The organism is Streptomyces cyaneus (genome assembly GCF_004028635.1).
In the GTDB taxonomy this organism is placed as follows: domain Bacteria; phylum Actinomycetota; class Actinomycetes; order Streptomycetales; family Streptomycetaceae; genus Streptomyces; species Streptomyces cyaneus.
In genome coordinates, this window is the sequence record NZ_RQJW01000027.1 from 1 (window position 1) to 52,476 (window position 52,476).

At 69.7% G+C, this 52,476-nt stretch carries 35 protein-coding genes; 16 read left to right on the forward strand and 19 right to left on the reverse strand.

The window, feature by feature from the left end:
• Positions 1–1,284, reverse strand: a 1,284-nt coding sequence (locus EHO50_RS43055) for a maltotransferase domain-containing protein (RefSeq protein WP_128437345.1), incomplete at its 3' end; no start/stop codon positions are given.
• A gap of 262 nt (positions 1,285–1,546) precedes the next feature.
• On the reverse strand, positions 1,547–2,749 hold the full coding sequence (locus EHO50_RS43060; protein WP_128437346.1) for a S8 family peptidase: 1,203 nt from the start codon (positions 2,747–2,749) through the stop codon (positions 1,547–1,549).
• A 321-nt stretch (positions 2,750–3,070) separates the two neighbouring features.
• Between EHO50_RS43060 and EHO50_RS43065 the strand changes: the two genes are divergently transcribed.
• Complete coding sequence (locus EHO50_RS43065) at positions 3,071–5,689, forward strand: glycosyltransferase family 1 protein (RefSeq protein ID WP_128437347.1); 2,619 nt, start codon at positions 3,071–3,073, stop codon at positions 5,687–5,689.
• Between the two features lie 24 nt (positions 5,690–5,713).
• Here EHO50_RS43065 and EHO50_RS43070 read toward each other — a convergent pair whose 3' ends face one another.
• From EHO50_RS43070 to EHO50_RS43105, 8 genes are all read right to left on the reverse strand, one after another.
• Positions 5,714–6,226, reverse strand: a complete 513-nt coding sequence (locus EHO50_RS43070) for a DUF1990 domain-containing protein (RefSeq protein WP_128437348.1) — start codon at positions 6,224–6,226, stop codon at positions 5,714–5,716.
• A 70-nt stretch (positions 6,227–6,296) separates the two neighbouring features.
• A complete protein-coding gene (locus tag EHO50_RS43075) occupies positions 6,297–7,958 on the reverse strand; it encodes a M4 family metallopeptidase (RefSeq protein WP_128437349.1) in 1,662 nt (553 codons plus the stop codon).
• A 211-nt stretch (positions 7,959–8,169) separates the two neighbouring features.
• The gene (locus tag EHO50_RS43080; protein WP_128437350.1) at positions 8,170–10,236 is read right to left on the reverse strand and encodes a M4 family metallopeptidase; all 2,067 of its coding nucleotides are present in this window, start codon (positions 10,234–10,236) and stop codon (positions 8,170–8,172) included.
• A gap of 349 nt (positions 10,237–10,585) precedes the next feature.
• Positions 10,586–12,631 carry an NAD(+) synthase gene (locus tag EHO50_RS43085; RefSeq protein ID WP_128437351.1) on the reverse strand — a complete coding sequence of 682 codons (2,046 nt, stop codon included), beginning with the start codon at positions 12,629–12,631 and terminating at the stop codon, positions 10,586–10,588.
• Positions 12,632–12,690: 59 nt separating this feature from the next.
• Entirely contained in the window at positions 12,691–14,472 is a 1,782-nt protein-coding gene (locus tag EHO50_RS43090) for an ABC transporter ATP-binding protein (protein WP_128437376.1), read from the reverse strand.
• An 89-nt stretch (positions 14,473–14,561) separates the two neighbouring features.
• Complete coding sequence (locus EHO50_RS43095; RefSeq protein ID WP_128437352.1) at positions 14,562–16,301, reverse strand: ABC transporter ATP-binding protein; 1,740 nt, start codon at positions 16,299–16,301, stop codon at positions 14,562–14,564.
• A 37-nt stretch (positions 16,302–16,338) separates the two neighbouring features.
• Positions 16,339–18,192: an ABC transporter ATP-binding protein gene (locus EHO50_RS43100; RefSeq protein WP_128437353.1), complete on the reverse strand. Its 1,854-nt coding sequence runs from the start codon at positions 18,190–18,192 to the stop codon at positions 16,339–16,341.
• The gene (locus EHO50_RS43105; RefSeq protein WP_128437354.1) at positions 18,189–19,982 is read right to left on the reverse strand and encodes an ABC transporter ATP-binding protein; all 1,794 of its coding nucleotides are present in this window, start codon (positions 19,980–19,982) and stop codon (positions 18,189–18,191) included. Before EHO50_RS43105 ends, EHO50_RS43100 begins: the two co-directional genes overlap by 4 nt.
• 205 nt (positions 19,983–20,187) lie before the next feature.
• Between EHO50_RS43105 and EHO50_RS45530 the strand changes: the two genes are divergently transcribed.
• Positions 20,188–21,111 (forward strand): ATP-binding cassette domain-containing protein, encoded by a 924-nt coding sequence (locus tag EHO50_RS45530; protein ID WP_246101838.1) that lies wholly within the window; start codon positions 20,188–20,190, stop codon positions 21,109–21,111.
• A gap of 21 nt (positions 21,112–21,132) precedes the next feature.
• Here EHO50_RS45530 and EHO50_RS43115 read toward each other — a convergent pair whose 3' ends face one another.
• The 3 genes from EHO50_RS43115 to glgX form a co-directional block, all read right to left on the reverse strand.
• A complete protein-coding gene (locus EHO50_RS43115) occupies positions 21,133–21,588 on the reverse strand; it encodes a VOC family protein (protein WP_128437355.1) in 456 nt (151 codons plus the stop codon).
• A 52-nt stretch (positions 21,589–21,640) separates the two neighbouring features.
• A complete protein-coding gene (locus EHO50_RS43120) occupies positions 21,641–23,062 on the reverse strand; it encodes a sulfatase family protein (RefSeq protein ID WP_128437356.1) in 1,422 nt (473 codons plus the stop codon).
• Positions 23,063–23,180: 118 nt separating this feature from the next.
• Positions 23,181–25,427 (reverse strand): glycogen debranching protein GlgX, encoded by a 2,247-nt coding sequence (gene glgX, locus EHO50_RS43125; RefSeq protein ID WP_128437357.1) that lies wholly within the window; start codon positions 25,425–25,427, stop codon positions 23,181–23,183.
• A gap of 157 nt (positions 25,428–25,584) precedes the next feature.
• Between glgX and EHO50_RS43130 the strand changes: the two genes are divergently transcribed.
• From EHO50_RS43130 to EHO50_RS43155, 6 genes are all read left to right on the forward strand, one after another.
• Positions 25,585–26,826: a L,D-transpeptidase gene (locus EHO50_RS43130; protein ID WP_128437358.1), complete on the forward strand. Its 1,242-nt coding sequence runs from the start codon at positions 25,585–25,587 to the stop codon at positions 26,824–26,826.
• A gap of 170 nt (positions 26,827–26,996) precedes the next feature.
• Positions 26,997–28,238, forward strand: a complete 1,242-nt coding sequence (locus EHO50_RS43135; RefSeq protein ID WP_181449804.1) for a L,D-transpeptidase — start codon at positions 26,997–26,999, stop codon at positions 28,236–28,238.
• A gap of 173 nt (positions 28,239–28,411) precedes the next feature.
• Positions 28,412–29,179, forward strand: a complete 768-nt coding sequence (locus EHO50_RS43140; protein WP_128437360.1) for an enoyl-CoA hydratase/isomerase family protein — start codon at positions 28,412–28,414, stop codon at positions 29,177–29,179.
• 296 nt (positions 29,180–29,475) lie between these two features.
• A complete protein-coding gene (locus EHO50_RS43145) occupies positions 29,476–29,979 on the forward strand; it encodes an ATP-binding protein (RefSeq protein WP_128437361.1) in 504 nt (167 codons plus the stop codon).
• Between the two features lie 742 nt (positions 29,980–30,721).
• The gene (locus EHO50_RS43150; RefSeq protein WP_181449805.1) at positions 30,722–31,921 is read left to right on the forward strand and encodes a YncE family protein; all 1,200 of its coding nucleotides are present in this window, start codon (positions 30,722–30,724) and stop codon (positions 31,919–31,921) included.
• 91 nt (positions 31,922–32,012) lie between these two features.
• Positions 32,013–32,645, forward strand: coding sequence for an ADP-ribosyltransferase (locus EHO50_RS43155; protein WP_128437363.1), 633 nt, complete (start codon positions 32,013–32,015; stop codon positions 32,643–32,645).
• 4 nt (positions 32,646–32,649) lie between these two features.
• Here the strand turns inward: EHO50_RS43155 and EHO50_RS43160 are convergent, their stop codons facing one another.
• On the reverse strand, positions 32,650–33,285 hold the full coding sequence (locus tag EHO50_RS43160; RefSeq protein ID WP_128437364.1) for a GNAT family N-acetyltransferase: 636 nt from the start codon (positions 33,283–33,285) through the stop codon (positions 32,650–32,652).
• Between the two features lie 58 nt (positions 33,286–33,343).
• On the opposite strand from EHO50_RS43160, the gene EHO50_RS43165 reads away from it, so the two are divergent.
• A complete protein-coding gene (locus tag EHO50_RS43165; protein ID WP_128437365.1) occupies positions 33,344–34,258 on the forward strand; it encodes a helix-turn-helix domain-containing protein in 915 nt (304 codons plus the stop codon).
• Between the two features lie 60 nt (positions 34,259–34,318).
• On the forward strand, positions 34,319–34,537 hold the full coding sequence (locus EHO50_RS43170; RefSeq protein ID WP_128437366.1) for an EF-hand domain-containing protein: 219 nt from the start codon (positions 34,319–34,321) through the stop codon (positions 34,535–34,537).
• Between the two features lie 120 nt (positions 34,538–34,657).
• Here the strand turns inward: EHO50_RS43170 and EHO50_RS43175 are convergent, their stop codons facing one another.
• Positions 34,658–35,200, reverse strand: a complete 543-nt coding sequence (locus tag EHO50_RS43175) for an MOSC domain-containing protein (protein ID WP_128437367.1) — start codon at positions 35,198–35,200, stop codon at positions 34,658–34,660.
• 61 nt (positions 35,201–35,261) lie between these two features.
• Entirely contained in the window at positions 35,262–35,819 is a 558-nt protein-coding gene (locus EHO50_RS43180) for a glycoside hydrolase family 25 protein (RefSeq protein WP_128437368.1), read from the reverse strand.
• Between the two features lie 177 nt (positions 35,820–35,996).
• Here EHO50_RS43180 and EHO50_RS43185 point away from each other — a divergent pair, with 177 nt between their 5' ends.
• From EHO50_RS43185 to EHO50_RS43210, 6 genes are all read left to right on the forward strand, one after another.
• Entirely contained in the window at positions 35,997–36,968 is a 972-nt protein-coding gene (locus tag EHO50_RS43185) for a serine hydrolase domain-containing protein (protein ID WP_246101839.1), read from the forward strand.
• Positions 36,969–37,900: 932 nt separating this feature from the next.
• Entirely contained in the window at positions 37,901–40,771 is a 2,871-nt protein-coding gene (locus tag EHO50_RS43190) for a LamG-like jellyroll fold domain-containing protein (RefSeq protein ID WP_128437369.1), read from the forward strand.
• A 160-nt stretch (positions 40,772–40,931) separates the two neighbouring features.
• Positions 40,932–47,264 carry an RHS repeat-associated core domain-containing protein gene (locus tag EHO50_RS43195; protein ID WP_246101840.1) on the forward strand — a complete coding sequence of 2,111 codons (6,333 nt, stop codon included), beginning with the start codon at positions 40,932–40,934 and terminating at the stop codon, positions 47,262–47,264.
• A 61-nt stretch (positions 47,265–47,325) separates the two neighbouring features.
• Complete coding sequence (locus EHO50_RS43200; RefSeq protein ID WP_164905122.1) at positions 47,326–47,721, forward strand: SUKH-3 domain-containing protein; 396 nt, start codon at positions 47,326–47,328, stop codon at positions 47,719–47,721.
• A gap of 174 nt (positions 47,722–47,895) precedes the next feature.
• Entirely contained in the window at positions 47,896–48,279 is a 384-nt protein-coding gene (locus tag EHO50_RS43205) for a hypothetical protein (RefSeq protein ID WP_128437371.1), read from the forward strand.
• Between the two features lie 295 nt (positions 48,280–48,574).
• On the forward strand, positions 48,575–49,057 hold the full coding sequence (locus EHO50_RS43210) for a hypothetical protein (protein WP_128437372.1): 483 nt from the start codon (positions 48,575–48,577) through the stop codon (positions 49,055–49,057).
• Between the two features lie 147 nt (positions 49,058–49,204).
• Here the strand turns inward: EHO50_RS43210 and EHO50_RS43215 are convergent, their stop codons facing one another.
• From EHO50_RS43215 to EHO50_RS43225, 3 genes are all read right to left on the reverse strand, one after another.
• On the reverse strand, positions 49,205–50,104 hold the full coding sequence (locus EHO50_RS43215) for a nucleotidyl transferase AbiEii/AbiGii toxin family protein (protein ID WP_128437373.1): 900 nt from the start codon (positions 50,102–50,104) through the stop codon (positions 49,205–49,207).
• Positions 50,104–50,718: a type IV toxin-antitoxin system AbiEi family antitoxin domain-containing protein gene (locus EHO50_RS43220; protein ID WP_128437374.1), complete on the reverse strand. Its 615-nt coding sequence runs from the start codon at positions 50,716–50,718 to the stop codon at positions 50,104–50,106. The genes EHO50_RS43215 and EHO50_RS43220 overlap by 1 nt, the downstream gene beginning before the upstream one ends.
• A 253-nt stretch (positions 50,719–50,971) precedes the next feature.
• Positions 50,972–52,369 carry an L-serine ammonia-lyase gene (locus tag EHO50_RS43225; protein WP_128437375.1) on the reverse strand — a complete coding sequence of 466 codons (1,398 nt, stop codon included), beginning with the start codon at positions 52,367–52,369 and terminating at the stop codon, positions 50,972–50,974.
• Positions 52,370–52,476: the final 107 nt, after the last annotated feature.

Genomic DNA, 52,476 nt, shown 5'->3' on the forward strand with positions numbered 1-52,476 from the left:
GGGTTTGGTGTGCGGGTTGTCCACGCGGAAGATCCGCACGCCGTGGGCCATCCAGTGCCGCAGGACGCGCAGGGTCTCGGTGATCAGGCCGTCCAGGTCGGCGTCGAAGGCGATGGGGTAGATGTCCTGGTACTTCTTCGGCGGGTTCTCGGCGTAGGCGATGGTGCCGTCGGGGCGGTGGTGGAACCACTCGGGGTGTTTTTGTACCCAGGGGTGGTCGGGGGAGCACTGCAGGGCGAAGTCGAGGGCGATCTCCAGGCCGAGTTCGCCGGCCCGGGTCACGAAGTGGTCGAAGTCCTCGAGGGTGCCCAGGTCGGGGTGGATCGCGTCGTGGCCGCCCTCGGGGGAGCCGATCGCCCAGGGCACGCCGACGTCGTCGGGTCCGGCGGACAGCGTGTTGTTCGGGCCCTTGCGGAAGGTGGTGCCGATGGGGTGGATGGGCGGGAGGTAGACCACGTCGAAGCCCATCGCGGCGATCGCCGGCAGCCGGCGCGCGGCGGTGCGGAACGTGCCGTGGGGCCGCTGCGGTGTGCCCTCGGAGCGGGGGAAGAACTCGTACCAGGAGCCGTACAGGGCCCGCTCGCGCTCCACCAGCAGCGGCAGCGGATCCGACGCCGTGACCAGATCCCGCAACGGATACCGCCCCAACACCCCATCCACCTCGGGCGTCAACGCGGCCGCCAACCGCCAGGCGGCCGGGCGGCTCTCGTCCCGCAGGGCCTCGACGGCCGCGAGGATCACCTTCCGTCCCTCGTGCTCCGGCATGTCGGCGGCCGCACGCTCGCACAGCCGCGCGCCCTCCTCCAGGACCAGGTCCGTGTCCATGCCGGCCGGGATCTTGATCTGGGCGTGGTGCCGCCATGTGGTGACCGGATCGCCCCAGGCTTCGACCCGGTAGGTCCAGTGGCCGGGCCGGCCGACGGTGACGGTGGCGCCCCAGCGGTCGGTGCCCGGGGCCAGCTCGTGCATCGGCGTCCAGGGGCCGGGACGGCCGTCCGGATCGGTCAGGACGACATTGGCGGAAACGGCGTCATGGCCCTCGCGGAACACGGTGGCCGAGATCTCGAAGGTCTCGCCGGTCACCGCCTTCGCTGGCCTGCGCCCGTGCTGGACGATCGGGCGGACGTCGAGGACGGGTATGCGCCCGACGCCGCCGGCCGTCTCGCTCGCGGAGGGTCGCTCCGGGATCGGCGGTCCGGTGTCGGCGGTGACGGCGCGAGGTACGGGGGGTGCGTCGGTGCTGGACGTCGGGGGTGAGGACGACTGGTGGTGCATGGCGGGCATGACCGCTCCTGTCCGCGTCAACTTGGGTGGGCGGATGGCTGTGGGGAGGTGGGTCCTGCGTGGTGACTGTGTCGAGCTGCGGCTACGCCGCGTGGGGCGCGCGCCCGGGGGCGCACAGGTGGGGTGTACCGGAGGAGCCTTCCCACCCTATTCGGGTACGCAATCCGGCACTTTGTTAACTACTCACGCGTATGTCTACACACAAGACCGGCCCCGTTCTTGAGGAACGGGGCCGGTGCCTGCGCTTGGCCGACAACAGACGCTACGAGCCCGGTACTTGCAGGAGTTTGTTCGGTGAGCCGAGCCCCCTGCCGGAGACCTTGCCGGACACCGCCTGCGCCACCAACGCCTTGGACACCTGTGCGGGCCCGGCCTTGGGATGGTCGGCCAGATAGAGCGCGGCCACCCCCGCCGCGTGCGGCGACGCCATCGACGTACCGGAGAAGGTCGCCTTGCCGGTGTCGTTCGCGTACGACGCGGAGGTGATCGCGACGCCCGGGGCGAACAGGTCCAAGGCCGCGCCGAAGTTGGAGAAGCTCGCCCGCGCGTCCTTCTTGTCGGTGGCGCCCACGGTGATGGCCTCCCGCACCGCCGCGGGGGAGTACAGGCCGGCCGGCAGCCCGTCGTTGCCCGCCGCGACCGTGTAGGTGACGCCGGACGCGATGGAGTTGCGTACGGCGGCGTCCAGCTGGGTGTTGCGGTAGCCACCGAGGCTGACGTTGGCGACCGCCGGCTTCTTCGCGTGCTTGGTCACCCAGTCGATGCCCGCGATGACCTGGGCCGTCGTGCCGCTGCCCGCGTTGTCGAGGACTCGTACGGCGACGACCTTGGTGCTCTTGGCGACGCCGTACCGGCCGTGCGCGATCGTGCCGGCGACATGGGTGCCGTGCCCGTTGCCGTCGCTCGCGGTCCTGTCGTTGCCGACGAAGTCCCAGCCGTAGCTCGCCCGGCCGCCGAAGTCCTTGTGCGAGATACGGATGCCGGTGTCGATCACGTACACCGTCACTCCGGCGCCCGCGGACTCGGGCCAGGTGTAGCTCTTGTCCAGGGGCAGGTTCGGCTGGTCGATGCGGTCCAGACCCCAGGACGGCGGGTTCTTCTGGTTGTGCTCCAGCATCACGCGGGTGTCCTGGACGACCGAGGCGACCCGGGAGTCCGCCGCGAGGCGCTTGGCTTGTCTCTCGTTGGCCTGTACGGCATAGCCGTTGAGGACCGTGCCGTAGGTGTGGCTGATTTTCGCCCCGTACTTCTCGGCGAGGCTCTTTCCGGCCGCCGACGGAGCCTTCGTTCCCCCCTTGAGTGTCACCAGGTAACTGCCGCTGACGGAGCCGGGGTCCCCGGCGCCGAGTATCTGCCCTTCCGGTGCGGCGTGCGCGGGCATGGTGGTGGCCGAAAGCGCGGCGACACAGGTCACCGCGGTCAGACCACCGGCCCAGCGCAGACGCCGTATGCGCGTCCGTGCCATGGTGTGAGTTCCCCTCCTCAACTCGGCGCACGGCGGCCTTGGTTCGCCGGGTGCACCCGACGTGGGCCGGTGCGCCACCGTCAGCCTCTCGTGCCGTGAGAAGTCGCCACAAGGACGCCTACGGGGGCGGAATCGGCCATATCGGCCATGGGGGATCTGTAAAGGTTGCGGCATTTTTCGGACGGACGTGCTCTTGCCCCTCCGCTTGACAGCCGCAAAACGCACTGTGGTTACGAAGCCCCGCATACCGATACCGTCGGGGGCGATGACGGGACGCACACCGCCGTGCGTCCCCTGCCACGCGCTGCCCGAGGTGGAACCGTGAAGGCGATCCGTCGATTCACCGTCCGTCCAGTCCTCCCCGCACCCCTCCGGCCTCTGAGCGACCTGGCGCGCAACCTGCGCTGGTCCTGGCATGCGGAGACCCGCGATCTCTTCCAGTCCGTGGACCCCGAGTGCTGGGCCGCCTCGGGCAACGACCCCGTACGGCTGCTGGGCAGCGTGTCGCCCGGGCGGCTCGCGGAGCTGGCCGAGGACCGTCGTTTCCTGCGCCGGCTGACCGCGGTCGCCGGCGACCTCAACGACTACGTCACCGGCGAGCGCTGGTACCAGGGCCACTCGGCCGAACTTCCCGCCGCCGTCGCCTACTTCTCCCCCGAGTTCGGCATCACGGCCGCCCTGCCCCAGTACTCCGGCGGCCTCGGCATCCTCGCCGGCGACCACCTCAAGGCGGCCAGCGACCTCGGCGTGCCGCTGATCGGCGTCGGCCTGCTCTACCGACACGGCTACTTCCGGCAGACCCTGTCCCGGGACGGCTGGCAGCAGGAGCACTACCCGGTCCTGGACCCCCACGAGCTGCCGGTCTCCCTCCTGAAGGAGCCCGACGGCACCCCCGCCCAGATCTCCCTCGCCCTGCCCGGCGGCAGGCAGCTGCACGCCCGAGTCTGGCTCGCCCAGGTCGGCCGCGTCCCCCTGCTGATGCTCGACTCGGACGTCGAGGAGAACGACCTCGGCGAACGCGGCGTGACCGACCGGCTCTACGGCGGCGGCAGCGAGCACCGCCTGCTGCAGGAGATGCTGCTGGGTATAGGAGGAGTGCGGGCGGTCCGGACGTACTGCCGTCTGACCGGCCACCCGACCCCCGAGGTCTTCCACACCAATGAGGGTCACGCGGGCTTCCTGGGCCTGGAGCGCATCGCGGAGCTGTGCGCTGAGGGGCTGGACTTCGACTCGGCGCTGGAGGCGGTCCGCGCCGGCACGGTCTTCACCACCCACACCCCCGTCCCGGCCGGCATCGACCGCTTCGACCGCGAGCTGGTCGCCCACCACTTCGGCCCCGACGCCGAACTCCCCACCATCGACGTCGAGCGCATCCTCCAGCTCGGCATGGAGACCTACCCCGGCGGCGAACCCAACCTCTTCAACATGGCGGTGATGGGCCTGCGCCTGGGTCAGCGGGCGAACGGCGTCTCGCTGCTCCACGGCAACGTCAGCCGCGAGATGTTCTCGGGCCTGTGGCCGGGATTCGACCCCGACGAGGTGCCCATCACCTCGGTCACCAACGGCGTCCACGCCCCGACCTGGGTCGCCCCCGAGGTCTTCCGCCTCGGCGCCCGCCAGATCGGCGCCCAGCGCACCGAGGACGCGATGACCGTCGGCGGCTCGGACCGCTGGGACGCGGTCGCTGAGATCCCCGACCAGGACATCTGGGAGCTGCGCCGGAACCTGCGCGAGCAGCTGGTGACGGAGGTGCGGGACCGTCTGCGCACCTCCTGGCGGCAACGCGGCGCCGGTACGGCGGAGTTGGGCTGGATCGACGGCGTCCTGGACCCCGACGTCCTGACGATCGGATTCGCGCGCCGCGTCCCGTCGTACAAGCGCCTCACGCTGATGCTCCGTGACCGCGACCGCCTGATGGACCTGCTCCTGCACCCGGAGCGGCCGATCCAGATCGTGGTGGCGGGCAAAGCACACCCGGCGGACGACGGCGGAAAGCGCCTGGTCCAGGAGTTGGTGCGGTTCGCCGACGACCCTCGGGTCCGTCACCGCATCGTCTTCCTCCCGGACTACGGCATGGCGATGGCGCAGAAGCTGTACCCCGGCTGCGACATCTGGCTGAACAACCCGCTCAGGCCGTTGGAGGCGTGCGGCACGTCCGGTATGAAGGCGGCGCTGAACGGGTGCCTGAATCTGTCGGTGCTGGACGGCTGGTGGGACGAGTGGTTCCAGCCGGACTTCGGCTGGGCCATCCCCACGGCGGACGGCACCGGCACGGACCCGGACCACCGCGACGCCGTAGAGGCGGCGGCGCTGTACGACCTGCTGGAACAGCGGGTGACCCCCCGCTTCTACGAGCACGGTCCGGGCGGCCTGCCGGACCGCTGGATCGAGATGGTCCGCCAGACCCTGACGCTGCTCGGCCCGAAGGTCCTGGCGGGGCGCATGGTCCGCGAATACGTCGAGCGCCTCTACACCCCGGCCGCACACGCCCACCGCGCGATGACACCGGACGCGGCACGCGAGCTGGCGGCTTGGAAGGCGCGGGTCCGGTCGGCCTGGCACGGCGTCACGGTCGACCACGTGGAGACGTCCGCCGCGACCCCCACCGCGGAACTCGGCTCGACGCTCAGCCTCCGGGTACGGGTGGGCCTGGGCGACCTCGGGCCGGACGACGTCGAGGTCCAGGCGGTCTCCGGCCGGGTGGACTCCGAGGACCGCATCGCGGACGCGTCGACGGTACCGCTGAAGTCGGTGGGGAGCCCGGACGCGGAGGGACGCTGGGTGTACGAGGGACCGCTCGCCTTGGACCGGACGGGGCCGTACGGCTATACGGTCCGGATTCTTCCGGCGCATCGGTTGCTGGCGTCGGGGGCGGAGCTGGGGTTGGTGGCGGTGCCTTCGGACGGGGTGGGGGAGGGGGCGGGGCTCCTCATGCGGTGACGCCCTCAAGGGCTGAGGTGTCCCTCAGCCCTCCTCGAGCTCTCGCTCGCACAGCTGCCGCAGCACGTTGCCGCACCGCCGCGCATACGCGTGCTGCAACCCCCGCGTGGCCGGTCCCCCCGCCCGCGCATACCACTTCGCCCCCCGGCTGAACGCGTTCACCGTCAGCCACACCGTGCCGTCCCCCGTGCGGTCCACGATGAACGACTCCTCGCCGCATTCGGGATGACCGGAAAGCGTGCCGTACGCCCAGCCGATGCGCCGGTGCTCCTCCACCGTCCACACCACCCGGCACGGCGCCTTGATCATGCCGGCGAGGGTGACCGTGACGTCGACCTCGGGGGCCGCGCGGTCGGCGGAGGCGTCTATGCCGACGCCCATCGCGCGGTGCATCTCCCAGGTCATGACCGCGTCGGCGGCTCTGCGCAAGACGTTCTCGCCCTCGCCTATGCGGGTGCGTACGTGCAGAGGGTGGAAGCCCGGCGGGCAGAAGCCGGGCTCACGGGTCGCGCCGACGTCGTCGTACGTGAAGGACATGGGTCCCAAGCGTAAGGCGGCACCCGGGGATGCCTTCGTCCCGGGTGCCGCCCAGCCGGCTACATCTGCGTCAGCCGACGTTGACCGCCGACCACGCAGCCGCCACCGCCTTGTACTCCGTGCTGCCGGTGCCGCCGTACAGGGCGGACGCCGCGTTCAGCGTGGCCGTACGGGCGCCGGCGTACTTGGTCGTCGACGTCATGTACTCGGTCAGGGCCTTGTACCAGATCGCGGCGGCCTTGGCGCGGCCGATGCCGGTGACCGTGGAGCCGTTGGACGTGGGGGAGTTGTAGCTGACCCCGTTGATCGTCTTCGCGCCGCTGCCCTCCGAGAGGAGGTAGAAGAAGTGGTTCGCGGGGCCCGAGGAGTAGTGGACGTCCAGGCCGCCCAGCGAGGAGGACCAGGCGTCGGCCGACGAGCCGTCCTTGCTCGGCTTGTCCATGTAGCGCAGCGGCGTGCCGTCGCCGTTGATGTCGATCTTCTCGCCGATGAGGTAGTCGCCGACGTCGCTGGAGTTCGCCGCGTAGAACTCCACCGCCGTGCCGAAGATGTCGGAGGTGGCCTCGTTCAGGCCGCCCGACTCGCCGCTGTAGTTCAGGCCCGCCGTGTTCGACGTGACGCCGTGGGTCATCTCGTGGCCGGCCACGTCGAGCGACGTCAGGGGCTTGGTGTTGCCTTCGCCGTCGCCGTACGTCATGCAGAAGCAGCTGTCGTCCCAGAACGCGTTGACGTACGCGTTGCCGTAGTGGACGCGGGAGTAGGCGGCCTTGCCGTCGTTCTTGATGCCGCTGCGGCCGAAGGTGTTCTTGTAGAAGTCCCAGGTGACCTGGGCGCCGTAGGCGGCGTCGACGGCGGCCGTCTGGTCGCTGGAGGAGCTGCCGAACGTGCCGGTGCCCCAGGTGTCGTCGGCGTCGGTGAAGAGGGTGCCGGTGCCGGAGGTGCGACGGGCCAGGTTGTAGGTCTTGTGGCTGCCGCGCGAGGTGTCGTTCAGCTGGTACGTCGAGCCCGACAGCGACGTGCCGAGGGTGACCGTGCCCGAGTAGCCGCTCTTGCCGCTGCCGGTCTCGATGCCCTGGTACTCGTACAGCTTCTTGCCGGTGGCGGCGTCGGTGATGACGTGCAGCTCGTTCGGGGTGCCGTCCTCCTGGAGGCCGCCGACGATCGTCTCGTACGCCAGGGTCGGCTTGCCGTCGGCCGCCCAGATCACCTTGCGGGGCGCCTTGTCCGCCTCGGTCTTCTCCGAGCCTGCCGCCTTGGCCAGCTTCACGGCCTGGCCCTCGGCCTTGGCCGCGGTGATCGCCGGCTTGAGCGAGGCGACCTTGATGGTGGCCTTCGTCGCCTTGGTGACGCCCTTGGTCGCGCCGGACGCCGACTCGTGGACGACGAGGTCGCCGCCGAGGACGGGCAGGCCCGCGTAGGTGCGCTCGTAGCGGGTGTGGACCGTGCCGTCGGCGTCCTTGACGACGTCCTTGACGACCAGTCTCTCCTGGGCGCCGAGGCCTATCGCGTCGGCGGTTTCGGTCGCCTCGGCCTGCTGGTCCTTGATGAGCGCGGTGCGCGCCGCGGGGGCGAGCGCGACCGGGGTGGCGAGCGGGGTGGCCTTGGTGCCGGCCTCCACGGGGGCGGCGGCCGAAGTGCCGGTGGCCAGACCGGTGGTGAGCAGGGCTCCGGCGGCCACGGCGGTGGCGATGGCCAGAGTGGTGCGCTTGTGACGCGCGTAGAGGGGGGTCACACGAGCTCCTTTTGTGGGGGAGGTGCAGTGGTGCTTGTGCGGCGGGTGGAGGAAGAGTGACACCTGGGGCGCGTACATGTCAGGAGGGTGTAGTGATGTTGGCCGAAACTCGACTGTCCGGTAAATGTTTCTGAAATGTGAACGGGCGCCGCCCCGGCGGGAGTTGAACCCACCGGGACGGCGCCCTGTCCTGGGCAGACCGCGAACGGGCCTACGGGAAGGTGAGCTTCCAGCTGTTGATGTAGCCGGTGTCGATGGCCGCGTTGTCCTGGACGCGCAACTGCCAGACGCCGTTGGCGACTTCGGAGGACGCGTTCACCGTGTACGTGGTGTTGAGGTTGTCCGAGCTGCCGCCCGTGCCGTACCCCTTCAGCGTGTACGCGGTGCCGTCGGGGGCGACCAGGTCCACCTTGAGGTCACCGACGTAGGTGTGGACGATGTCCACGGCGACCTGGAGGTTGGACGGTGCGTTGCCGGTCCGGCCGGACACCGTGATCGGGGAGGTCACGGCCGCCCCGTTGTCCGGAATCGATACGTCGGTTCCGCTCTCGAAGGACGTGCCGCCACCGCCGCCGCCACCGTCGGAGCGCGAGCCGACGTTGATGCCCGCCCAGGCGTCCTGCACGGCCTTGTACTCGGCGCTCGTGGTGCCGTACAGCTCACCGGTCGCCGCGAGGGTGCCGGTGCGGGCGGCCGCGTAGTTGGTCGTGGAGGTGAACTTGGTGGTCAGCGCGCGGAACCAGATCTTCTCCGCCTTGTCCCGGCCGATGCCGGTGACCGGAAGGCCGTCCGAGGTGGGCGAGTTGTAGGTGACACCGTTGATGGTCTTGGTGCCGCTGCCCTCGCTGAGCAGGTAGAAGAAGTGGTTCGCGGGGCCCGACGAGTAGTGCACGTCGATCGAGCCGATGCCCGAGTACCACGCGTCCTTGGACGAGCCGTCCTTGCTCGGCTTGTCCATGTAGCGCAACGGGGTGCCGTCGCCGTTGATGTTGATCTCCTCGCCGATGAGGTAGTCACCGACGTCGGAGGAGTTGTTGGCGTAGAACTCGACGGTCGAGCCGAAGATGTCGGAGGTGGCTTCGTTCAGACCGCCGGACTCGCCGGAGTAGTTCAGGCCCGCGGTGTTGGAGGTGAGCCCGTGGGTCATCTCGTGCGCGGCCACGTCGATCGACGTCAGCGGGTTGGTGTTGCCCGAGCCGTCGCCGTACGTCATGCAGAAGCAGCTGTCGGACCAGAACGCGTTGACGTAGTTGTTGCCGTAGTGGACCCGGGAGTACGCGCCGACGCCGTCGCCGCGGATACCCGAACGGCCGTGCACGTTCTTGTAGTAGTCCCAGGTCAGCGCGGCACCGTAGTGCGCGTCGGCGGCCGCGGACTCCAGGTTGGACGGGCTGCCGTTGCCCCAGACGTCGTCCGGGCCGGAGAAGAGCGTGCCGGTGCCGGACGTGCCGCGGTTGAGGTTGTACGTCTTGTGCCCGCCGCGCGCGCCGTCCGTGAGGTTGTACGTCGAACCGGACTGCGTGGTGCCGAGGGTGACCGTGCCGGAGTACACCGTGTTGCCGGTGCCGGTCTCGATCGCCTCCCACTCGTACAGCTTGGCGCCGGTGGTGGCGTCGGTGATGACGTGCAGTTCCTGCGGGGTGCCGTCGTGCTGGAAGCCGCCGACGACCGTCTCGTACGCCACGGTCGGCTTGCCGTTCGCGGCCCAGATCACCTTGCGGGGCGCCTTGTTGACGTCCGGGCTCTTGGCCTTCTCCGCCTTCGCGGCGGCCAGCGCCTGCTTCTCCGCCTTGGCGGCCGGTACGGCGGCCGTCGTGGTGGCCGGCTTGATGGCGGCGCGGGTCGCCTTGGTGACGGCCTCGGTCGCGCCGGACTTGGCGGTCTCGACGAGCAGGTCGCCGCCGAGGACGGGCAGGCCGTCGTAGGTCCGCTCGTAGCGGGTGTGGACCGTGCCGTTGCCGTCCTTGACGACGTCACGGACGACCAGCTTCTCCTTGGCGCCGAGGCCCAGGTCCTTCGCGGTCTCCGCCTTGGTGGCGTTGGCCTCGCGTATCAGCGCGGCGCGCTGGGCGGGGGACAGCTTGACGGACTCGGCGCCCGGTATGACCTTGCCCGCAGCCGACGGTGCCTTCTCCGGTGCTGCGGTGGCGGCGCCCGTCTGGACGGCCGCGGCGATCAGGGCGGCCACGCCGACGAGGGCGACGGCGGCGGCCCGGCGCTGCGTGGTGTGACGACGCGTCGTGTGGGAGGTGCGTCTGTGGGAGGAACTGTCTCTCAACACTGACTCCTTCTGCGCGGCCGCGGATCACGCGGCCAGGGGAGACCGGCCGGCGGGTGGGCCGTCCGGGCGGAGCGGGGTGGTACGCAGAACGACGTGCGTGTGCGGAAACAACGTGCACGTGCGGGAGTTCAGCCGCGGGCACCGCCGTGTGACGGTGCTGTGGGGTTGCTGTGTCGCGGCCGTGGGAAGAGTGCCAGCTGATTGCGGTTTCTGTCAGGACCGCGTCAGGAAGTTGGCCGGAAATCGTTCGTTGTCCGGGAGTTCATGTTCGGTATACGGACCGGAACGGTAAGGGCCCACCCACCCGAGCCGGATGGTGTGGGCCCACAGGTCCCCGCCGTACCGCCTACCCCTCGGAGCCCAGCACGTCGAAGCGGTCGAGATCCCGCAGCCATGCGTGCGCCGTACCGTCGGACGGCGCACGCCAGTCGCCGCGCGGGGAGAGGGAGCCGCCCGCCGAGACCTTCGGGCCGTTCGGCATGGCCGAGCGCTTGAATTGTGCGAACGCGAAGAAGCGACGGCAGAAGACCTCCAGCCAGCGCCGGATCTCGGCCAGGTCGTACGCCACCCGCTTGGCCTCGGGGAAGCCCGGCGGCCAGGCGCCCGCGTCCGTGTCGTGCCAGGCGTGCCAGGCCAGGAAGGCGATCTTCGAGGGCCGGAAGCCGTAGCGCAGGACGTGGAAGAGCGTGAAGTCGTGCAGTGCGTACGGGCCGATCTTGGACTCGGTGGACTGCATCTCCTCGCCCGGCACCAGCTCCGGGCTGATCTCGGTGTCGAGGATCGCGGCGAGCGTCTTGCCGGTCTCCGCGTCGAACTGCTCGCTGGTGATGACCCAGCGGATCAGATGCTGGATCAGCGTCTTCGGTACCCCGCCGTTGACGTTGTAGTGGCTCATCTGGTCGCCCACGCCGTACGTGGACCAGCCGAGCGCCAGCTCCGAGAGGTCGCCGGTGCCGAGGACGATGCCGCCGCGCTGGTTGGCGAGGCGGAACAGGTAGTCGGTGCGCAGGCCGGCCTGCACGTTCTCGAAGGTGACGTCGTACACCGGCTCGCCGGACGCGAACGGGTGGCCCATCTCCTTGAGCATCAGCCGCGCGGTCGGTGTGATGTCCAGCTCGGCCGCGGTGACGCCGAGCGAGTTCATCAGCTTGTGGGCGTTGTCCTTGGTGTGGTCGCTGGTGGCGAAGCCGGGCAGGGTGAAGGCCAGGATGTCGCTGCGCGGGCGCCCGGCGCGGTCCATCGCCCGGGCGGCGACGATCAGCGCGTGCGTGGAGTCCAGGCCGCCGGAAACCCCGATGACCACCTTCGGGCCGCCGATCGAGGCCAGCCGCTGCTGGAGGCCCGCGACCTGGATGTTGTACGCCTCGTAGCAGTCCAGGGCGAGGCGCTCGGCGTCCGCGGGCACGAACGGGAAGCGCTCGACCCGGCGCTTGAGGCCCAGGTCCGTCGCCGGCGGGTCGAGCCGGAACCGCACCCGCCTGAAGTCCCCGGTCCGGGTGGCGTGGGCGCGGCGGTTGTCGTCGAACGTGCCCATCCGCTGCCGCTCCTGCCGCAGCAGGTCGAGGTCGACGTCGGCCACCGCGTACTGGGCATCGAGCGGGAACCGGTCCGTCTCCGCCAGCAGGGCGCCGTTCTCGTAGATCATGGTCTGCCCGTCCCAGGACAGGTCGGTGGTCGACTCACCCAGACCCGCCGCCGAGTACACGTACGCCGCCAGACAGCGCGAGGACGCCGAGCGGCACAGCAGCCGCCGGTCCTCGGCCCGGCCGACCGTGATCGGGCTGCCCGAGAGGTTGGCGAGCACGGTCGCGCCGGCCAGCGCCGCCTCCGCGCTCGGCGGCACCGGCACCCACATGTCCTCGCAGATCTCCGCGTGCAGCACGAGACCGGGGATGTCCTCGGCCTCGAAGAGCAGGTCGACGCCGAACGGCACCTCCTCGCCGCCGACCCGGATCGTCCCGCCGCGCTCGTCCTCGCCGGACGCGATCTGCCGCTGCTCGTAGAACTCCCGGTAGTTCGGCGGGTACGACTTCGGCGCGACGCCGAGGATCCTGCCACGGTGCACGATCACCGCGCAGTTGTAGATCCGGTGGCGATGACGCAGCGGGGCGCCGACGACCAGCACCGGAAGCAGATCGGCCGACCCGGCCACCACCACTCCGAGCGCCTGCTCCACCTCGTCGAGCACCGCGTCCTGGAGCAGCAGGTCCTCGATCGAGTAGCCGGTCAGGCCCAGCTCGGGGAAGACGGCGACGGCGACGCCCTCCTCCGCGCACCGACGCGCCTGGCGCAGAGCCGCTTCGGCATTGGCCTGCGGGTCGGCGATGACGGTGTGACCCGTACACGCGGCGACCCGCGCGAAGCCGTGCTCGTAGATCGACCAGAAGTTCAACGGACTTCCCCAGGAGAAGCGGACAGTGCTGGCACCGAGCATAGATCGCCTGATCGGGCCTACGCCGTTCCGGGCGAGGCGGGCCGCTCCCCGTGCCACGACCGCCACAGCGCCGCATACGCCCCGTCCGCCGCGACCAGGTCGTCGTGGGTGCCGAGTTCGGTGAGGCGGCCGTTCTCCATCACGGCCACACGGTCCGCGTCGTGCGCGGTGTGCAGGCGGTGGGCGATGGCGATGACCGTGCGGCCCTGCAGTACGGCGGCCAGGGCGCGCTCGGTGTGGCGGGCGGTCGTCGGGTCGAGCAGGGCCGTCGCCTCGTCGAGGATCAGGGTGTGCGGGTCGGCCAGCACCACACGGGCGAGAGCGAGCTGCTGGGCCTGCGAGCCGTCCGTACGGCAGCCGCCGTCGCCCAGCGCCGTGTCGAGGCCGTCGGGCAGCCGCCGTACCCAGGCGTCGGCGCCGACCGCGGTGAGGGCGGTCCACAGCTCCTCGTCCGTGGCGGACGGCTCGGCGATACGGAGGTTGTCGCGGACCGTGCCGAGGAAGACGTGGTGCTCCTGGGTGACCAGGACGACCTGGCGGCGCAGCTGCTCCGGGCCGAGCGCGACGACGGGGACGCCGCCGACCGTCACCGAGCCGGCGGTCGGCGCGTCGACGCCCGCGAGCAGCCTGCTCAGGGTCGTCTTCCCGGCGCCGGACGGGCCGACCACCGCGAGGCGTTCCCCCGGCCGCACGGTCAGGTCGACGTCGCTGAGGACCTCGCCGCCGCGGTCGTAGGCGTAGCGCACGCCGGTCACGTCGATCCGGTCGTCCGCGGGGGTCGGCGAGCCGGTGTCCGTCGCCTGCGGGGCTCGCGCCAGGCCCTCCACGCGGGCGAACGAGGCGCCGCTGCTCTGCAGTTGCTCGACCCGCATCAGGATCTCGTCCAGCGGCTCGCTCAGCCGTTGCAGATACAGGGCGGCCGCGACGACCGAGCCCAGGCTCAGCGCGCCCTGCTCCAGCAGCACGCCGCCGAGCAGCAGGACCGTCGCCACGGGGACGACGTACGACACCTCGACGGCCGGGAAGAAGACGGTGCGCAGGAACAGGGTGTGGAAGCGGGTGCGGCGGGACGTCTCCAGCGCGTCGCGGCTCGCCGCCACGCGTCGCTGTTCGAGGCGCAGGGCCTCCACCGTGCGGGCGCCGGTCGCGGTCGCCGCGAGGATCTCCGCGACCTCCGAGGTGGCCGCGCCCTCGGCGAGGTAGCCGTCGCGGGCCCTGCGCAGGTACCAGCGCAGGGCCCACCAGATGCCGCCGAAGCCGAGTACTCCGCACAGGCCGAGCAGGGGGTCCAGCGTGACCAAGGCGACCAGCAGGAACAGTGCCTGCACGGAGTTGATCAGCAGCTCGGGGCCGATGTCGCGCAGGGTCGTGCCGACGAGGGCGACGTCTGCGGTGCCGCGTGCGGTGAGGTCGCCGGCGCCGGCTCGTTCCACGACGTTTGCGGGGAGGGCGAGGGTGCGGTCCACGAATTCCTCGCGGACCCGGGCCAGGGTTCGCTCGCCGAAGCGGTGGCCCACGTAGCGGGCCCAGCGGGCCAGCAGCAGCTGGGCTGCTGCGGCCATCAGGATCGCCAGGGCCAGTTTGTCCACGGCCGTTACGCCGTGGCCGGCGCGGACCTCGTCGATGATGCGGCCCACCAGCCAGGGGCCGGCCAGGCCGACGATTGCGGCGAGTGAGTTCAGGGCGAGGGTGGCTGTGAAGGCTTTGGAGTCGGCTCGGATCAGGCGGGTGGCGGCTCGTCGGACATCTCGGGGCTCGGCGATGGGGAGGTGACCCCACGCATTCGATTTTGCGGCCACGAGCTCGGGACTTCGGGTGGTTTGCCGGGTGCGGGTGCGTTGTGGCTTGTCGCGCAGTTCCCCGCGCCCCTTGAGGCGTTTCCGCTCCGTCAACTCAAGATCTCCTCGGCGTCTTCGTCCCTCGCCACCAGTGCTCTGTATCCCGGCTCCCCGTCCAGCAGCTCGCGGTGTGTGCCCGTGGCCGCCACCTTGCCGTCGACCAAGAAGTGCACGATGTCAGCTCGGTCCAGGAGCAGGGGGGACGTGGACGTCACCACCGTCGTACGGCCCCGCCTCTCCGCGTACAGGCGTTCCGCGACCCTCGCCTCGGTGTGGGCGTCCAGGGCTGACGTCGGCTCCACGGCCAGCAGGACCTCCGGGTCGGCCAGCAGCGCGCGGACCAGGCGGACGCGTTGGCGTTGGCCGCCGGAGAGGTTGCGGCCCTGGGCGTCTATGGGGGTGTCGAGGCCGTCGGGGAGGGCGCGGACGATGTCCTCGGCGACTGCTGTGTGGACCGCTCTTGTGATCGCCGCTTCGTCCCGGCCGTCCGGGTCCGCGTGGCCGGCGATCAGCTCACGCAGCGTGCCCGCGAACAGGTCGGCCTCGTGGTCGGCGACCAGGATGCGTGCCCGTAGCTGCGGCAACGCGATCTCGCTCAGGGGCACGGTGCCCCAGGTCGCCGCCGACGGGACGTAGCGGCCCAGGCGGTCCACCACGGCTGTGGCGTCGGCCGGCAGCGAGGCGGCCAGTGCGGTCAGGCGGCCCGGCAGCACTCGTACGCCCGACTCGGGGTCGTGCAGCGCCGCCGACTCCGCGGGCGCGTCGCCGGTGCCGGTGCCGGTGCCGGTGCCGGTGTCGGGCATCGGCTCCAGGCGCAGGAACCGTACGACTCGCCGCGCCGCCACCCTGCCGCGCGCGACCTCGTAGACCATGTCGACGACGAACGCCATCGGGCGGACCAGGACCGCGACATAGCCGTAGACCGACACCAACTCACCCACCGAGATGGCACCTTGGGCGGCCAGGCGGGCCGCCAGCCAGGTCACCACGGCCAGGAACAGCGTCGGCAGCCCCATCCCGAGCGCCTGCACCCAGCTGGTCACCGCCCCGACCCGGTACCCCTGCGCGCGCAGCCGCTGCGAGTCGCGGTGGAAGGCGTCGGCGACCAGGCCCTTGCCACCGAGGCCGTTGAGGACGCGCAGGCCGCCCGCGAGGTCGGCGATCCGTGCGGTCAGTACGCCCTGCCGCTCCCGGTACTCGGTCTCGGTGCCTTGCAGCCGGCCGAGCAGCGGTCCGACGAGCACGGCGATCGTCGGCATCCCGAGCAGCACCACGACCGCGATCGGCACCGATACCGACAGCAGCAGTACGGCGACGGCGAGATAGGCGACGATCGCGCCGAAACCGGGGCCGATGACGGTCAGGCAGCTGCTGATCGTCTGGACGTCACCCACCCCGATCGTGACGACCTCCCCGGCCCCGATCCGGCGCGGCAGCGCGGCGCCGAGCCGGACCGACTGCCCGACCAGGACCTTGGTGGTGCGGAACAGGGCGTCCATCCGCACCCGCGTCATCGTGCGGTGCCGCATGATGCTCAGCCAGGCGTTGAACACGTGCACCCCGGTCAGCACACCGGTCCAGGCGGCCAGCGCCGCGTAGTCACCGGGCGCCAGGCCCTCGTCCACGGCGCGCGAGAGCAGATACGGCGTCGCCGCCAGCAGCACCATCCAGACGGCGGAGATCAGCGCCCCGAGCGCGGACCGCCCCGCCTGCTGGGTGACCAGCCACCACAGATAGCGGGCGCCGCCGCGACAGTCGGGCTCGCCCGGATCCTCGTACGCGTCGATCATCTCTCCCCGTGCCCCGTTCTCCACTCGTGCCGTTCGGCTACGCCAGACTGTCCCGCCACGCCCGGTGCAGATCCGCGAACCTGCCCGTCCCCGCGATGAGTTCGGCCGGTGTGCCGTCCTCGACGATCTGCCCGTGCTCCATGACCAGCACCCGGTCCGCGATCTCGACCGTGGACAGCCGGTGGGCGATCACGACCGCCGTACGCCCGTGCAGGACCGTCGACATCGCGCGCTGCACGGCCCGTTCGCCGGGGATGTCGAGGGAGCTGGTCGCCTCGTCGAGGATCAGCACGGCCGGGTCGGCGAGCAACGCCCGGGCGAACGCCACGAGTTGGCGCTGACCGGCGGAGATGCGGCCGCCTCGCTTGCGTACGTCGGTGTCGTAGCCGTCGGGGAGGGAGCTGATGAAGTCGTGCGCGCCGATGGCCTTCGCGGCCTGCTCGATCTCCTCGCGGGTGGCGTCAGGGCGCCCGATGGCGATGTTCTCGGCGACCGTGCCGGAGAACAGGAACGCCTCCTGCGTCACCATCACCACCCCGCGCCGTAGCTCGGGCACGGCCAGCTCGCGCAGGTCGACGCCGTCGAGGAGGACCCGGCCGTCGGAGGGGTCGTAGAAGCGGGCGAGCAGCTTGGCCAGCGTCGACTTGCCCGCGCCGGTGGAGCCGACGACCGCGACCGTCTGCCCGGCCGGAATCGTCAGGTCGAAGTGGGGCAGCACCTCGCCTCCGGTGCGGTAGCCGAACCGGACGCCGTCGAAGACGACCTCGCGGCCGGGGTGCTGGGACTCGAGTGCCGGGAGCTGCACGGGCGCCGACGGCTCGGGGACGGACGGCGTCTGGGCCAGCAGGCCGGCGATCTTCTCCAGGGAGGCCGCCGCCGACTGGTAGGAGTTGAGGAACATGCCGAGCCGGTCGATCGGGTCGTACAGGCGGCGCAGGTACAGCACGGCGGCCGCCAGCACACCCAGGGCCAGCGAGCCGCCCGCGACCCGGTAGGCGCCCCACAGCACGATCCCCGCGACCGCGGTGTTGGCGACGAGCCGGGAGCCGACGACGTAACGGGCCATCTCCAGCAGGGCGTCCCCGTTCGTCCGCTCGTGCCGGGCGTTGAGGACGCGGAAGTCGGCGTCGTTGGCGGCCTCGCGGCGGAAGGCGCGCACCGGGCGGATGCCGTTCATGGTCTCGACGAACTTGACGATCACGGCGGCGATGGCGGTGGACCGCAGGGTGTACACGCGCGCGGCGCGCCGCCGGTAGAGCCGTACCAGGAGATACAGCGGCACGAAGGAGGCCACGGCGACCGCGCCGAGGCCGAGGTCGAGCCAGAGCAGCATCGCCGAGATGTAGACGAAGGACAGGATGACGGTGACGAGTTCCTGCAGACCCTCATTGAGCAGCTCGCGCAGGGACTCCACGTCAGTGGTGGAGCGGGAGATGAGCCGTCCCGAGGTGTAGCGCTCGTGGAAGTCGACGCTGAGGGCCTGGGCGTGGCGGAAGATACGGCCGCGCAGGTCGAGCAGCACGTCCTGGTTGACGCGGGCGGAGAGCAGGATGAACGCGTACTGCAGCACGCCGGAGACGAGAGCGCACAGCAGATAGCCGACGGCGACCGCGATCAGCGGCCCGAGATCGTCGCGCCGGAACGCCGGTACGGCCGAGTCGATGGCGTACGCCACCAGCAGCGGGCCCGCCTGCACCGCCGCCTGCTGGAGCAGCAGCAGAAGCGTGGTGACGGCGACGCGGGCCTTCATCGGGGCGAGCAGCGAGCGCAGGAGGGCGGCGGTGGCGCCCGGCGGAGTGGGCAGGACGTCACGGTCGAAGGGGTCCTGCGGCTTGCGGGGTTCCCCGGCGGGTTCGTCCTTGCCCGGTGCGGTGGTGGTGGGCGCCGTCATCGGTCGGCCTCCTCGGTCCCGGCCATGAGGTGGGCGTACTCGGCGTTGCTGCGCAGCAGTTCGTGGTGGGTGCCGACGGCGGCGATACGGCCGTCGGAGAGCAGGGCGACGCGGTCCGCCAGGAGCACGGTGGACGGGCGGTGGGCGACGATGAGGGCGGTGGTCTCCGCCAGCACGTCCCGCAGTGCGGCCTCCACGGCGGCCTCGGTGTGCACGTCGAGGGCGGACAGGGGGTCGTCGAGGACGAGGAACCTGGGCCGGCCGACGACCGCCCGCGCGAGCGCGAGGCGCTGGCGCTGGCCGCCGGAGAGGCTGAGGCCCTGTTCGCCCACCTGTGTCTCGGTGCCGTGGGGCAGCGCGTGCGCGAAGTCGGCCTGCGCGACGGCCAGCGCCCGCTCCAACTCGGGCTCTCCGGCTCCGTCTGCGGTCCCCATGAGAACGTTGTCCGCGACGCTGGCCGAGAAGAGGGTGGGCTCCTCGAAGGCGACGGCGACGAGGGAGCGCAGCTGTTCTCGGGGCATGGCGGCGATGTCGGCGCCGTCGAGGGTGATGTGGCCCGACGTCACCTCGTGGAGGCGGGGGACGAGGGCGGTGAGGGTCGTCTTGCCGCTGCCGGTCGCGCCGACCAGGGCCATGGACTCGCCGGGGCGGATGTGGAGGTCGACGCGGTCGAGGACGGGCGGGGAGTCGGCGGGGGCGTCGGGATAGCGGAACCGCACGCCGTGGAATCGCAGTCCGAGGTCCTCGCCGTCCTCCTTCACCGTCGAGACCTCGCGCCCCTCCGGCTCCGCGTCCATGACCTCGAAATACCGCTCCGTCGCCGTCGCCGCCTCCTGGCTCATGGCCAGCAGGAAGCCGATCGAGTCCACGGGCCAGCGCAGTGCGAGCGCGGTCGACAGGAAGGCCACCAGCGTCCCCGCCGACAGCTCCCCGTCCGCCACCTGCACCGCGCCCAGCACCAGCGCCGCGCCGATGGCCACCTCGGGCAGCGTCACGATGACGCCCCAGATCGTCGCCAGCAGCCGGGCCTTGCGCAGCTCAGTGCCGCGCAGTGTGCGAGACAGCTCCCGGAACGCCAGCGCCTGACTGCGGTGCCGCCCGAACCCCTTGATGATCCGGATGCCGAGCACGCTCTCCTCGACGACCGTCGTCAGATCGCCGACCTGGTCCTGCGCGCGGCGCGCCACCGCGGCGTACCGCTTCTCGAAGATCACGCAAGTGACCATCACGGGCACGGCGGGGATCAGGATCACCAGCCCCAGCGTCCAGTCCTGGAGCAGCATGATGATGACGCCCACGAGGATCGTCACGCCGTTGACCAGCAGGAACGTCAACGGAAAGGCGAGGAACATGCGCAGCAGCATCAGATCGGTCGTGCCCCGCGACAGCAACTGCCCCGACGCCCACCGGTCGTGGAACGCCACCGGGAGCCGCTGCAGATGCCGGTACAGATCCGCCCGCATCCCCGCCTCGACGCCCGCCAGCGGCCGCGCCACCAGCAACCGCCGCAGCCCGAACAGCAACGCCTCCGCGAGGCCGAGCAGCAGCAGATACAGCGCCCCGAGCCACACGCCCGCCGGATCCCGGTCGGCGACGGGCCCGTCCACCATCCACTTCAGGACGAGCGGAATGACCAGCGACGTACAGGAGGCGACAACGGCCACGAATGCGGCGGTGAACAACCGCACGCGCACCGGCCGGACGTACGGCCACAGGCGCAGCAGCGTACGTACGGCGGAACGGTCGGCTCGATCAGGTCGGTCCTCGGCGGTTGCACGTGTCGTCACCATCAGCAGCGAGCCTACGGATCGCCACTGACACTGCCCACCGAGTTTTGGCCGGACCGGGATCGGCCTTCGGCCCTACGACCTGCGTGTTCGAGCGGTCGTACAACCTTGCCCGGCCAGTCGTAGGCCGGCATCAACCGATCGGCTGATGCCTGTTCGAGCGCGACGGCCGATGTGCCGGAACCCGCCCCGCCGGGACCCTCGTGGCATGGCATCCACACCTGTCGTCGAAGTCAGCGGGCTGCGCAAGTCCTACAGCGGCCGGCCCGTGGTCGACGGCGTCTCCTTCGCCGTCGAGGAGGGCGAGATCTTCGGGATCCTCGGTCCGAACGGCGCCGGCAAGACCACCACGGTCGAGTGTGTCGAGGGACTGCGCGTCCCCGACGCGGGCCGGGTCCGGGTGACCGGCCTCGACCCCGTCGCCGACCACCAGGCCACCCGCCGGGTGCTCGGCGCGCAGCTCCAGGGGAGCGAGTTGCAGGCCAAGCTCACCGTCCGGGAGGCGCTGGAGCTGTACGCCGCCTTCTATCCGCGCCCGCTGGACTGGCGGCCGCTCGCCGAACGCCTCGGCCTGACCGCCAAGTCGACCACCCGGTTCGCCCAGCTCTCCGGCGGCCAGAAGCAGCGCCTGTTCATCGCGCTCGCCCTGATCGGCAACCCCCAGCATGCGGCCGGGGCCCGTAAACGGGGTGACCTGCAGAAAGAACCACCCGGCGGCGCATTCACCGAGCCCTCTGATCACGGGCTGGGACGTTCGCGCGGCGGGTTCACCACCAAGCTGCACCTGGCCGTCGAGCAGGGACAGAAGCCCATGTCCATCGTGATCACCGCTGGACAGCGCGGGGACTCGCCGCAGTTCGAACCCGTGCTGGAGAAGGTCCGCGTGCCCCGCATCGGGTCGGGCCGACCACGTGTGCGGCCCGATCGCGTGAGGGCTGACAAGGCGTACGCCTCCCGCAGAAACCGTGCCCACCTGCGCCGACGCGGCATCCGTTGCACCATCCCGGACAAGGCCGACCAGGCACGTAACCGCACGAGGCTGGGCTCTCGCGGCGGTCGGCCGCCCAGATTCGACGCCGAGGACTACAAGGCTCGGCATGCGGTCGAGTGCGGCATCAACCGACTTAAGTGACCAGCACCGTCGCAACGGCCCTCAGACGACGTCGAATTCGTTGCCCTCGGGGTCCTGCATGGCGGCGGCGTAGAGCCCCATGTCCGGCTCATCCTTGATCCGCAGCACGGTGGCACCAGCTTTGACCAGCCGTTCCACCGCAGCCTTGACCCGCTGTGTGCGGACGTCCAGTGGGACGTCACGGCCCCCACCGACCTTCAGGTCGAAGTGCCACCGGTTCTTGGCGACCTTCGCCTCCGGAACCTGCTGGAACCACACCCTCGGTCCACGTCCCGCGGGATCGATGATCGACTCCGGAATATCCCCGGCACCGGCCGGCAACTCTGCCTCGGGCACCCCCACCGCCGCCCAGTAAGCACGCCACGTGGCGTGCCCGCCCGGCGGAGGCTCAGGCACGTAGCCCAGGGCCTCGGCCCAGAAAGCCACCATTCTCTGCGGATCGGAGCAGTCGATCGTCAGCTGCACTGTCATCTCCATGCTTGGAGCATCCCAGGCAGGTCTGACAGACGATCCACTTTCACAACAGGCCCTACGCCGGGTACGGCAGCAGGGTGCCGGCGATCTTCTCCCAGGCCGCCTTCAGCTCGGCGAGCAACTCGGGCTTGTCGGGCGCGAGATCGGCCTGCTCGCGCTGGTCGGCGGCGAGGTCGTAGAGGTGGTCGGTGCCGTCGGCGTCCCGGTAGTACTTCCAGTCGCCGCGCCTGAGAGCCCGGTTGGCACGCACCCGCCAGAACAGGTCCCTCTCCGGCAGCGCCTCGCCCCGCAGCAGGTACCCGGCGAGGCTGGTGCCGTCCAGCGGAAACGCCGGGTCGGGCCGGGCGCCGCCCAGCTCCAGCAGGGTCGCCGTCCAGTCGGGGGTGAACAGCGGCTCGTGGCTGACCTGGTGGCCGTCGATGCGGGAGGGCCAGCGCACGAGGGTCGGCACCCGGATGCCGCCCTCCTGGAGCACGAACTTCTCGCCGCTCAGCGGCCACAGGTACGACCAGCGCTCACCGCCGTTGTCGCTCGCGAACACCACGACGGTGTCGTCCTCCTGCCCGGACCGGCGCAGCGCCCCGAGCACCTCCCCGACGGCGGCGTCGAGGCTCTGCACCATCTCCGTGTACTTCTCGACCGAGCCGCCGTCGTAGTGGTTGAGCGCCCTGCTCACCTCCGCCTGGGACTTGGCGGCGCGGATCTTCGCGGCGATCTCGGCGCCGGTCTCCTCGTCGCCCTCCGCGAGCCAGGGCCAGTGCGGGGTGGTGAAGTTGAGGTTCAGCAGCCACGGCTGCTCGTGGTCCCGACTCACGTACTCCACGGCCCGCTCGGTGAGGACCGTCGTGTAGTACCGCAGGTCCTTGTACTCCGCGTCGCCCTCGTAGAGGTCGTACGTGCCCAGCTGGCCGAGCTTGGAGAAGTACTCCAGCACGCCCCCGAAGTTGCCGAAGAACTCGTCCCAGCCCGACTTGGTGGGGCTGTAGTCGGGCAGCCAGCCGCAGTGCCACTTGCCGATGAGGGCGGTGGAGTAGCCCGCCTTCTTCAGGAGCGAGGCGAGTGTGGGGTGGTTCGGGTCCAGCCCCTGCGTCTTGTTGGCGATCGGCTCGGCGAGCCCGCCCGGCGTACGGCCCGGGTACCGCCCGGTGTACAGGCTGAACCGGGTCGGCGAGCAGGTCGCCGACCCGGAGTACGCGTTCGTGAACCGCACCCCCTGCCGGGCCAGCCGGTCCAGGTGCGGGGTCTTGATGTGCGGGGCGCCGTACGAGGACAGGTCGGCCCAGCCGAGGTCGTCGCCGAGGATGACGAGGATGTTGGGGCGCTTGCCGGAGGCGGCGGGGCGGGCCCTGAAGGGGCGCTCGGCGGGGGCGGCTTCGACGGCAGCGGCAGCTTCGGCGGCGGTGGTCGTACCGGCGACGGCGGTCACGGCACCACCGCCGACGAGACCACCGAAGGCACGGCGGGATATCTCAGGCATGCGCTTCAGTCGATCAGCGGGCCTGGCCCCGTGACCAGGAATCCGGCGCGGAGTTCATGGGACTGCAACGCTGCCTCAGCAAATCACCCCCCCCGCGAATCACCGTCGCCCATCACCCTCAGTCGAGCACCCGCAGCAGCAGTACGGCCCTTGCCGGCACCGTGATCGCCGCCCCCGCCCGGTGCTCCACTCCCGGCGCCTGCCCCTGCTCCTCCCGCGAGGTGTCGACGACCACCTCGTACCGCTCCGCCCACGGCGGCCCCGGCAGCACGAAGCTCACCGGCCGGTCCCCGGCGTGCAGGACGGCCAGGAAACTGTCGTCGAGGATCGGCGCCCCCCGCTCGTCCCGTCCCGGGATGTCCCGCCCGGACAAGTACATGCCCAGCGTGGCGGCGGGCGCGTACCAGTCCCGTTCGGTCATCTCCGTGCCGCGCAGGGTGAACCAGGCCAGGTCCCGCAGCCCGTCTGCCGAATGCGCCCGCCCGGAGAAGAAGGCGCGCCGGCGCAGCACGGGATGCCGGTGCCGCAGCTCGATCAGCCGGGAGGTCAGGTCGAACAGCGCCTTCCAGCCCGGTTGCTCCAGCAGCCCCCAGTCCAGCCAGCTGATCTCGTTGTCCTGGCAGTACGCGTTGTTGTTGCCCCGCTGGGTGCGCCCCAGCTCGTCACCCGCGACCAGCATCGGCACGCCCGTCGACAGCAACAGGGTCGTCAGCAGGTTCCGCAGCTGCCGCCGCCGCAGCGCCCGTACGCGCTCGTCGTCCGTCTCGCCCTCGGCCCCGCAGTTCCAGGACCGGTTGTCGTTCGACCCGTCCCGGTTGCCCTCCCCGTTCGCCTCGTTGTGCTTGCGCTCGTAGGACACCAGGTCCCGCAGCGTGAAACCGTCGTGCGCGGTCACGAAGTTGACGGAGGCGTAGGGCCTGCGCCCGCCCCACGCGTACAGGTCGCTCGACCCCGACAGGCGATAGCCCAGATCCCGTACGTCCGGCAGCGCGCCCCGCCAGAAGTCCCGTACGGCATTGCGGTAGCGGTCGTTCCACTCCGTCCACAGCGGTGGGAAGGCGCCCACCTGATAGCCGCCCGAGCCCACGTCCCACGGCTCGGCGATCAGCTTCACCCGCCGCAGCACCGGATCCTGCGCGATGACCGCGAGGAACGGCGACAGCATGTCGACGTCGTGCATGGAGCGGGCCAGCGCGGCGGCCAGATCGAACCGGAAACCGTCCACCCCCATCTCCGTCACCCAGTACCGCAGCGAGTCGGTGATGAGCCGCAGGACGTGCGGCTGGACGACGTGCAGTGTGTTGCCGCAGCCCGTGTAGTCCGCGTACCGGCGCGCATCCGACTGCAACCGGTAGTACCCGCGGTTGTCGATGCCCTTCAGCGACAGCGTCGGGCCCAGCTCGCCCGCCTCCGCCGTGTGGTTGTAGACGACGTCGAGGATGACCTCGATCCCGGCCGCGTGCAGGGCGCGGACCATCCGCTTGAACTCGCCGACCTGCTGACCGGTCGTACCGGAGGCGGCGTACGCGGCGTGCGGGGCGAAGTAGCCGATGGAGTTGTAGCCCCAGTAGTTGCGCAGGCCCTTGCGGAGCAGATGGTCCTCGTGCGCGAACTGGTGCACCGGCAGCAGTTCCACCGCCGTCACGCCCAGCTTGACGAGGTGCTCGACGGCGGCCGGGTGCGCCAGCCCGGCGTAGGTGCCCCGCAGCTCCTCGGGAATCCCCGGGTGCAGCTCGGTGAAGCCCCGCACATGTACCTCGTAGATCACCGAGTCGGCCCACGGCGTCTTCGGCCGGCGGTCGTCCGCCCAGTCGTCGTCATCGTGGACGACGACACCCTTCGGGACGTACGGCGCCGAGTCCCGGTCGTCGCGCACGGTGTCCGCGACATGCTGCTGGGGCCAGTCGCGGACATGCCCGTACACCTCGGGCGGCAGGCTGAAGTCGCCGTCCACCGCGCGCGCGTACGGGTCGAGGAGCAGCTTCGCCGGGTTCCAGCGGCCGCCGGTCCACGGGTCCCAGCGGCCGTGCACCCGGTAGCCGTAGCGCTGCCCCGGCATGACGCCCGGCACGAAGCCGTGCCATATCTCGTGCGTCAGTTCGGTCAGCTTGGCCCGAGTCTCCTTGCCCTCCTCGTCGAAGAGACACAGCTCGACGGCCTCCGCCCCGCCCGCCCACAGCGCGAAGTTGGTGCCCGCCACCCCGTCCGGGCCGACCCGGAAGCGGGCGCCGAGCGGCACGGGCGTGCCCGGCCATACGGGCACGGCAGGGGCCTTGCGCTGCGCGCCGTTCACGACGGCGGCCGGGCGCCCCTCCTCAGCGGGGACCGCCCCGGCCACCGCCTCCTGCTCGGCTGCGCTCGACACCTGTCGGCCTCCCACGGCTCAGGGACCACACGAATGTGGAAGGAGAGCCCCGGCGTCCCGTCCGCGGCTCCCCGTCGCGTCGTCCTCCCACATGTTCTGCCCACCGCATGGCTCGCACTCACGTTTCCCCAGGGCCGCCCCGGTCGTTGGGGTCTTCGTGAGGCACGTACAAGGGCGCGCGCGGCGCGCGGGGGCCGTGTTGGCCGCCGTACTGACATGGGCCGGCCTGCTGGCCGGGGTGACCGGCTGCACCTCGGACGGCGGCGGCGTCGACCAGATGCTGGGCAAACCGCCGGCGCCCGAGGACGTCATCCGGGTCCTGCCGGACGACCGCAGCAAGGGCGTACGCCCCGACGACAGGCTGCTCGTCCGGGTGCCGGGCGGCCACCTGGAGTCGGTGAAGGTCGTCAAGTCCCAGGACGCGCAGGAGTTCCCGGTGCCCGGGCACATCTCCAAGGACGGCCGGCGCTGGGAGCCCGTGGACCCCGGGCTCGCGCTGGCCGCCAAGTACACGATCGACGCCGTGGCCGTCGACGGCCAGGGGCGCCGCAGCGCACGGCACACGACCTTCACCACGTACGTCCCCGAAGAGCGGTTCATCGGATACGTCACCCCGGAGAACCGCTCCACCGTCGGCACCGGAATGATCGTCTCCCTGGAGTTCAACCGGGAGATCGAGAACCGGGCCGCCGTCGAACGCGCCGTCCAGGTCACCGCCGAGCCGGCCGTGGAGATCCGCCCGCACTGGTTCCACAAGTCCCGCCTCGACTTCCGCCCCGAGCACTACTGGAAGCCCGGCACCCAGGTCACCGTCGCACTGCGGCTGCGGGACGTCGAAGGCGCGCCCGGGGTGTACGGGCTGCAGTACAAGACGTTCTCCTTCACCGTCGGCCGCCACCAGGTCTCCCTCGTCGACGCGGCCGAGCACACCATGGAGGTACGGCGCGACGGCGAACTGCTCACCACGGTGCCGATCACGGCCGGCGCACCCAAGAACACGACGTACAACGGCAAGATGGTGGTCACCGAGATGCTCGAGCTGACCCGGATGAACGGCGCGACGGTCGGCTTCAAGAAGGCCAACGGCAAGAGCGAGTACGACATCCCGGACGTCCCCCACGCCATGCGCCTCACCGACTCCGGCACCTTCCTGCACGGCAACTACTGGGCGGACGCCTCCATCTTCGGACGGAGCAATGTCAGCCACGGGTGCGTGGGGCTCAGGGACGTCAAGGGCGGCGGGTCCGAGACGCCCGCGGGCTGGTTCTTCGACCGCAGCCTGATCGGGGACGTCGTCGAAGTCGTCCGCAGCAATGACAAAAAGGTCGCTCCTGACAATGGGCTCGGAGGATGGAATATGGGCTGGAAGGAGTGGAAGGCGGGGAGTGCGGTGAAGTAACAGGACAGGGGGGTGAGTTGCTCGACCAACCGGCTATCTGCCGATGTTGGAACGGAACGGTGACAATCGCGTGGCGCCGACGCAGATGACCTTGTGGTTAATATGCGCCGGTGCGCGCGGGAAACGCGCGGGGGCGCGGGCCTGACCAGGCCTGGGGAGGGGAGAACGACTTGAACGTGCGGCCGATATCGGGGGCGTCGGTTGACGCGCGCGGGAGGCGTGGACGCAAGGAGATGGCGGCACTGGCCGGGGTGCTGCTGCTCGCCGTCACCGCGTGCGGCGGGGGCGGTGGCTCGGACTCGGGGTCCGGTGACGGCAAGGGCAAGGACGCCGGCACGGCACAGACCAAGAAGTCGCAGGCGGTCGTGACCATAGCTCCGGGCGACGGAGCCAAGTCCGTCGAGACCAGCGGCGCGCTGAAGGTGACGGCGGCCAAGGGCAAGCTGACGGACGTCGAGGTCAAGGACGCCAAGGGCAACGCGATCGACGGCAAGATATCCGGCGACGGCGCCACCTGGACGCCGTCCACGCACCTCGCCGCCGCCACGGCGTACACGGTGCACGCGGTCGCCAAGGACGCCGAGGGCCTGGAGGCGGCCAAGGAGGCAGACTTCACCACCCTGACGCCGAAGAACACCTTCATCGGCACCTTCACGCCCGAGGACGGCTCCAAGGTCGGCGTCGGAATGCCGTTCTCGCTGCGCTTCACCCGGGGCATCACCAACCCCGAGGACGTCGAGAAGGCCATCACCATCAAGACCGAGCCGGCCGTCGAGGTCGCCGGCCACTGGTTCGGCAACGACCGCCTCGACTTCCGTCCCGAGAAGTACTGGAAGGCCGGCACGAAGGTCACCGTCGACCTCAACCTCGACGGTGTCGAGGGGCGCGACGGCGTCTACGGCGAGCAGGACAAGAAGATCTCCTTCACCATCGGCCGCAACCAGGTCTCGGTCGTCGACGTGAAGACCCAGAAGATGAAGGTCACGCAGGACGGCAAGGTCATCAAGACCATCCCCGTCACCACCGGCAAGCCCGGGTACGACACCTGGAACGGCCAGATGGTCATGACCGAGAAGTTCGTCGAGACCCGCATGAACGGCGACACCGTCGGCTACGACGGCGAGTACGACATCGACGACGTCCCGCACGCCACCCGCCTGACCGACTCCGGCACCTTCATCCACGGCAACTACTGGGGTGGCGGCGTCTTCGGCAACACCAACGCCAGCCACGGCTGCATCGGCCTGCGCGACGTCAAGGGCGCCTGGGACGGCGGCACGCCGGCCGCGTGGTTCTTCAACCACTCGATGATCGGCGACGTGGTGGTCGTGAAGAACTCCAACGACGCGACGGTCGCTCCCGACAACGGCCTGAACGGCTGGAACATGTCGTGGGAGAAGTGGAAGGCGTAGGCCTACGACGATCTGCGGCCCCGGAGCTGTGCCTCGATGTGAGGTACGGCACCGGGGCCGCAGCCGTTAGCCGCCGTGCTGTGCCTGCCTGGGGGACACCCCCCCCAGACACCCGGCCGGGTGTGACCGACGGCACCGGGGCCGTAGCCGTTAGCCCCCGTTAACCTGCTGGCATGACCGTGAATCTCGAAGTCGCCGAAGGCGTCGGCACCCTGCGTCTCGACCGCCCGCCCATGAACGCGCTGGACGTCGCCACCCAGGACAGGCTCAAGGAACTCGCCGAGGAGGCGGGCCGTCGTGACGACGTACGGGCCGTGGTGATCTACGGCGGGGAGAAGGTGTTCGCGGCAGGCGCGGACATCAAGGAGATGCAGGCCATGGACCACACGGCGATGGTCCTGCGCGCACGGGCCCTGCAGGAGTCGTTCACGGCGGTGGCCCGGATCCCGAAGCCGGTGGTGGCGGCCGTGACGGGCTACGCGCTCGGCGGCGGCTGCGAGTTGGCGCTGTGCGCGGACTACCGGATCGCCGGGGACAACGCCAAACTGGGCCAGCCGGAGATCCTGCTCGGTCTGATCCCGGGCGCGGGCGGCACCCAGCGGCTGGCCCGCCTGATCGGCCCGTCGAAGGCGAAGGACCTGATCTTCACGGGCCGTATGGTGAAGGCGGACGAGGCGCGGGAGCTGGGCCTGGTGGACCGCGTGGTGGCGCCGGACCAGGTCTACGCCGAGGCGCACGCCTGGGCGGCGAAGCTGGCGCAGGGTCCGGCGATCGCGCTGCGTGCGGCGAAGGAGTCGATCGACACGGGCCTGGAGACGGACATCGAGACGGGCCTTGCGGTCGAACGGGGCTGGTTCGCGGGGCTGTTCGCGACGGAGGACCGGGAGCGGGGGATGCGGAGCTTCGTGGAGGAGGGCCCGGGCAAGGCGAAGTTCCTCTGAGAGCCGGGAAAAGCCCGGTCTGAAACTCCGCCGAATCACTTGCAATTGACGGGATGTCTGATCCGGGTCCCTCGATGGGGCGGTTTATGGCAGCCTTAAGGCAACCTTAAGCGTGCCTTGTCGAGGGAGCCCGTCGATTGCCTCCAGCAGACCCTTCGTCGCAGGTCAGACGGGCTGCGAGCGACACCGAACTGCCTCTGTCATATGCCAACGGAGCCCTTCGGAATGGGGGATTCCGGGGGGTGTATTCCACGGGAACGGCCCCGGAGGGCCCTGTCGGCGGCCATGATGGGGGCATGGCGGGGCTGGAGGGTATCGAACAGCCGCGGGGACACAGCCGTGCAGCCGCGGCGCGCTGGTCGCCGGCGGCCGAGGACGAAGCTGCCTCCAAGGTGTTGGAGCTGTTCGGCAATCCCACGGAGGCGGAGGTTCCGCTCCCGTCCCGCCCCGAGTCCGCGGCGACGGCGCGGCGGCTGGCCCAGGTGGTGGTCCTGCGCCAGTGGGGCCTGACTCCGAAGATGACGGAGGACGCGGTCCTGCTCGTCTCGGAACTGGTCGGCAACGCCGTCCGCCACACCGGCGCCCGCGTCTTCGGCCTCCGCATGCGCCGCCGCCGAGGCTGGATCCGCATCGAGGTCCGCGACCCTTCCCGCGGCCTGCCCTGTCTGATGCCGGTCCAGGAGATGGACGTCAGCGGCCGAGGCCTGTTCCTGGTGGACAAACTCTCCGACCGCTGGGGCGTGGACCTGCTGCCGCGCGGCAAGACGACATGGTTCGAGATGCGGGTGGCGGACCGCTAGCGGAATGCAGCGGCGGTCACTCCCCGACGCGGGCCCAGGCATGCATGTCGGCCTGTCCCACCCTCGAGAACCAGGCCGCACCATCCCTAGCCCCCACCCACTCGCTGGGGGCTGTGCCTCGCGGCGCTGCCGGTCAATTCCCAGCGCCGGTCGGCACCATCCAGCCCGCCCGGGTCCGAGGACGAGCACGGCCATCCCCAGCCCCCGCGCCCACCCGCTGGGGGCTCTGCCGCGCGGAGCCGCCGGTCACTTCCCGGCGCTGGCCCAGGCAATTCAGCCCGCCCGGCATTCGAGGACGAGGCGCTCCACCATCCCGGCCCTCACCCACCCGCAGGGGGCTTCACCTCTCAGCGCCGGCCAGCATCATCCAGCCCGTCCGGCGTTCGAGGACGAGGCCATTGCCATCCCGAACCCCCACCCACTCGCTGGGGGCTGTGCCTGGCGGCGCTGACGGTCACTTCCCAGCGCCGGCCCAGGTATTTCAGCCCGTCCGGCGTTTGAGGACGAGGCCCCTTCAGGGCCGAAGCGGGGGTCTGGGGGCGGCAGCCCCCAGGAGGCGGGGTCGAAGGGGCGGCAGCCCCTGGAGGACGGGAAGGGTAGGGGCGGCGGGGGCGAAAACAACCCGGCGACGGCGACCCGCTCGAACCGCCCATCGGGTGAATCATGCGTTTTTCGACGCAATCCTCATTAAATGGTCCAGTGATCATACCGACCGATCCCCGCCGCACTGGAAGAACTGCCGATGAACCTCCTCCACCGCACCCTCCTCGCCGGCGCAGGCCTCCTCGCCCTCGCCGCCTGCGGCACCGAGTCCGCCAAGGACAAGACCCGGCCCGCCCCCGAGTCCCACGGCGGCACCCATGCCGCCACCCAGGCCGCCATCCCCGCCCCGGCGAAGAAGAAGACCGTCCAGGGACTGCCCGGCATGCCCCCCGTCCTGGACCCGAAGGACGTCTACGCCGCCGACCGCCCGAACAAGCTCTCCCCGGTCGTCAAGGACTTCCCGTCCCGCGTCTACGTCCCGAACACCGAGTCGGACACGGTCTCCGTCATCGACCCGAAGACGTACGAGATCATCGAGACGATCCCCGTCGGCCGCCAGCCCCAACACGTCGTCCCGTCCTGGGACCTGAAGACCCTCTGGGTCAACAACAACCGCGGCCACACCCTCACCCCCATCGACCCGAAGACCGGCAAGGCGGGCAAGGACGTCGAGGTCCACGACCCCTACAACCTCTACTTCACCCCCAACGGCAAGTACGCCGTCGTCATGGCCTCCCTCGACCGCGAACTCGTCTTCCGCGACCCCCACACCATGAAGCGGATCAAGACCGAGCCGGTCACCTGTTACGGCGTCAACCACGCCGACTTCTCCCTCGACGGCCGCTATTTCATCGTGTCCTGCGAGTTCAGCGGCGAACTGCTGAAGGTCGACACGGAGCGGATGAAGGTCGTCGGGCAGCAGAAACTCCCCTTCGACGGAGCCATGCCGCAGGACGTGAAGGTCTCCCCGGACGGCAAGAGGTTCTACATCGCCGACATGATGGCGGACGGCATGTGGGTCCTGGACGGCGACAAGTTCACCGAGCCCACGCTCCTGCCCACCGGCAAGGGCTGCCACGGCCTCTACGTCAGCCGCGACTCGCGCGAGATGTACGTCTCCAACCGAGGCGAGGGCTCCGTCTCCGTCTTCGACTTCACCCAGAACAGGCTCACCAAGAAGTGGCACCTCCCCGACGGCGGCAGCCCCGACATGGGCGGCGTCTCCGCCGACGGCAAGGTGCTGTGGCTGTCGGGGCGTTACGACTCCGAGGTGTACGCCATCGACACCCGCACCGGCCAGGAGCTCGCCCGCATCCCCGTCGGCAGCGGCCCGCACGGCCTCGCCGTCTACCCGCAGCCGGGCCGCTACTCCCTGGGCCACACCGGCATCTTCCGTTAGCCGAGACGTAGTTGACCCGCGGTCAGTGGACACGCCGCCGAACGGGTGACGTTCCACGACCCGCCGCCCCGGGCCCGGGATCGTGCTCTCCATGATCACAACTCGCCTGCGGCGGCGGGCCGCTGCCGCCGTCCTGTCCCTCTCGGCCGTCCTCGCGACGACGGCCGCAACGGCCCCCGAGACCGTCCCCACCTCGCCCCGCACGACCGTCGCCAAGGCCGCCGCCCCCGCCCCGGCCGCCTGTCCCGTCCAGTACGACGACAAGGTCAAGGCCGCCGCCGACCGCCGCGTCGACATCGACCGCATCACCCCCGACCCCGCGTGGCGCACCACCTGCGGCACGCTCTACCGGGCCGACGGCCGTGGCCCGAACATCGTCTTCGAGGAGGGCTTCAAGCCCAAGGACGTGGTGAACGGCCAGTACGACCTGGAGCAGTACGTCCTCGTCAACCAGCCCTCCCCGTACGTCTCCACGTCGTACGACCACGACCTGTACAAGACGTGGTGGAAGTCCGGCTGGAACTACTACATCGACGCCCCCGGCGGCATCGACGTCAACAAGACCATCGGCGACACCCACAAATGGGCCGACCAGGTCGAGGTCGCCTTCCCCGGCGGGATCGCCCGGAAGTACATCATCGGGGTCTGCCCGGTGAACAAGACGACCAAGGTCGAGATCATGAGCGGCTGCCAGAGCAACCCGCACTACGAGGCCTGGCACTGACGCCCTACCGGGCGTGCAGCAGTGCCTCCGCGCCCACCGGTCGGTAGCCGCCCGCCAGGAACGCCCGCATGCTGCGGGCGTTCCCCGGCGCGACCTGCGCCCACAGCGGCTCCGTGACCAGATGCCGGGCGGCGGTCACCAGCCGCCGCCCCAGCCCCCGATGCCGTACCGCGTCGTCCACCTCGACCGAGACCTCCAGCCGCCCGGCGACGCCGCGCCCCATCACCAGCACGCCGCCGTCCGCCGCCCATGCGCGCACGTCGTCGCGCCGCCGTCGGGCGTAGACGATCCGGGGGTGGTCGGCATCCTCGATCTCGGTCAGCGCGAGCGACGGCTCACCGGGCAACGCGGAGCCGACCAGCACCGCGTCCATGGTCTCGGCCGTACGTCCCGTCCGCTCCATGAGAGCCGCCAGGAAGCGCGGATTCATCGGCGCGGCCAGCCCGTCGCAGTCGACGTCGCGCAGTGCCGCGTACACCCACGCGGGATCCTCGTCGGTGAAGACGACGGAGTGCGCGGTGAAGGCGAGGACGCCCGAGTCGTGGTGCGACGGCTGCGGGACGACAGTCGTACGGCCGTCCGCAGGCGGGAAGACTCCCCGCGCCGCCGCGTCGAGAATGTCCCGCAAGGTCTCCGCCACGACCGCCCCTGTCCTGCTCCTTGAGTCTCCACCCACTGGAAGGCCCACACTCGCAGACATGATCGAAGACGGCACCGGACTTCTCACCATCGGCGAGCTGGCCCGGGCCACCGGACTGACCGTGCGCACCATCCGCTACTGGTCGGACGAGAGCGTGCTGCCCCCGGTGACCCGTTCCGCGGGCGGCTACCGGCTCTACGACGCCGAGTCCGTCGCCCGGCTGGAACTGATCCGCACTCTGCGCGAGCTGGGCCTGGGCCTGGACGACGTACGCAAGGTGCTGGCCGGGGAGGCGACGGTCGCGCAGGTCGCGGCCGCGCATGTGGTGGCGTTGGACGCGCAGATCCGGTCGCTGAAGGTGACCCGGGCCGTGCTGTCGACCGTGGCACGGCGCGGCTCGACCTCGGAGGAGATGACCTTGGTGAACAAACTGGCGCGGCTGTCGGCGGCCGAGCGAAGGCGGATCGTCGACGACTTCATGAGCGAGATCTTCGAGGGGCTCGATACGGCCGACCCCGACATCCGCGGCCGGCTGCGGTTCGTACCGGCGGAGCTGCCCGACGACCCCACGCCGGAGCAGGTGGACGCCTGGGTGGAACTGGCGGAAATGATCCAGGACCCGGACTTCCGCGCGCTGATGCGCAGGATGATCGAGTTCAATGCGGCGGACCGCGGGCCGGATGTCCCGGCGGGCACGTCCCTGTGGTTCATCAGCCGCCTGGTGCAGCTCGCAGCCGACGCACGGCGCCAGGGCATCGCTCCCGAGGCACCGGAGGCCGAGGAGGTGCTGCGGCAGCTGCTCGGCGACGCCGACCGGGCCGCCGTACTGGAGCGGCTGTCGGCGGCTTCGAGCTCACGGGTCGCCCGGTACCGGGAGCTGTGGGCCGTGGTGAAGGGCCTCGAACCCCAGCCGTCGTACGCCGAGGACTTCGCCTGGGTGGTCGCCGCGCTGCAGGCGCGGCCGGGCGGTTAGTCTGACCTGCGGCAGCACGCCAGCAAGACACGACAAAACGCGAGAAAAAGGGGCGGACCGGTGGCGCACATCGACATCGAGGAAGCGCGCAAGCAGTTCGAGCGGATCGATGGGGACGGAGACGGGTTCATCACCGCCGCCGAGTTCAAGTCAGCGCTCGCCCAGGGCGGCGACTGGAACGTGACGGAGTCGGTCGCCGAGGCGATCATCAAGAGCCGCGACCTGAACGGCGACAAGGTCCTGTCGTTCGACGAGTTCTGGTCCTTCCTGAACAAGTGACGAGTGACGAGTGACGCATGAGGAAGGGTGCCCGCTCATCGCTGCGGTGGTGAACGGGCACCTTTCGTTCATGCCGGGCAAGATCGTCGTACGGATCTGAGGCGCGTCGGCGCGCCTACGTCACACGATCTCCAGGGGCCGGTGCGGCCCGTCCGGAAGCTGGACGAGGATCGGGTCCCCGGCCCTGACCACACCTCCGCTGAGGACGACGCTCATGATCCCGGACTTGAACCGCACACCGCCCTCGGCGTCCCGCCCGACGACCTGCTTCATCAACCCCTGCTGAAACCCGTCGATCTGTGCACAGGGATTGCGTAGCCCGGTCACCTCCACGACGGCCTCGCCCCCGAGTCGCAGGAGCGTCCCCGTCGGCAGCCCGAGCAGATCGATGCCCTGCGTGGTGACGTTCTCCCCGAGCTCCCCGGCCGCCACCTCGAAACCCGCCTCGCGCACCTCGTCGAACAACTCCGCATGGATGAGGTGTACTTGCCGCAGGTTCGGCTGCGAGGGATCCTTCCGCATCCGGAACCGGTGCTTCACGGTGGCGCCCGCGTGCACGTCGCCCTCCACGCCGAGCCCGGCGATCAGCGTGATGCTCTCCCGGTTCGGCTTGGTGAACGAGTACGTTCCGTTACTGCTGACCGCCGCGACAGTCCCACTCATGCCGAGAAGCTCCCCTCTTCCGCAGCGACGACTGCTTCGCCGCAGGTCGGAGCCTATGCGGTCAGGCGTTCTCGGCCCACTCCCGCAGCGCGGCCTTGCTTTCGAAGCGGGCGACGTTCTTGTCCAGCGGGTCGTCCGTGTACTGGTGGAAGCGCCACTTCGCCTGGATGCGGGGCTTGCCTGCGGTCACGTAGTCGGCGATCCAGAGCCCGTCACCGGCGTACGACGTCGTGTCGACGTTGAGCCAGTAGTGCCGGTTCGCGTACAGGATCACCGGGTTGTTGGGCCGCTTCTCCTTCACCTTCCGGATGAAGAGGTCCTTCTCCGCGTTGCTCGCGTGCGTCCCCGCACTCGTGGTCTCCCAGTCGACGGCGAGGATGTCGCCCGCTCTCTCGGGGGCCTTGCTGACGAAGTACTCCGCCTGGGCCGAGAGGTTGCCGGGCCACAGGAAGTGGTAGAAGCCGACTACCAGGCCCGCGTCGCGGGCGCGCTTGGTCTGGGCGGCGAGTTTGGGGTTGGTGTAGGAGCGGCCCTCGGTCGCCTTGATGAAGACGAAGGAGAGGCCGTCGGTGTCGTATGTCGAGGACTGGTACGCGCTTACGTCGATGCCGCGCAGCATGTGGGGAGCTCCCTGAAGTGCCGGTGGGGGGACAGGGGTTGGACTTGTTGTATGCCCCACCTTGACATGGGTGATCCGTCCATGACACGGAAATGTGAACCTCCGACAGGTGACCCCTGGGAGGGAGTGGACGCTGCGGCACTCGCGCGGGCCGTGCGTGCGCAGGCGGGGCGCCCGGTGGCTGGCATCGACGACATGGCGGCGTATCTCGCCGCTCAGGTGTCGGACACCTCGCACCGCGAGGTCATCGGCCCACTCCTCGACGGGCAGGGGGTCAGTGGTGTCGTGGTGCGGCGCGGCGCCGTCCTCGCGTCGTGGGGTGACCCGACGCGCGCGGAGATGGCGTACAGCGCCACGAAGAGCGTGCTGTCGCTGGTGGCGGGCGTCGCGTTCGACGACGGGGTGTTGCGCCTGGACGAGCCGGTGGCGGAGTCGGTGGACCTGCCCGAGTTCGGCAGCAGCTCCCACGGGCGCGCGATCACATGGCGCCACCTGCTGGATCAAACCAGCCAGTGGGAGGGTGAGTTGTGGTCCAAGCCGACGTGGGTGGACGCGCAGAGCACCCGGGAGGGCACCGAGTCGGCGGGGGGACCGCCCGGCGCCGGCTGGGCCTACAACGACGTACGGGTGAACCTGACCGCGCTGGCGCTCACGGTCCTGTTCGGCCGCGCCCTGCCGGACGTGCTGCGCGACCGCGTCATGACGCCGATCGGCGCCTGCGACGGGTGGTCCTGGCACGGCTATGAGAACTCGGTGGTCGAGATCGACGGCGCCGCCGTGCCGGTGGTCTCCGGTGGCGCGCACTGGGGCGGCGGTCTGTGGATCAGCGCCCTGGACCTGGCCCGCATCGGCCGGCTCTGCCTGCGCGGCGGGACATGGGGCGGGCGTCAGGTCCTGTCGCGTCGCTGGATCGAGGAGCTGTGGACGCCCTGCCGGGTCAAGCCCGAGTACGGCCTGTCCTGGTGGCTCAACGACGACGGCACGGTATGGCCCCGAGCGCCGCGCACCGGACGCTGCGCCCGCGGAAACGGGGGCAGCCACCTGCTGTGGGTGGATCCGGCACGCGACCTGGTGATCGTCTCGCGATGGGGCATGGAGGCCGAGCGCCTGCTGACCGAGGTGTCGGCGGCGGTGCCGCCCACCTCGTGAGGGGTTCCCTCAGCACTCGATGATGTTGACCGCCAGCCCGCCCCGCGCCGTCTCCTTGTACTTCACCTACATGTGGACGGCTGTTGATCATGTGGTTGACCTGCAGTTTTGGCATGCCCAGGCTTGCCTTGAACCACGTCAGGGACTTTTTGGGGACTTCTTGTCGGGCGGTGATTACAACGTATCCCATGCTGCGTGAGGCGCCCGCGGGATTGGGCAGTTGATGCTCGGGCGGCATTCGATGGCTGGGGTTTCTTGTTTTCGTTGACCTTGGAATTTGGGCCAATCGGGCACGTGTGGTCTGTGCATCGCAATGCGTAGGTCTGAGGCTTGCAGTCGGTGGCGGTTCTGCTCTGCAGGGCTGTGAGCTGGTCTTTTGTATCTTGTGGTCACTCTTCTTCGGGCTGTTCGGATTGTCGTGGTGGCCGTGTGGTGGCCGAGCGTGCAAACCGGCTCTCGGCTAACCGTGAAATTGGAGGTTCGCAGGGGGGAGTGATGGTTGTGGCATCTCGACAATCGCGCTCCACCTGCGTCCCCGTTCGGGCGGTCGCTGGCCCTGACCTGTTGTGGTGCTGGGTTACAGGCGGCTGTGTGCGGAAGGCGCCGTCAATGCGGACCAGGGCGCCCCTTCGTCGTCCCTGGTCTCCGAAATGCATCGAGGAACCCCAGGTTGTCGCTGACGAGCCGTTCACTGCCGCCTTCGGGGTTCGTGGCGCCCCGGGATGGCACCGGTGGTGCTGTCTCTGGTCATGGTTCTGCAGTTCTCCGAGAACCTGACCGACCGTCAGGAAGCGGTCTGTGGGGTGGCTCACTCTTGAAATGCCCTTGATTCGGTCAAGGGCGTCCCATACGTTTCTTTCGCCACTGCTGTACAGCATGGCCACATCAATTTCATAGCGGGCTCTGGGGAGAGCCTGGGGGGAGACAAGGGTATGACCAACCCTTGGTTCCGGCGGCTTCGTGCTGCCCGGACGCTCGGCGTGCTGCTCGGCAGCGCCGTCGTCCTGGGCGCGCTGCCCGCCGTCACCAGTCCGGCCGGCGCGGCCGGCAGCACACCGCCGGCCTCGGGCGAGGCGGCCGCGTTCGCACTGGCAGCTGAGACCGGCGAACCGGTGGAGATCATTCAGCAGCGCACCGAGAACGAACTCGTCTTCGCCAACCCAGCCGGCTCGTTGACCAGCGAGACCAGCGTCGAGCCGCAGCGGGTGGAGCGTCCCGACGGCAGCTGGGTGAAGGCCGACGCGACCCTCGAACGTCGGCCGGACGGCACGGTCGGGCCGAAGGCCGCCGTCGTTGACCTGGCTTTCGCGGCGGGCGGCTCGTCCGACTTCGTCACGCTCGGCGAGGAGGGCAAGTCCTTCACCCTGCGCTGGCCGACCCCGCTGCCGGAGCCGGTCCTGGACGGCGACACCGCCGAGTACCGCGAGGTTCTCCCGGGCGTGGACCTGCTGGCCAGCGCCTCCGTCACCGGCTACTCGTACGTCCTGGAGGTGAAGACCCCGGAGGCGGCCCGCAGCCCGGAACTGGCCGAACTGCGGTTGCCCGTACGGTCGCAGGGCCTGGACCTCAGCACCGGTCCGACCGGTGGTCTCCAGGCCGTGGACGCCTCCGGTGAGCGGGTCTTCGGCGGTCAGGGACCCAAGATGTGGGACTCCTCCAACACCAGGGTGCCCGCCGACGCCGTACCCGCCTCGGGCACCGACATGCCCGCCCAGGAGGCGCCGGACGCTGCGGCCAAGGTCGCCGATATGGCCCTCGACGTCTCGGCATCCGCCGTCACCGTTGAGCCCGACCGTTCCGTGCTGACCGCGTCCGACACCGACTTCCCGGTCTACCTCGACCCGGAGGCCGGCATGTCCAAGAGCGAGTGGCTGTACGTCTCCAGCGCCCACCCGAGCACCGAGTTCCACAAGTTCAAGAAGGACGAGGGCGTCGGGCGCTGCTCGTACAAGTCCATCGGCGGCACGTACTACGTGTGCAGCTCGTCGCCGTACACCAACCGCATGTACTTCCAGTTCTCCACCGACGGCTGGAAGAACCGCACGATCTCCAAAGCGGTCTTCGAGGTCTACGAGACCTTTTCCTTCTCCTGCCAGAAGAGCACCGTCAACCTGCACGCGGTGAGCGAGGGCGGCGTGGACTCCGCCACCAACTGGAACAACAAGCCGAAGGACGGCGACCTCATGGTCGACCGCACGGTGGCATACGGCCGCGGCGACAGCTGCAGCCCCGATGCCCCGGCCAGTTGGGTCGACTTCCAGGACAACGCCGACGAGGGCAACGAGAACCTCACCGCGACCGTCCGCAAGAAGGCCAAGGCCGAGGACCCGATCGCCTTCTCGCTGCGGGCCGCCGACGAGGACGACGCCAACTCCTGGAAGCGGTTCCGCGGCGACAACGCCAAGCTCGTCGTCACGTACAACACCACTCCGGGCAAGCCGTACAACGAGCGGCTGACCAACCCGGAGGAGAAGACCTGCACCACGGACAACACCAAGCGTCCCTGGATCCGTGACGACACCCCGACCATGGCGGTCAACGGCACCGACGCCGACTCCTACAGCGACGGCGCCGGCCAGAACCTCACCGCCACCTTCCGCGTCTGGGACCAGGTCGACGGCCGGCCCATGGTCTACGAGGGCAATGACGGCCCGCAAAACGAGGGCGTCTTCGAAGAGCACATCCCCGTCAGGGAACTCACCCACGGCCACGGCTACAAGTGGCACGCCCAGCTCTACGACGGCTCGACCGGCAAGCTGAAGGACTCCGGCTACTCGGACTGGTCGGACTGGTGCGAGTTCGTGGTGGACACCGAACGGCCCGACACCAAGCCGCTGGTGAAGCCGACGGACGGCGAGACGGACCTGCCGGTGGGTGCCAAGAGGCACTTCACCCTCTCCGCGAACGGCAACTCCGACTCCGTCTTCAAGAACGACGTCGAGTACTACGAGTGGGACCTGGGCAGCGACACCCCCGGCCGCAAGGCCACGCCCGCGAGCCTCGGCGGCAACGCCACCATCGAGGTGCCGACCTCCACCTTCGGGCCGAACGTGCTCTACGTCCGCAGCGTCGACCAGGCCGGCAACCGCGGCCCGCTGGAGAAGTACATCTTCACCGCTGACCGCGCCTGCGCGGACGCCCTCGCCGACTCCTGCGCCGCCGCCGTCTACGGCCTCGACCAGACCTCCGGGACAACCGCGCCCGACACCTCCGACCACGACCGCGACCTCACGGTCAAGGGCGCCGACTGGGTCGCGGGCAACCACTCCGCCACTCAGGCCGCCGACAAGGCTCTGCGCTTCAACGGCAGCAGCGACTACGCCACCGCCGCCTCCGCCGTCCACACCGGGCAGGCGTTCACCATCTCGGCATGGGTGCGGCCGACCTCGCTGAGCGAGAACATCTCGGTGATCAGCCAGGCCGGAAGCAGCGGCAACGGCCTCAACCTCTACTACTCGACGGCCTACAAGCGCTGGATCTTCGGCCGCCACATCGCCGACAAGGACGGCTCCGACATCATCCGCGCCATGGCGACGAGCGAGCGCCCGCCGACCGTCGGCAAGTGGACCCACCTGGCGGGGACTTACGACCCGGCGGCACGGAAGTTCACCCTCTACGTCGACGGCGAGGAACAGGGAAGCAGCACCGTCACCGGCGTCTGGAATGCCACCAAGGGCCTGAACATCGGCCGAGCCCAGTACGACGGCACCTGGCGCGACTACTTCGCCGGCGACATCGACGACGTACGGCTGGTGCCCGGGCTGCTCTCCGGCACGGAGATCTACCGGCTGGCGAACGACTAGCTGCTTGTGACAACCGGCATCTCCTGACCAGAGCGGCTTCGCCCGGGCGCACGGAAGACCACCGGCGTCCGGGCACCCCACATCACACGGGAGGGGAGCGCGCATGCGCTCAACACGGAGACATTACGCCCACAGATGGGCGAGACACCTGGCCACGGCGGTGTCCGCGGCCCTGACCCTGACCCTGCTCCAGGCGGCCCCCGCACTCGGCGACGACGACGCCCGTGAGCAGCGACGGCCCAAGACCCAGGACGTGCCCTCCACCCCCGTGGTGGAGGAGGACGGCCAGGTCACCCCGCTCAGGCACCTTGCCGGGTACGGCAGTTCGCGGACCCCGAGGGCGTCCTGGCCGAAGCCGGGCAGCGCCACCGTCGACTTGGAGGGCGCCGGGGCGCGCAGCGGCATCCGCGCGGGCGGCCTGCCCGTCCGCCTCGCCGCCCCCAAGTCCCGCTCGGCGAAAGCCGCTTCCCCGTCCCGCGCCAAGGTCGACCTCCTCGGCCATGCCGCCGCCCGCAAGGCCGGCATCGACGGCCTGCTCCTGAAGGTCACGCGCGCGGACGGCCGTAAGCCTGCCGCGCCCGGCAAGGTCGCCGTCCAGGTCGACTACGCCTCCTTCGCCCAGGCCTACGGCGGCGACTGGGCGCAGCGCCTGCGGCTGGTCCAGCTGCCCGCCTGTGCGCTGACCACGCCGAAGGCGGCCGCCTGCCAGACGGTCACCCCGCTCGCCACGGACAACGACGTCCGCGCGCAGAAGCTCACCGCCGACGTGCCCGCCGCCGCAGGCGCCAAGGCGCCTCTCCTCGCGGTCTCCGCCGCCCCCTCCGGCGGCTCCGGCTCCTACACCGCAACCTCGCTCGCGCCCTCGGCGTCCTGGCAGGTCGCAGCCCAGACCGGTGCCTTCACCTGGCAGTACCCGCTGCGGGTCCCACCCGCCATCGCGGGCCCGTCCCCGCAGCTGGGACTCGGCTACAACTCGGCGGCCACGGACGGCCGTACGGCTTCCAGCAACAACCAGACCTCCTGGGTCGGTGAGGGCTTCGACCTCAGCGCCGGTTACATCGAGCGGTCGTACCGCTCCTGCACGGAGGACGGCCACGACGAGGCCGGGTCGCAGAAGTACGACCTGTGCTGGCACTCCGACAACGCCACCATGAACTTCGGCGGCCGGGCCGGCGAGCTGGTCAAGAAGGCCGAGAACGAATGGCGGCTGAAGCAGGACGACGGCACGATCGTCCAGCGCAGGACCGACGGCTTCAACGCCGACGACAACAACGAGTACTGGGTCGTCACCACCACCGACGGCACCCGCTACCACTTCGGCAAGGGCAAGCGCGAGGCCGCCGACACCGAGTTCACCGGCTCCTCCTGGGAGGTGCCGGTCTTCGGCGACGACAAGGACGAGCCCTGCCACAAGGACACCTTCAAAGAGTCCCGCTGCCAGCAGTCCTGGCGTTGGAACCTGGACTACGTCGTCGACGTGCACGGCAACTCGATGACGTACTACTACGGCACCGAGACCAACAAGTACGACACCGTGCGCGGCGACAAGGTCGTCTCCTACGACCGCGGTGGCTGGCTCAAGCGGGTCGAGTACGGCGAGCAGGAGGGCAAGGAGAACTCCACCGCCGCTCCCGCCCAGGTCGTCTTCGACACCGCCGAGCGTTGCAAGGGCGCCGCCGCCGACTGTGAGCCCGGCGACCTGAAGGAGTCCACCGCCACCCGCTGGCCGGACGTGCCGTTCGAGCAGATCTGCACCTCCGACACCGAGTGCAAGGACCAGTGGTCCCCGACCTTCTTCACCCGCAAGCGCCTGGCGAAGGTCACCACGCAGGTCCTGAAGTCCGACGGCAAGTACGACGACGTCGACGAGTGGGAGCTGGCGCACAAGTACCAGAGCGCGGACACCACCCACTCCCCGTCCATGTGGCTGGAGTCGGTCACCCACTCCGGCAAGGACGGCGCGAACAAGCTCCCGAAGGTCACCTTCTACGAGCGGCAGGACGCCAACCGCGTCGACAAGGGCGCTGACGACCGCCTGCCCATGTACAAGTGGCGCATCCGGGCCATCCAGTCGGAGACCGGCGGCACGATCTCGGTCAACTACAAGCCGACCGAGTGCACCCCCACGAACCTGCCCACCCCCGAGACCAACACCAAGCGCTGCATGCCGTCCTTCTGGTCGAAGGAGGGCAAGGTCGGGGAGCAGGAGGACTGGTTCCACAAGTTCGTCGTCGACGAGGTGATCGAGGACGAGGTCACCGTCACCGGCCCGAACAAGGTCACCTCCTACGACTACACGGGCGCCGCCTGGGCCTTCGACGACAGCGAGCTCGTCAAGACCAAGAAGAAGACCTGGAACCAGTGGCGCGGCTTCCGCACCGTCACCGTGAAGACGGGTGACGAGAACAGCAAGCAGCTGCGCACCCAGACCACCTACCTCCAGGGCATGGACGGCGACCGCGAGAAGGAGTCCGGCGGCACCAAGTCCGTCACGGTCACCGCCTCCGACGGCACGAAGGTGCGCGACGACGCCCGCCACCAGGGCTTCCAGCTGGAGCAGCGCACCTTCAACGGCTCCGAGGAGATCAGCGGCACGGTCAGCACGCCCTGGAAGTCGGCCGCCACGGCGACGGAGGGCGCGGACGAGGCGACTTACGCGGCGGTGAAGTCGACCAAGACCCGCACCGCGCTGGACGACGGCAAGGTCCGTCGGGCCGCGATCGAGCACTTCTACGACTCGTACGGCATGCTTGTCCGCTCCTCCGACTCCGGCGACCTGGCGGTCAAGGACGACGACACCTGCACGACGAACCACTACAACCGCAACACCGATGCGAACCTGCTGACGCTGTTGAAGCGGGTCACGGTCGTCCCCGTCAACTGCGACGACGGCGCGCCCACTTCCTACAAGGGCGAGGCGATCTCCGACGTCCGCACCTGGTACGACGACCGCGACACGTACGGCGCCACGCCCACCAAGGGCGACGTGGTCCGCAGCGAGAAGGTCAAGGGCTACACGGCCGACGGCACCCCGCAGTACGTGACGACCTCGACGGCCAAGTACGACGTCCACGGCCGTGTCGTCGAGTCCGCCGACCAGGCGGGCAACGCGACGAAGACGACGTACACGCCGACCACCGGCGGCCCGGTGACCGGCATGAAGGTCGAGGACCCGCTCGGCAACACCACCACCTCCACGGTCGACCGCCGCTGGGGTCTGGTCACCTCCACGGTCGACGCCAACAAGCAGCGCACCGACCTGGAGTACGACGCCCTCGGCCGCCTGCTGAAGGTCTGGCTCCCGGGCCGCGCCAAGGCCTCGGACACGCCGAGCCTGGAGTACGCCTACCTGGTCCGCAACAACGACGCGGTGGTCACCACCACCAAGTCGCTGCTGCCCAACGGCTCGGTGGCCACCAGCCACCAGCTCTCCGACGGACTGCTCAGGCCCCGCCAGACGCAGACCCCGGCGGCGAACTCGGGGCGGGTCATCACGACGACCGAGTACGACAGCCGCGGGCTGGCGGTGAACGAGATCGGGCCGTTCTACAACTCGGCGGCCGTCGGTACGACGTTCGTGAACGTGAAGGACGCCTCCGAGGGGACGCCTCGGGAGACGGAGTCGGTGTACGACGGGGCGGGGCGGGCGACCGACTCGATCTTCCGCGTCGCGGGCACCGAGAAGTGGCGTACGAAGACCGCGTACCACGGCGACCACACGACGGTGGACCCGCCGGCCGGCGCCACGCCCACCGCGACGTACACCGACGCGCAGGGGCAGAAGACCAAGGTCCTGGAGTTCAAGGCCAGTTCGCCGACCGGTGCGGCGGACACGACATCGTACGACTATGACGCGGCGGGACGCGTCACCGAGGTCAAGGACACGTCGGGCAATGTCTGGTCGTACGACTACGACGTGCGCGGCCGTCAGACCAAGGCGGTCGACCCGGACGCGGGCACGTCGTGGATGACGTACAACGACCTCGACCAGCTGAAGACGATCCGCAACCAGCGCGAGATCACCCTCACCTTCAACTACGACAAGCTGGGCCGTCAGCGGTCCCTGTACAACGGTGACAAGAAGCTGACGACCTGGGAGTACGACAGCGCGACCGTCCCCAACGGCAAGGGGCGTCTGGCCTCCGCCACCAAGTGGGTGGGGGACAACGGCTACGTCTCGTCGGTCGATGCGTACGACGTGGCGGGTCGGCCGACGAAGACCTCGGTGACCATCCCCGCTTCCGCGGACACCGGCAAGCTGGCCGGCACGTACACCGCGACGGCGTCGTACAAGCCGGACGGTTCGATCGATGACGTCCGCCTCCCGGCGGCCGGCGGGCTCCCGGCGGAGACGATCACCACGGGTTACACGGCGACCGGCCTGCCGTCCTTCACTCTGGGCGACACGACGGACTACGCCCGCGAGACCCGTTACTCCAACTACGGCGAGATGCTCCAGCTGACGCTGGGCACGGCCAGTGCGGACAAGTACACCTGGCTCACCAACACCTACGAGGAGGGCACCCGGCGCCTGGAGCGCGCGCGCATCGACCGGGAGATCGTCAAGACCCCGGACTCCGACATCACCTACGGCTACGACGCCACCGGCAATCTTCTCAAGATCGCGGACACGCCTGAGGGCAAGACCGCGGACGTCCAGTGCTTCACGTACGACTACCTGCGGCGCCTGACCGAGGCGTGGACCCAGACGGCCACCGCCTGCGCGGCGAGCGCCGGTGAGGCGAGCGTCGGCGGTCCGGCCCCGTACTGGCGCTCCTACGCGTACGACGCGGCGGGCAACCGCACCGGCGAGGTCCGCCACGCCACCGGCGCGACCGGAGACGCGGCGATCACGCAGACGACGACGTATGTGCCGAAGGCCCAGGACACCAAGGGCGGGACGCACGCGCATGCCCTGAAGTCGGCCGAGGTGCGCACCGCGACGGCGGCCAAGGAAGTGACGGCGGCCCAGAGCTTCCAGTACGACGAGGCGGGCAACACCGTCCGCCGCACCAAGGCGGCGACGGACCTCTCCCCGGCGGTCGACCAGAAGCTGGACTGGGACGAGGAGGGCCGCCTGAGCGCGGTCACCCCGTACCTCTCCGGCGACACGCTGGACGAGGCGAACAAGACGTCGTATGTGTACGGCCCGGACGGAAGCCGCCTGCTCCGCAAGGAGAAGGGCGCGGTCACGCTGTATCTGGGCAGCCAGGAGATCCGCCTCGACACGGCGAAGAACTCCCTGTCCGCCACGCGCTACTACTCGCACGGCGGCAAGAAGATCGCGGTGCGGACGTCGGCCGGGGTGACCTGGCTGGTGGGTGGCCAGAACGGCACCGCGGAGATCGCGATCAAGGCCGCGGACTCGGCGATCACCCAGCGTCGGACGTTGCCGTTCGGCGAGTTGCGTGGCGCCAAGCCGGCGGCGGGCGCGTGGCCCGGCGACAAGTCCTTCGTGGGCGGCACGGCGGACGCGACGACGGAGCTGATACAGCTCGGCGCCCGCGCGTACGACCCGGCGGCAGGCCGCTTCGTCTCCGTCGACCCCGTGCTGAATGTCGCGGACCCGCAACACCTCAACGCGTATGCCTACGGCCGCAACAACCCGCTGGCCTTCCCGGATCCGACGGGCCTGTACTGGGGTGAGTCCTGGATCAGCCCGATCGGTCACGGTGCCCTCGATGTCGTGGGCCTGGTCCCCGGCCTCGGCGAGCCCGCGGACCTCCTCAACGGCCTCTGGTACACGGCCGAGGGCAACTACATCGACGCGGGCCTGTCTTACGCCTCCGCGATCCCGATCGCGGGCTACGGTGCGACCGCGGCGAAGGGCGTGCGGTACGTCGACAAGGCCGTGAACGCGGTGGACACGGCAACGGACACCGTCAAGGCGACCGAGAAGACGAAGGACGCGGTCAAGAACGCCGAGAACGTCACTCCGCCGTCCACCCCCAAGCCCAAGCCCCCGCCGAAGGCCGCGCCTCCGGCCAAGGCGAAGGAGGCCCCGGCGGCCAAGAAGGGCGACTCCGGCGGAGCGAAGACAGAGGGCGGCGGCAAGGGCGGCAAGGGCGGTGACGGCGGCGCGAAGAAGAGCCCCGCGGGCAGCGCCGACGACGACCTCCCCGAGTGGACGAGGGCGGAGGCCAAGAAGAGCGGTACCAACAACACCGCCGGGGCCGGGGCGCGAGACGGGTACACGGGAGAGCGCCGTTACGGCGAAAGCGGTGCTGTACCCGGAAACGTCCACCCCGATCTCGCTCCCCGCCTGCAGGAAGCACAGGACATGCAGGCCCAGGGGAACCATCTGGAGGAGTGGGATCCGGGCACCTGCGCGGAGTTCCACGCGTGCAACAATCTGATGAATGATGTCGGAGCAAGCCTCGACGAGATCGACTACTTCACCATCACTCGGGCGGACGGAGCGCCGTTCCCGTCGTGCGGCTGGTGCAGAAGAATTCTGGGAGGGGGCGGCGCGCGTGACGGATCGGCCGGATAGCCCTCGCGAGGCAGGACTGCCGGAAAGGCTGTCGGACATCCTGGCGGAGGACGCCCGGTGGATGGCCTCCGAAGTGGACATCCAGCACATCAGGGAGGTCTGGGATGAGCTGGGAATCCACTGCTCGCCGACGGCGCTGCGTTTCGTCGAGGAATTCAACGGAACTGGCTTCGATTACCCCCGTCATCCGCTCGATCCAGGGACGCACAGCTGCGAACTGAACGCCGAGCGCGCCAGTCGCATCGTCAACGGCGAAAAGCTGAGGGGATACGAGCAGCGAACGGGAGAGAGGCTGACGCCCGTGGGGACCGCGGCTTCCGGTCCTCTCGTGCTCCTCGTCGCCGAGGGGGGGCGGACGTACGGCGCCTACGATGCGTTTCTCGCCCTTTATGGCGGAAGTCCGGAGGAAGCATTGGTGCATCTGGCCGACAGAGTTCGTCCTGAGCGGCTGGACTGACGACGGTTAGAAGGCCTTCGGCCCCCGCCCGACAGGGCGGGGGCCGAAGGCCTTTGGCGGCGGAAGTTGTCTCGGCATGCATGTTTTCACCATGAAGCCCGGATTCAGGGAGGCTTTCGGTGATTTGGATTACCCCCTGGAGAACTCCATGGGACTGACGAAGGGGCTCACGGAATGGAGACCGGGAACCCGGCACGCGGTATGACGAAAGGTGAGGTGCGGGTGGTTCACCCAGACGACCGCGACCGATTCGGACGCTTCGTAGAAGGCCTGGGGGCGATGTTCGGTGCGGCGCCGGACATCCAGCATGTTCCGGCACGGGAACCGGAGGACGGTGCGGTCCTCGCCCTGGTGTACGCGGATGTGCCCGAGCCCGGGTTCGTGACCGGCTTCACCTGTGGCCTGTCACCGTTTCGCCGGGTTCACGGGCAGGTACCTGCCCGTGAGCTCTGCATCACGATGCGGTCGACCGATCCTGAATGGGCGAGGGTGCCGGCTCTCACCGTGGCGGCCCTGCGCGGTTTGTGTCCGTTCGATTCAGGGATGGTGATCGGCTAACAGCGCGGGGGTGAGGTGAACGGGGCAGAGCGAGCGGCGAGGGATCCCGGTGTTTCTGGCTGTCCCACTCGACCGGCATGTGGTGCGCAACCAGGCGGCAGCGGCCCGTATCGCTCGCGGTACGGCTCCGCGCAGTGTGTGAGCGACGGTTTGTCCGGCGAAGGATAAATGCACAGGGGCCCTCCCGGATGTACCCGGGAGGGCCAGGTGGGAGGTTGAAACGTCCGTGGGGCTGTACAACCTGGCCGTCGTGCCCCGGCTGCACCCGTGTCCCCAGTGCGGCAACGAGGGGCCCATGTCGCTGCAGTTCCACTTCTGCAACGCCGATTTGGACACCTACCGCATCGGTGAGCGCGTGAGGTGGGGAGGCAATGACAAGGGAATCCCAGGCCAGGAGCTGGTGGAGGCCATCGGTTACCAGGAGCCGTGCGACAGGTGCGGAACGGACGAGGACCGGGAGTACGTTCTCGTCTTCGAGTACGACGTGCTGACCGGCGATTACCGTTACGCGCTGCCCGAGGACATCGTGCGTCTTGAGCAGCGGCGAGGTGCGGCGCAGAGCCAGACTTCGAGGATGGCCCTTCCGGCCTACCCGGCGGAGGACGACGCGGACTACGGGCGAGGCCGCGATCGGCGGCCCGGCCCCGTACTGGCACTCGTACAACTCTGTCTGCGAGAAGGCGACAACTCTGGTGTCCCGGCTCTTTTGCCGCTCGAAGTGCCCTTCTCGGTGGCGAGTAGGTGGCCGGACGCCTTTGGACGGCGTATTGCGAGGTAGCACAGACCAACTAGCTGCAAGAGTTCTGATCAGGCAAATCGTCACTCAGCAGCACGGTCGGGCACCAGTCAACACGATCGCTCACGGTCTCGTAATGCGTAGGTTCCGGGTTCGCCCCGAAGGCCTGGTCGGTCGGCCAGGTCTGGTTCATGACCACGTGAGGGTCGCCGCACTCCAAGTGAGGGTGACGGCGTCGCCGTTGAGAAGTGTGTCTGCGAAGGCAGTGACCTGCCGGACGACGTCCGTGAAGCGTTCGGGGTAGCTCGTTGCGGCGGTGCCTTGTCGGCGGCGCCAGGCGGCGTACGAGGTCTGGCGCCGCTCACCGAGGTCGGTGATGGTGGTACTGAGGGGTTTCAGGGCGATGCCGCGGTGTGTGGCGGTGGCGGTCAGCGCTGTGGTGAGTTCCTGGCCGTCCAGGTCGTTGAGGGTGAGCAGGCGGTAGAGGTCGCCGTAATCGCGGTCGCGGGTGTTGAGGTCGCCGAGTGACATGGCGGTGGAGAGTTTTTCGGCGATGACGGTGGCGAGTGGGTAGCCGAGGATCTGGAAGCTGTCCGTCGTGAGTTGCTGCGGGTAGTCGATGATCCTGGGGCCGGGGGTGACGGGGTCGCCGAAGCTGATATCGAGTTGGAGCTTGAGTCGTGCTCGGGCGATGGAGGCGGCCATGGACAGGCGCAGACCGTGGTACTCGTCCTCCTCACGAATGGGGACGGTCTTGAGCGTCGCGGGATCGAATGCGACGCCGTCGTCGATCTCTGTGGCGGCGATGGCCGCGACCCTGCGGATGATCTCGGTTTCGGTGCCTGGGAACGAGCGGCCGAGGATGTCGATGTCGCGAGTCATTCGACGTGCGCCGAACTGGGCGAGCAGCAGGCCACCCTTGAGGACGAAGTGTTCCCGGCCAAGGGGCGATGTGGCCAGGCGGTAGAGGAACCGTTCGAGGACGTACTCGACCATGACCTCGTCCGTGGACCGGCTGTTGCGGCGGGCCAGGTTGCGCAGGTCGTTGTAGACACGGCCGGCGGTGGTGTCGCGGGTGGGGTTGGCCATCAGGCGAGCACCGCCTCTACGGCGGGGCGGATGACGGAGAGAGCGTCCAACTCGCGTGCGACGTGCTGGAGTTCGCCGACCCCGCCGCGTCCGCTTCGGCGCAGGTAGCGGCCGAGCGCGGAGAGGGCGAGGTTCTCGCCGATGCGGCTGCGGTGGCGCATTGCGTCGACGACGCTGCGGGCTGCGTTGTACACGGGGATGCTCTCTCCCGGGGCTGCTTCGAACCGTTCGACGCCGAGGCCGAAGGTCTTTGCGGCGTACTGCGCCACCACGGTCGGCGGGTAGGAAATCGTCGGGCGGCGTGTACCGCGCGGCACGGCGATGTGTACTGCCGCGGGGATGTCGTCGATCAGCTCATGCAGGGCCAGGGCGGATTCACCGCATACGACGGCGCGAGGGGCCCGTGCGCACACGGCCAGCAGATCCGCGTGCGCGGTCTCCGGGGCGTCTGCCCGCCGGTACACCCCACGGGAGAGTTCGTCTATCTCCGCTTCCGTGACCAAGTGCGCCAGATCGCGAGGGGAGAGCAGGGCCTGACGTGCTTGCGCCGTCGTGAATGTGGGGGAGAGGCCGGCCAGCCGCTGTTCCAGGCGCGAGTTTTCCGCAGCGTCCATGTATCGAATGATACCCCTCGGGTGGGCCCAGGGGTTCGATTTAATACGTCCAGTGGTGGGTGAGCGGTGTATCCGGCGTTGATCACGTACCGCGAACCCGCAGGTCAAGAGCACCTTCCGTGGGGACTTCCCAGGGATTTTTCAGGGACTTTCACGTCTGTCCCAGGGAGCTTCCAGGGACTTTCCGCCGCGTAAGCAAGGAAGGCCCTGACAGCGCTGAAAGAAGCGAACGCGCAGGTCAGGGCCCATCCCTTCAGCACTCGATGATGTTGACCGCCAGCCCGCCCCGCGCCGTCTCCTTGTACTTCACCGACATGTCGGCGCCCGTCTCCTTCATCGTCTTGATGACCTTGTCCAGGGACACCTTGTGCGAGCCGTCCCCGCGCAGCGCCATCCGCGCCGCCGTGACCGCCTTCACCGCGGCCATGCCGTTGCGCTCGATGCAGGGGATCTGGACGAGGCCGCCGACCGGGTCGCAGGTGAGGCCGAGGTTGTGTTCCATGCCGATCTCGGCGGCGTTCTCGACCTGCTCCGGGGAGCCGCCGAGCACCTCCGCCAGCGCGCCCGCCGCCATCGAGCAGGCCGAGCCCACCTCGCCCTGGCAGCCGACCTCGGCGCCGGAGATGGACGCGTTCTCCTTGAAGAGCATGCCGATGGCGCCGGCGGCCAGCAGGAAGCGGACCACTCCGTCTTCCTTTTCTCCTTCGGAGGCCGCGCCCGCCGCGAAGTTGACGTAGTAGTGGAGCACCGCGGGGATGATGCCCGCGGCCCCGTTCGTCGGTGCGGTCACCACCCGGCCGCCGGCCGCGTTCTCCTCGTTCACGGCCATCGCGTAGAGCGTGATCCACTCCATGGCGAGCGCCTTCGGGTCGCCTTCGGAGCGCAGCTTGCGGGCTGTGTTCGCCGCCCGGCGACGGACCTTCAGGCCGCCCGGCAGGATGCCCTCCCGTGACATCCCCCGCGACACGCACTCCCGCATCACCCGCCATATCTCCAGCAGGCCCTCGCGGATCTCCTCCTCCGTGCGCCAGGCCCGCTCGTTCTCCAGCATCAACGCGGAGATCGACAGGCCCGTCTCCTGCGTCAGGCGCAGCAACTCGTCGCCCGTGCGGAAGGGGTACTTCAGGACCGTGTCGTCCAGCTTGATCGGGTTCGCGCCGACCACGTCCTGATCAAGCACAGCCTCGTCGACGACGAAGCCGCCGCCCACCGAGTAGTAGGTCTTCGACAGCAGCTCCGCCCCGGACGCGTCGAACGCCCACAGCGTCATGCCGTTCGCGTGGTAGGGCAGTGCCTTACGGCGGTGCAGCACGAGGTCCTTGTCGAAGTCGAAGGTGATCTCGTGGTCGCCGAGCAGCGCCAGACGGCCCTCCGACTTGATCGCCTCGACCCGCTCGTCCGCCGTCTCCACCTCCACCGTGCGCGGCGAGGCGCCCTCCAGGCCCAGCAGCACCGCCTTGGGGGTGCCGTGGCCGTGGCCGGTCGCCCCGAGAGAGCCGTACAGCTCGGCGCGGACCGACGCGACGGAGTCCAGCAGATCCTCGTTGCGCAGACGGCGGGCGAACATGCGTGCCGCGCGCATCGGGCCGACCGTGTGGGAGCTGGACGGGCCGATGCCGATCGAGAACAGGTCGAAGACCGAGATGGCCACGGGGGGACTCCTCAATACGGGGGGTGGTGCAAGGGGGGTGGGGTGTGCCCCACACCCAACAGTGTTGGGGGCCCCCCCCCAAAAATAAAAAAAATTTGAAAAACGCC

What these genes read in the sequence shown, in the direction of transcription:
- EHO50_RS43060 (WP_128437346.1), bottom strand. Translation starts at nt 2,749, where the DNA reads ATGGCACGGACGCGCATACGGCGTCTGCGCTGGGCCGGTGGTCTGACC.
- EHO50_RS43070 (WP_128437348.1), bottom strand. Translation starts at nt 6,226, where the DNA reads ATGTCCTTCACGTACGACGACGTCGGCGCGACCCGTGAGCCCGGCTTC.
- EHO50_RS43095 (WP_128437352.1), bottom strand. Translation starts at nt 16,301, where the DNA reads ATGATCGACGCGTACGAGGATCCGGGCGAGCCCGACTGTCGCGGCGGC.
- EHO50_RS43100 (WP_128437353.1), bottom strand. Translation starts at nt 18,192, where the DNA reads ATGACGGCGCCCACCACCACCGCACCGGGCAAGGACGAACCCGCCGGG.
- EHO50_RS43105 (WP_128437354.1), bottom strand. Translation starts at nt 19,982, where the DNA reads ATGGTGACGACACGTGCAACCGCCGAGGACCGACCTGATCGAGCCGAC.
- EHO50_RS45530 (WP_246101838.1), top strand. Translation starts at nt 20,188, where the DNA reads ATGGCATCCACACCTGTCGTCGAAGTCAGCGGGCTGCGCAAGTCCTAC.
- EHO50_RS43115 (WP_128437355.1), bottom strand. Translation starts at nt 21,588, where the DNA reads ATGGAGATGACAGTGCAGCTGACGATCGACTGCTCCGATCCGCAGAGA.
- EHO50_RS43120 (WP_128437356.1), bottom strand. Translation starts at nt 23,062, where the DNA reads ATGCCTGAGATATCCCGCCGTGCCTTCGGTGGTCTCGTCGGCGGTGGT.
- EHO50_RS43140 (WP_128437360.1), top strand. Translation starts at nt 28,412, where the DNA reads ATGACCGTGAATCTCGAAGTCGCCGAAGGCGTCGGCACCCTGCGTCTC.
- EHO50_RS43145 (WP_128437361.1), top strand. Translation starts at nt 29,476, where the DNA reads ATGGCGGGGCTGGAGGGTATCGAACAGCCGCGGGGACACAGCCGTGCA.
- EHO50_RS43150 (WP_181449805.1), top strand. Translation starts at nt 30,722, where the DNA reads ATGAACCTCCTCCACCGCACCCTCCTCGCCGGCGCAGGCCTCCTCGCC.
- EHO50_RS43155 (WP_128437363.1), top strand. Translation starts at nt 32,013, where the DNA reads ATGATCACAACTCGCCTGCGGCGGCGGGCCGCTGCCGCCGTCCTGTCC.
- EHO50_RS43165 (WP_128437365.1), top strand. Translation starts at nt 33,344, where the DNA reads ATGATCGAAGACGGCACCGGACTTCTCACCATCGGCGAGCTGGCCCGG.
- EHO50_RS43175 (WP_128437367.1), bottom strand. Translation starts at nt 35,200, where the DNA reads ATGAGTGGGACTGTCGCGGCGGTCAGCAGTAACGGAACGTACTCGTTC.
- EHO50_RS43180 (WP_128437368.1), bottom strand. Translation starts at nt 35,819, where the DNA reads ATGCTGCGCGGCATCGACGTAAGCGCGTACCAGTCCTCGACATACGAC.
- EHO50_RS43190 (WP_128437369.1), top strand. Translation starts at nt 37,901, where the DNA reads ATGACCAACCCTTGGTTCCGGCGGCTTCGTGCTGCCCGGACGCTCGGC.
- EHO50_RS43200 (WP_164905122.1), top strand. Translation starts at nt 47,326, where the DNA reads ATGGCCTCCGAAGTGGACATCCAGCACATCAGGGAGGTCTGGGATGAG.
- EHO50_RS43205 (WP_128437371.1), top strand. Translation starts at nt 47,896, where the DNA reads ATGGAGACCGGGAACCCGGCACGCGGTATGACGAAAGGTGAGGTGCGG.
- EHO50_RS43210 (WP_128437372.1), top strand. Translation starts at nt 48,575, where the DNA reads ATGTCGCTGCAGTTCCACTTCTGCAACGCCGATTTGGACACCTACCGC.
- EHO50_RS43215 (WP_128437373.1), bottom strand. Translation starts at nt 50,104, where the DNA reads ATGGCCAACCCCACCCGCGACACCACCGCCGGCCGTGTCTACAACGAC.
- EHO50_RS43220 (WP_128437374.1), bottom strand. Translation starts at nt 50,718, where the DNA reads ATGGACGCTGCGGAAAACTCGCGCCTGGAACAGCGGCTGGCCGGCCTC.